The following is a 54,034-nucleotide window of genomic DNA, read 5'->3' as shown; positions in this document are numbered from 1 at the left end:
CAAAGCGCTGGATGTCGTTCTCGGTGATGGTGTGCACGGTTTCGTGCGCCTGTCCGATTTCGAGATCCTCGAACTTGTATCCGGTGAACTGGGTCATGCGGCCGGTCTGCTCCTGAATGGGTCCGGAGTTTCCGTTACACGCGCCCGCGCGGCTCGTCACCCCCGGCGGTGAAGGCTATTCCACGCGGCGGGGGTTGGCTGTGCTGGCGGTGCGGGCCTGGCCGGAGGCGGCGGCGAAGGCCTGCGCCATGCCGCGATAGAAGGTGATGCGCCGCTCGGCCTCGGGGTGCAGCGCCACGGCGCGGCTGGCGCCGATCAAGGCCTCGGGCTGCTGGCCCTCATGGGCGATGCGCATGATGTCGGCCCAGATGTCGGCCGGAAGGCTGCCGCCGGTCACGCGCCGCATGGGGCTGTCATCATCATTGCCGACCCAGACCCCGCCCGTATAGGCGGCCGTGAAGCCGACAAACCACGCGTCCCGCCAGTCCTGGCTGGTGCCGGTCTTGCCTGCCACAGTCCAGCCGGGGACGCGGGCCCGCCCGCCGGTGCCGAACGAGGCGGTGATCACGCGGATCATCATGGCGTTCATCTCGGCGGCGAGATCCTCGGCATAGATGCGCTCGCGGGCGGCTTGCGGACGCTCGTAATAGACCTTGCCGCGAGAATCGGTGACCCGCTGGATCAGGAAGGGCTCGGTCGACAGGCCGCCCGACTGGAACACGCCATAGGCCCGGACGAGGTCCCAGAGATTGACCTCCTGCGTGCCGAGCGAGATCGAGGGGAAGGCCTGCATCTGGCTCCGGAAGCCGAATCGGGCGGCGAACGCGGCGACGCGCTCAGGCTTCGTTTCCATGCCCAGTTCGGCCGCGACGGTGTTGGTGGAGCGGGCGAGCGCCTCGCTCAGCGTCATCAGGCCGAGGAATTCGCCGTTATAATTGGTCGGGCGCCAGGTGCCGAAGCTGATCGGCGCGTCATTGAAGACATCATAGGGCGAGTAGCCATCCTCGAGCGCGAGGGCGTAGACGAACGGCTTGAAGCTGGAGCCCGGCTGGCGGCGGGCCTGGACTGCGCGGTTGAAGGGCGAGGTTGTGTAATCGACCCCGCCGGTCATCGCGACAACGCGGCCTTCCCGGTCGAGGATCAGGGCGGAGGCCTGCGTGGCGGACACCGCTGCGCCGTCCTTGCCCATGCGTGCGGCGATGGCGGCCTGCATCGCAAGCTGCACCCTCGGGTCGATGGTCAGGGTGATGATGGCATCGCCCGGCAGGTCCGGCACCAGCGTGCGGACCTGTTCGGTGGCGACGTCCAGCACATAACCGAATTGCGGGTCAAAGCGCGGCGGCTCGATGATGTGCACGTCAGCCTCGCGCGCGGCGGCGGCCTGCTCGCGCGAGATGAAGCGTTCGGCCTCCATTTCGCGCAGCACATAGAGCTGGCGCGCCTTGGCGCCGCCGAGATTGTCGCGCAGGTTCAGGCGCGAGGGCGCCTTGGGCAGGGCTGCCAGCAGCGCGGCTTCGGGGATGTTCAGCTCCTCCGGCGGCTTGCCGAAATAGAAGCGCGAGGCGGCATCGATCCCATAGAGCCCGGCGCCGAAATAGATGCGGTTGAGATAGAGCGTCAGGATTTCATCCTTGCTCATCTCCTTTTCCAGCTGGCGGGCAAGGGTGATTTCCTGCGCCTTGCGCTCCATCGTCTGGCGGGAGTCGAGGACGAGGTTCTTGACCAGCTGCTGGGTGATGGTCGAGGCGCCCGAGACGGTCTCGCCGGCCTTGGCGTTGGACAGGGCGGCGCGCGCGATGGCGGCCTCATCTGCGCCGTCATGCTCATAGAAGCGCTTGTCTTCTGCGGCGATGAAGGCCTGCGGCACATGTTTCGGCAGGCGGGTGACATCCACGGCGCGGCCATACCGGGGCCCGCGGACGGACAGCGTATGGCTGTTCATGTCGAGGAATTCGAGGCCCGGCTCCCTCTGCGCCTGCCAGAGGTCAGCGACCGGCGGCAGGGTCGGCGCGCCGGAGGTCAGGCTGTGCCATTTCCACAGTGCCCAGCCGCCCGCGCCGAGAAGCAGCAAGGCCACCACGATCAGCCCCGCCCGCAGCGGCGTGATCCGGCGCGGCTCAGCCGCCGGCAGCGTCACACGGACGACGCGCGGGATGGGTGGAGGCTGCGGGGTCTGGGTCATCGAGGGATTGGCCCGGCCTGGCTGGAACGAGGTCTGATTGGCGAGCCTAACTGGGAGAAGATTACGGCAGGGTGAAGGCGCGCGGCCAGCTAGGGGATTTTAGGGCTTAGGCAGGCCGCCGGAAACAGGTATGCTCATCATCGGAGCTGCCAGAGGCACTTGAGTCGCTGGCCGAGGAGGAGACCGCCGATGCGCCTTTTGACCCTGACTGCTGCCGCCCTGATCCTGTCCGCTGCGGCCTGTGCGCGGGAGGAGGCCCCGCCGCCGCTGGCCCCGCCGGAGCCACCGGCTGAAGTGGCCGCAACAGGCCCCATGTTTGATGCTGAAGCGCTGGGCATTCCGTATGACGAGGCCTCGATTTCCGATGGCAAGGCGATTGCCCAGTCGCACTGTGCGATCTGCCATGGCCTCAACGGGGATGACAGCCTGCGCGGGGATGCGCCGCCGCTGCGCTATGTGCTCTCGCTCTACCCGCCCGAAAATCTCGCCGAGGATTTCCGAGCCGGCATCCATGTCGGCCATCAGGACATGCCCGACTTCGTCTTCGGGCCGCTGGGGATGGATGTGCTGCTCGCCTACCTCATCTCGATCCAGGAAACCCCGCCGGGCTGAGCGGCTCAGGCGAGGCCCTCACGCCAGGCCGGGCCGCCAGGCATCGCGGATGTGCCGGGGCATCCGTCCCGGCGCGAGGGCGATCAGGTCGTAGCGCCAGCCATGGTCGGCATAGCGCGGGCGGGCCGACATCCAGGCTTCGGCAGCGCGGGAGATCCGCTGCCATGACTGCTGTGTCACGGCGCCGAGGGCATCTTCCTGCCGGGTGCGGGCCTTGACCTCGATGAAGGCGATGAGCTTGCCCTTGCGGGCTACGAGGTCGATCTCGCCGACCGGCAGCTTCACGCGGGCAGCGAGGATCGAATAGCCCTTCAGGCGCAGCCACAACGCCGCGCGGCGCTCGGCCATGCGGCCCCGGATTTCCGCAGCGCGGCGCTCAGCCTTCCGCATCGCCGGATCTGAGCTTCAGCGCGCGCTGGTAGACTTCCCGGCGCGGCAGGCTAAGGGCTTCGGCCACCGTCTCCGCAGCCTGCTTGGTGGGCATGGAGGCGAGCGCATCTTTCAGGGCAGCGTCGAGATCGGCAGCGCTCGCGGCCTGTTCCAGCGGCGGGCCGGCGAGCAGGACGATCTCTCCCCTCGGCGGGCCTGCGGCGGTGTAGTGATCGGCGAGGTCCTGCAGGGTGCCGCGGCGCGTTTCCTCGAACAGTTTGGTCAGCTCGCGGGTGACCGCCCCCTGCCTGCCCGGCCCGAGCGTTGCGGCCATATCCCCGAGGCTATCGGCAAGACGCGGCCCGCTTTCATAGAAGATGAGCGTGGCCGGCACATGTTTCAGCGCCTGAAGTGCCGCGCGGCGGGCGCCTTGTTTTGGCGGCAGGAAGCCTGCGAACATGAACCGGTCGCTTGGCAGGCCGCTGGCGACGAGGCCGGCGAGCATCGCCGAGGCACCCGGCACCGGATAGACCCTGATGCCCGCGTCCAGCGCCTCATGAACAAGTTTCCAGCCCGGATCGGACACGAGCGGCGTGCCGGCATCCGAGATCAGCGCGATCCGCGCGCCCTCGGCGAGGCGGGCGAGGATCACCGGCCTCCGTTCCGCCCCGTTATGGTCATGGTAGGGGCTCAGCCGGGCCTTAAGCCCATAGGCGGAGAGGAGCTTTGCCGCGACGCGGGTGTCTTCCGCCAGCACCTCATCGGCGGCAGCGAGGATGTCCAGCGCGCGCAGCGTGATGTCGCGCAGGTTGCCGATGGGCGTTGAAACGACATAGAGGCCCGGCGAAGCCGCAACCGCCTGTTGCCCGTGACCGGCCCCGGCCATAGAGTCCGCCGGGTCGGGAATCGCGCCGGAGTCAGAAGGAAGACGAGATGACATTTCTGCCACCCTTACTCAGGAAACTGAAGGCGCCAAGTCTTGTGCTGGCAACCCTGCTGATGGCAGCGGCCTGTGCCACCCAGCCTGCCCGCCCGCCGGTGCAGATCGGCTCCGGCCAGCCGCGCGTCGACCCGGTCACGGGCCAGGTCATCCAGCCGGCACCGGGCGAAGCGTATGATGATGACTGGCTGTCGCCGATCGCGCGCGATGATGGCGGCCTGACGCCGGAGTTCATGCGCGGCCGGGATGTGAAGCGCGCGGCCGTGCTGCTGCCCTTCACCCATTCGAGCGCGAATGTGCGCACCGAAGCGGAGAGCATGCTGGCGGGCATCGAGCTGGCGCTGTTCGAATTCGGCGGCAACGACTTCCTGATCATGCCGATGGATACCGCCGGCGTCGCCTCCACAGCCGAGGCGCGTGCCGACGAAGCGATCCGCAATGGCGCCGATGTGATCCTTGGCCCGCTGCTCGGCGGGAATGTCGGGGGCGTGAAGGAAGCGGCGCGCCGGAAATCCGTGCCCGTGGTCGCCTTCTCGAATGACCGGACCGTGGCCGGCGGCGGGGTGTACCTCGCCTCCGTGCTGCCGGAGGAAGAAGTGATCCGGGTGATGGGCCACGCAGCAACACGCGGCACACGGACATTCGTGTTCCTCGGCCCGGACAGCGCCTATGGCCGGCAGGTCGAGGCCGCCATGCGCGCCGAAGCCGCCCGGAATGGCTGGACCGTGGCCGCAACCGGCTTCTATTCCCCCGGTGAAGGCGCCGCCGCACAGGCGCGGTCGATTTCCGGGGTGATCCGGTCACTCGGCGGCTCTCAGAACAACCGGATCGGCGTGCTGATCCCTGAGCGCGGCGTGACGCTCCTGTCGGTCGCGCCCCTGCTGATTGTCAACGGCGTAGACCTCAACCGGGTTCGCCTGCTCGGCACCAGCGTCTGGGATGACCCCACGATCTGGCGCGAGCCGGCACTGGAAGGGGCAGTTTTCGCGACCCGCGACCCGGACAACCTCTCTGCCTTCCAGGAGACGTTCAACCGGATCTATGGCCGGCGCCCGTCGGACCTTGCGGCGGCCGCCTATGATGCCGCCGCCATGGCGATCAGCCTCGCCGAGGATGGGCGTATCCTGCACTCTGAACTCACCGATCCGCAGGGCTTCATGGGGGTGAACGGCCTGTTCCGGTTCCGGCTGGACGGCACGGCCGAGCGGGGCCTGGCGGTGAAGCAGATCCGGGGCGGCACGGCAGAAGTGGTGGAACGGGGCATCACGACCTTCCCGCCAGGCGGCAGCTGACACATCACGGGTATGTATGCCCGGCCCTTGCACGGCCGGGCCCGCCGCCCCAAATGACCCGCCAGGGCGAGTAAATTTCAGGCGGCAGCCAATCCATGAGCAAGCGCGACTATTATGAAGTGCTCGGCGTTGAACGCGGCGCCGACGAGAAAACGCTGAAATCGGCCTATCGCAAGCTGGCGATGAAGTATCACCCCGACCAGAATCCGGGCGATACGACGGCTGAGGACAAGTTCAAGGAAGTCGGCGAGGCCTATGCGGTTCTCTCCGATGCCCAGAAACGTGCCGCCTATGACCGGTTCGGCCATGCCGCGTTCGAGAATGGCGGCGGCGCGGGCGGCGGCAATCCCTTCGGACAGGGCGTGAATCCCGAAGACATCTTCCAGGACCTTTTCAGCCAGGTGTTCGGCGGCGGTTTTGCCTCTGCCGGCGGGCGCCGGCGCAGCGGGCCGCAACGCGGCGCAGACCTGCGCTATGACCTTGAAATCACGCTGGAAGAGGCTTTCGCCGGCAAGGACGAGACCATCCATGTGCCCCAGGCCGTCAGCTGCAAGCCGTGCGACGGCACCGGCGCGGCCCCCGGCACCAAGCCGGAAACCTGTGAGACCTGCGGCGGCCATGGCCGCGTGCGCGCCCAGCAGGGCTTCTTCACGATGGAGCGCACCTGCCATATCTGCCAGGGCCGCGGCCAGATCATCCGCAAGCCCTGCAAGACCTGCGGCGGGCACGGACAGGTCAAGGAAGAGCGCAAGCTGCAGGTAAAGATCCCGGCAGGGGTCGAAAGCGGGATGCGTATTCGCCTGTCCGGCGAGGGCGAGCCCGGCTCTGCGGGCGGGCCGAAGGGCGACCTCTATATCTTCGTCGAAGTCGTCGAGCATGACATCTTCGAGCGCGACGGGCCGAACCTCTATTGCCGCGCGCCGGTGCCGATGGCGACAGCTGCGCTCGGCGGGGATATCGAGATCCCGACGATTGATGGCGGGCGCGCCCGCGTCGCCATCCCCGAAGGCGCCCAGACAGGCCGCAAGCTGCGCCTGCGCGGCAAGGGAATGCCCAGCGTGCGGGCCAATGGCCAGACCGGCGACCTCTATGTCGAGATGTTCGTCGAGACCCCGCAGAACCTCACCGCCCGGCAGAAAGACCTGCTGCGCCAGTTCTGCGAATGCTCCGGCGCGGACTGCCATCCGGAAAGCGAAGGCTTCCTCGGCCGTATCAAACGCTTCTGGGGCGGACATGACGGCGACGAAAAGCGCGTCAGCTGAGCTGAGGCCTGCCGGCCAGCTGGCCTGCAGCAGAATCCCGATTGACTAAATCCCGGCGGCAATGCTCCGTATCCGGCATTGCTGTCAGGGGAATGTATGCAGCTCAACGTCATCGACCGGCTGGCCCGCACATGCCCGGTTTGCGAAACGGCGGGGGACCATCCGAAAATCGAGGCGTACTCCCATCCCGAATGGGCGACCGTGAAATGCGCAGGCTGCGGCTTTGTTTTCCTGAAGGACGCGCCCGTCTATGAGGCGCTGTCCGAAGACCTCGCCTGGACCAAGCAGTTCGAAAAAGAAAAGACCCGCCGCAAGGAAAAGCAGCCGATCGTCAATTGGCTGGACCAGAAAACGCGCTGGCGGCTTCACATCGCCCGGGATGATGAGTGGGCGTACATCACGGAGCGGGTTTCGGCAGGCCGGGTGCTTGATGTGGGCTGCGGGCCGATCAACAAGATCCCGGACCAGTTCACCCCTTTCGGAGTCGAGATCGAGAAAGAGGCCGCGGAAATTGCCAACCGGATCATGGGCGAACGCGGCGGCCGGGTGGTGCACGCCCCGGCGCTGGAAGGTCTCGCAGAATTCGAGGATGGCTTCTTCGACGGCATGATCATGCGCTCCTATCTGGAGCATGAGGCCCGGCCCCGGGCGGTGCTGGAGCTTGCCTATCGCAAGCTGCGCCCCGGCGGGGTGATTTATGTGAAGGTCCCGAATTACGGCACGATCAACCGGCAGGTGCGGGGTGTGGACTGGTGCGGCTTCCGCTTTCCGGACCATCTCAACTACTTCGACCCGCCGCACCTGCGGGCGTTGGCAGAGGCCGCCGGCTTCCGCATGGAGCTGAAAAACGTGCTGACCCAGCTGACCAATGACAACATGCACGTCTTCCTGACGCGCCCCTGAAACGCATCCCGCCTTTTCCCTTGCGCGAGGCCCGGGCGACTGCCCCGGCGTCACGGCTTTCCGTGACGCTTACGTGCGCGTAAAGCCAGACTCCTGACGCGGCCGGACGCGCCAAAGAGACAGTTCAAGGGAGATCCAACATGGCTGAAGCCTTTATCGTTGACGCCTGCCGCACCCCTCGCGGCATCGGCAAGGTCGGCAAGGGCGCGCTCGCCCACATGCACCCGCAGCACCTCGCCGCGACTGTGCTGAGCAACCTGGCCGAGCGTAACAAGCTCGACACCGAGACTGTTGACGACATCATCTGGGGCACCTCCAGCCAGCGCGGCGCGCAGGGCGCCGACATGGGCCGCATGGCCGCCCTCGATGCCGGCTACAACGTCAAGGCCTCCGGCGTGACGCTCGACCGGTTCTGCGGCTCGGGCATCACCACGGTGTCGCTGGCCGCTGCCCAGATCATGTCGGGCATGGAACAGTGCGTCATCGCTGGCGGCTGCGAGATGATGAGCTACACCGCCGCTTCGGCTGACCCGAAGAACCCGCCGATGATGGATGCTGGCAACCTGCGCCTGCGCGAAAAGCATCCGCAATCCCAGCAGGGCTGCTGCGCCGATGCCATCGCGACGCTGGAAGGCATCGACCGCGCCGCCGTGGACCAGCTGGCCGTGGTCAGCCAGGAACGCGCCGCCCGCGCCATCGCCGAGGGCCGGTTCAACCGTTCTGTGGTGCCGGTCTACAACGTCGATGGCTCGCTCGCCCTCGACAAGGAAGAGTTCCCGCGCCCGGGCACGACGATGGAAAGCCTGTCGACGCTGAAGACCGTGTTCAACATGTTCTGGAACGTGCCGGTCGACGACAAGGGCACGACCTATGGCAACATGATCGAGAAGAAATACCCGCAACTCGCCGGCAAGATGCAGCACGTCCACCATGCCGGCAATTCCTCCGGCGTGGTCGATGGGTCGGCTGGCGTCCTGCTCGCCTCGGAAAGCTACATGAAGAAGCACGGCCTGAAGCCGCGCGCCCGGATTGTCGCCACGGCGAACATGGGCGACTGCCCGACGCTGATGCTGAACGCCCCGGTTCCGGCCGCGAGAAAGGTGCTCGAGAAAGCCGGCCTCAGCGTTGACGACATTGATGTCTGGGAAATCAACGAGGCTTTCTCGGTCGTTGCCGAGAAATTCATCCGCGACCTGAAGCTCAACCGCGACAAGGTGAACATCAATGGCGGCGCCATGGCCCTCGGCCACCCGATCGGCGCCACCGGCTCGATCCTGATCGGCACCGCGCTGGACGAACTCGAGCGGTCTGAAAAGCGCTACGGCCTCGTCACGATGTGCGCCGCCGGCGGCATGGCCCCGGCCATCATCATCGAGCGCCTCAGCGCCTGATCGTCCCGCGATTGACAGGGATCAAGCCCCGCCGGATCACACCGGCGGGGCTTTTCTTGTCGCGTGAGCGCCGCTAACGCTGCCGCGATGATGGATAAAGATGTATTCGAGACCCTGCTGCTCGCGATCGAGACTGACGCAGTACCCCTGGCGGAGGCCGGCCCGATCCTTGTGCTGAATGCCGAGCCGGGGCCCTGGCTGTCGCGGCTGCCGCAGGAGCGCCTGGTCCTGCGCACCAGCCTCAAGCCCGCCCATGATGCGCTGAGCGCGGCGGGCTACACCGTGCTGGCGCCGGACAGCGTCGATATTCCCGAGGCGCGCCTGACGATCATCCTGCCGCCCCGCCAGCGCGACCAGGCGCGCGCGCTCTATGCCCGCGCGCTGCTGGCAGCGCCCGAGGGCAGCTATGTGCTCGCGTGCCTGCCGAACACGCTGGGCGGCAAGACCGCCGAAAAGACCCTCGCCGAGATTGCCGGCGATGCGGCGAGCCTCTCGAAAAACAAGTGCCGGGCCTTCTGGACGATCAGGCATGACGCCCTGATCGACCATGATCTCGCAGAGGACTGGATTGCCGAAGACGCCCCGCGCGAGATCGAGCCGGGCCTCTGGAGCCGCCCGGGCCTCTTCAGCTGGGACCGGGTGGACCCGGGCAGCGAACTGCTGGCAGATTCCGTACCCGAACATATTACCGGCATCGGCGCAGACCTTGGCGCGGGCAATGGATTCCTCTCGCGCGAACTTCTGACCCATTGCGCGGGCATCGAACGGATGGACCTGTTCGAGGCGGAATATCGCGCGCTGGGCTGTATCGAGGGTACGCTGGAGCCGTTTGAAGGCCGCTACACTGCTCAGTGGGCTGATGTCCTCAAGGACCTGCCCGCCTCCACCTACAACTTTGCCGTGATGAACCCGCCCTTCCATACCGGGCGCGCCGACAATGCAGAGCTTGGCCGCGCCTTCATCCGCGCAGCGGCGGCCTGCCTGAAGCCCTCCGGCACGCTCTGGCTGGTCGCCAACCGGCATCTTCCGTATGAGGCAGAACTCAGCGCCTGTTTCCGCGCGCACGAGATGATCGAGGACGAAGCCGGCTACAAGATCATCCGGGCCGAGAAGCCAAAGCGCCGCAAATGAAGGATACACGCCAGCTCGCAAAATATCTGGCGGGCCTCGGCTATGGCTCGCGCCGCGAGATGGAGGCCGCCATCGCGCGCGGCCGCGTGAAAGGCTGGGGCGAGGACATCCGCTTTGACGGGGAGCCGCTGGACCCGCCCCCTGGCATGGTCATCCTGATGCACAAGCCGGCGGGCTTTACCTGTTCGCATTCGGATCAGGGGCGGCTGGTCTATGACCTCCTGCCCCCGCGCTTCCTGAAGCGTGACCCGAAACTCTCCTCCATCGGACGGCTCGATGCGGACACGACCGGCGCCCTTCTGTTCACGGATGATGGCGCATTGCTGCACCGGCTGATCTCGCCAAAGTCGAGTGCCGAGAAAGTATACGAAGCCACGCTCGCCCGGCCTCTGGAGGGCCATGAGGCGGCGCTGTTTGCTTCCGGCGAACTTGTCCTGCGCGGCGAAGACAAGCCATGCCTGCCCGCCCGGCTGGAGGTCACCGGCGCGCGCAGCGCGCGCCTGACGCTGACCGAGGGCCGCTACCACCAGGTGCGCCGCATGTTCGCCGCCGCCGGCAACCATGTCGAGACCCTGCACCGCGCCCGCTTCGGCCCCGTCACGCTGGACGGCCTCGCCGAAGGCCAGTGGCGCCTGCTGACGGAGGAAGAGCGCGGCCTGCTACGCTGATCTGCCGGCCAGTTCAGCATCGGCCCGCTCCTCAGCCGGACATTCGACTGATCGCTCTGTCAGGATCCCGACAATACCCGGAACGTCCCGCTGACACGGGCGACCGGCACGTCATCTGCCCGCACCAGGCCGCTGGCAAAGCAGAGCGTGCCGCCGGTTTTGACGAAATGGGTGTCCGTCACAAGCCACTGGCCAAGGCGCGCCGCGGCAATACAATCCGTGTTCAGCGTGACCGTCACGAGTCCCGCCGGCGCCGCGCGCCCTTCTGACTGAAGGGCGGCGACGCAGGAAAGCCCCATCGCATTGTCCGCAAGCGAGGCGATCAGGCCGCCATGCACCAGCCCCCGCGAATTGCAGTGCGCCTCTGACAGGATCAGGCCAATCGCCACCTCGCGCTCCGTTGCACGCGAATACAGCGGCTCCCACGGATCGGTGAACCGCGATTTGCGGAAGTGGGGCGAAAGCCGTCCGGAATGGCGAGAGGGTTGGTAGGTTCCGACATGGAACTGACACTGCGTTTGCGGCCGGCGCTTGTCCATCCATCCCCTAGCGTCAGGCCCGCACAGCCGCTATGCCCGCCCGCATGGCCCAACCGCCCCTGATCAGCCTTTCCGATGTGCGTCTTTCGTTTGGCGGCACGCCGCTCTTTGAAGGCGTGACGCTCAGCCTGTCCAAGGGCGAGCGCGCGGCCCTTGTCGGCCGCAACGGGGCGGGCAAGTCGACTCTGATGCGGGTCATCACCGGCGTGATCGAGCCCGATTCCGGCGAGGTCTGGCGCCAGCCCGGCGTCACCTCCGCCAGCCTCGCGCAGGAGCCGGACCTGTCGGGCTATGACACGGTGCTGGATTATGCCGCCGAGGGGCTCGAGGCCGCCTATATGGCCGAGGCGGAACTCATGGAATTCGGCATCGACCCGAAGGCCGATCCGAAGACACTCTCCGGCGGCCAACTGCGCCGGGCGGCGCTCGCGAAAACCTTCGCTGCCGAGCCGACGCTGATCCTGATGGACGAGCCGACGAACCATCTCGACGTGCCGATGATCGAATACCTCGAAGGCCGCCTGCGGGCCTTCAACGGCGTTGTGCTGGTCGTCAGCCATGACCGGCGCTTCCTCGAAGCCGTCTCCACCAACACGCTCTGGCTGCGCCAGGGCAAGGTGCTGAAAAGCCCGGAAGGCTATGTGAAGTTCGACCAGTGGGCCGAGCAGATCGAGGAGGAGGAAGCCCGCGAGCTTCGCCAGATGACGACGCATCTGAAGGAGGAGCAGCACTGGCTCGCCCGCGGCGTCACCGCCCGGCGCAAGCGCAACCAGGGCCGCCTCGCCCGGCTGAAGGACCTTAAAGCCGAGCACGCCCAGGCCCGCAGCGCGCTGAACGACCGCAAGGCCACCGCCGCGATCACGGCAGATGCCGGCGACTCCCTCAGCAAGAAGGTCATCGAGGCAAAGGGCCTCTCCAAGACCTTCCAGACGCCCGAGGGTCCGCTCGTCATCGCGACGGACTTGTCGCTCCGCATCCTGCGCGGCGACCGGATCGGCATTATCGGGCCCAATGGCGCAGGCAAGACGACGCTCGTACGCCTGCTGCTGGGCGAGATCGAACCGGACGAAGGCAGTGTGCGCCATGCCAGCACGCTGGAAGTGACGTATCTCGACCAGACGCGGGTGACGCTGAACCCGGACGACACGATCTGGGAAGCGCTGGCGCCGGCTGGCGGCGATTCCATCACAGTGCAGGGCCATCAGCGCCATGTCGCCGCCTATGCCAAGGATTTCCTGTTCCGGCCTGAACAACTGCGCCAGCCGGTCGGCGCCCTCTCCGGCGGCGAGCGCAACCGGCTGACACTCGCCATCGGCCTGGCCCGCGCGGCGAACCTGCTCGTGATGGACGAGCCGACCAACGATCTCGACATGCAGACGCTCGACCTGCTCGAGGACATGCTGCTCGCCTATGAAGGCACGCTGATCCTCGTCAGCCACGACCGGGCCTTCCTGGACGCGACAGTGACCAGCTGCCTCTCTCCCATAGGCGCCGGGGAATGGATCCAGACCGCCGGCGGATGGTCGGACGCGCAGATGCAGCTGAAGGATATCCGCCGCAAGGATGCGCCCAAGCCTGCCGCCACAAAGCCCGCTGCAACCGCGCCCGCGCCGAAACCGAAGGCGCAGACCAAGCTCTCCTACAAGGACGAGCACCGGCAGAAGGAAATCGACGCGCTGATCCCGAAGCTGCAGGCCGAGATCGCGAAACTCGAAGCCGCCCTTGCTGATCCCGCCCTCTATGCCCGCGACCCGGCAGCTTTCAATGCCGCTTCCGCCCGCATCGGCTTGGCGCGCGCGGAGCTCGACGCGGCCGAATTCGAGTGGCTGGAAATCGAGGAAAAGCGCGCAAGCCTCACCGGCTGAAACGCGCGCCACAGGGCAAACGCTTCATTAACGCGCTGGCGCTATCCTGTTCCCGATATTCTGCCGGGAGTAGACCTCATGCGCCTCGTCCTGCTGATTGCAGCTGCCTGTCTTGGCCTGGCCGCCATGGCCCATGCCGATGGCCGGGAGGGGCGCACGCTGAGCGTCCCCTCGCTGAAGCCGCTGGACGTGACCGAAACGCAGTGGCCCGGCGATGCCCCCGGCCACCGGACCCCCGGCTATGAGTATGGCGTCTACCGGTTCGGCTCGACATTTTCGGTAAAGGACGGCTCGACCCCGGCGGCCTGCGAGACCGCCTGCCAGGATGCCAGCAGCTGCCGCGCCTGGTCGTTTGTCGAATCCTATGGCGCCTCCCCGGCACGCTGCGAACTGAAACGCGGCGGCGGCCGGCCGGAAGAAAACCGCCTTGCGGTGTCCGGCTATTCGCCTACCGTGCGCGCAGCTATGTGGGGCAGCGTAGCCCCCGTCGCCTATGAACCCGCGCCCCTGCCGGGCCAGCTGATCGGCGGCGCCTCGGGCGACAAAGCCGATGCCGGATCAGACACCGACTATGCCGCCCTTACGGAGGCATTGCAGTCTCTGGCAGCCGCGAGCGCCCCGTCGCCCTGATCAGGCCCATGATCAGCTAAGCGCGCGTTCCTTGGTGGCCGTGAACCGGATGCCCGGGTTTTTTTCCTGCGCATAGCCAACGTCCCAGGCATTCTTCGCGAGATACACCGGCGCGCCGTCAAGGTCGGTGCCTGAAGCGGATTTGTTCTTCTCCATGAAGTCCTCGATCTTTTTCGGATCATCAGACGACATCCAGCGCGCCACATTATAGGGCGCCGGCTCGAACATCACTTCGAGATTGTATTCCGCCGTCATCCGCTCGATCATCACCTCGAACTGGAGCTGGCCGACCGCGCCGACGATCATGTCGGAGCCGATCTGCGGGGTGAACAGCTGCGTCACGCCCTCTTCGGCAAGGCTTTCGAGCGCCTTGCGCAGGTGTTTCGCCTTCATCGGATCCTTGACCCGCGCGCGCCGCAAGAGCTCCGGCGCGAAGTTCGGGATGCCGCCGAACTGGATATCTCCGTTCTCGGACAAAGAATCGCCCACGCGCAGCTGGCCATGATTGGGCACGCCGATGACATCGCCGGCATAGGCCGTCTCGGCGATCTCGCGGTCCTGTGCCATGAACATCAGCGGATTGTGGATATTGAGCTGCTTGCCTGCAGTCGTCTTCAGCCGCATGCCGCGCCGGAACTCCCCCGAACACAGGCGCACGAACGCCACGCGGTCCCGGTGGTTGGGGTCCATGTTCGCCTGGATCTTGAAGACAAAGCCGCTGACGAAGGAATCCTCGGCATGGACGGACAGCGGCTCACCCTTTCTCTGGGCTTTCTGGTCGCGCGGTTGCGGCGCATAGGAATGCAGCGTACGGAGCAGTTCGGCGACGCCGAAATAGCGCAGCGCCGATCCGAACACGACCGGCGTCATATTGCCTTCCCGGAAGGCCTGCACATCAAACGCCGGCAAGAGGCTGCGCGCCATCTCGACGCCTTCGGTCAGCTCGGCGCAGACATAGGGATCAAGATTGGCCTTCAGGCTCTCCGTGTCACCCGGAATCTCCGTGGCCGGACCAATCCGCGCGGGCTCGCCCGGCCGCCGCTCGAACTGCAGGAACCGGCCCCGCTCTAGGTCCAGCATCCCGGCAAAGCGCTGGCCGCTGGCCGCCGGCCAGTAGAGCGGCGCGGTGTCGAGCTGCAGCTTGTCCTGCACCTCGTCCAGCAGCGCGATGGGCTCGAGCGCCTCGCGGTCCATCTTGTTGATGAAGGTCACGATCGGGATGCCGCGCATCCGGCAGACCTCGAACAGTTTCAGCGTCTGCGGCTCGATGCCCTTGGCCGCGTCGAGCACCATGACCGCGCAGTCCGCCGCCGTCAGTGTACGGTAGGTATCTTCGGAAAAGTCCTCGTGGCCCGGCGTGTCGAGCAGGTTGAACATATAGCCGTCAAACTCGAAGGTCATGACCGAGGCAGAGACCGAGATGCCCCGGTCGCGCTCGATCTTCATCCAGTCAGACCGCGTGCGCCGCGCCTCGCCGCGCGCCGCAACCTCACCGGCTGCGCGGATGGCCCCGCCGGCCAGCAGGATATTCTCGGTCAGCGTCGTCTTGCCGGCGTCCGGGTGCGAGATAATGGCAAAGGTGCGCCGCCGGGCGGCTTCAGTCACATGCGACATGGGTCAGGGTCTCTCTTCGCCGGACGCCCTAGCCGATTTGCTGTTTGGAATGAAGGGGCTGGCTGAGGAGGTCGGCGCAATGGGGGGCAGCGCTTAATCGAACGGTCGCGGTTTCGCCCTAAACAGCCGGTCGCTAAGCAATGCGACTTTGGTTTGAAGGTCCTAGGGCAGGTCAGTGCTGGGCGTGGCGGGCACCGGCCTTAGCGAATAACCTGATTGTTCGGGCCATAGAGCTTTCCATTATACCACGAATAGCCAGGTCCCAGTTCGCTGGGGCCCGTCCGACCACGCGCCGCCACACTGGCTTCATAGTTGGCGAAGGCCTGGTCAGCGGCGATCGCCAGCAATGCGCCAAAGCCGCCCGGGAAATTTCTCGGGTCAGGCGGCGGCGGATTGAGGATCTCCTGCCAACGCGCGCGCACGCCTTCGCAGGCTGCCGCGTCCCTATGGGCACAGAAGAGCGCAACATCTGCCTCGCTTCCAGGACCCTGTCGTTCTATGGAGCGAAGCGCCAGATTCCGCAGCGCCTGCTCATTTTCGGCGACCCTTTGCGCGCGTTGGGTCCTGTATTCAGCGAGCCTCACTTCACTTCTCTGACTGGCCTCCTGAATGACTGCGCTGTTGTAGGCAGTCAGGCCGTTCTGGGCGGCCTGATAGGATACGAAGGGTCCGATGCTCATCTCGAACCACGCAGCCGGCTGCGGGCTCGCCTCGTCAGGCGTGAGGATGAAGACCGGACCGCCCTTCATCTGCGCAAACAACCCCATGGAAAATGCCGCGCGGGCGAGCATCGGTCGCAGCGCGTTATTGGCGAGTGGAATGCCATAGGCGTCGGTGTTGGGCGAGTAGTACTCCACCGTCCGCACGCCCCAGTCGATCACCTGCCAGCCTTCCCAAACAGCCGCCGTTCGTGTCTCTGCAATGCGGTCGTCATTGATCGGACGATTGCCGATGGCCCAGACTTCCTCGCCGTCGTTTTCCCAAAGAATGCCCGTTGCTATCCAGGGATTGGAATAGCCCGATGGCCAGTGGCCCATCCTGTCACGCAGGAAGTCGGCGCCGAAGATCGGCCGGATGCCCCGAATGCCATTGCCACCGGCGGCAAGCCGGCCATCGTCGCGGATGGGCCAATAGAGGTTTCGTTCGACGTCAAGCGGAACCATGAACACGAAATAGGGGATGTGCTGGCGTAGCGCTGACGTCTCGTCTGCCTCTGTCTTGAAGGTGAAGTGCAGGTCATCCAGCATCGGCATCAGCAGGGATCCGTCGCGGCCGTAGATGCCCCAGGAGACTGCTCCATCAGGCTGGCGATGGCGAACGACGAACGCCCCCTGCTTGGTGGCCATGACCGGGTAATCGATCAGGGTCAGCATAGAGGTCCGTCGCTGGTGTACCGGTAGGAAAGTTTCCCCCGTATCCGGGCCAACGAGCCGCATCTGATGCTGCAGAAGAGGGTTCGCCGCCAGAAGCTGCTCATGCTCGGCATAGCTGATGACCCTCTGGCCCTTCGGCTGGTCAACATTTGACAAGATCGCCACAGCCTCGCCCCGTGGGCCGAGCAGGGCCAGTTCGCCGGGCGCTGCATCGGGCAGGACGCCGAGATAGTATCCGAAAGAGGGGCCATATTTGTGTACCTGCTCGAAGCGGCCATTGCGCTCTTCAAAACTGGCGACTGGATAGGACGAAGGCGCGAAATGAAGGCCCGCGAGACCGGAATCGGCACTGTCACCGGTGATGAGATCGATCAGGATCAGCGTCTTGTCGCCTGCGGCGCGACGCGCATAGGCGACATTCTGGCCGGGCACGAGTGTGACTTCACGAGAGGGCGGCACGATCCACCGGTTCTGGCCGTTCACGCTGCGCGCCCATCCTTGCAGGACGTCGCCCTCTTTCAGGCGCTCGCCGTTGAAACGCACATTGCGCTTGGCCGTTAGGCGGTAAGGTTCCATCCGGTAGCGCACAGTCGTGCCGTCCGGTGCTACACCGCTGACCTCGTGGCGAGTGCCCAGACGGCTGACGGAGAAGTTTCGTTCACTGATCTCGACCGCTTCCTGAGCATTGGCCGCTGGTGCGTGAGCGAAGACGAGGCTGACTGCAATCAGCAGCGGTGCCAGCCATTTCATCGCAAACATAGAATTCTCCCTGCCACGTGACTGCCTTCAGGCCCGCTCGGCGACACCGACAATCCATGCAATGCGGTGCAGGTGCAGTGCCAACCCCGATAAATTATGTCGTCACTGCTGTCGGTGCGCAAGCCAGGCTGCCGAACGCGGCGATGGCCAAGATCAGCGATTTCCTCCCGCTCGGCTTGCCCTAAGCCGCCCGCGTCCAGAAGGCGCGGATGTCCGGGCGGTCGCCCTCGGCATAGCGGGTGCGCACGTTTTCGAGGATGGCTTCCGGCAGGATCGTCAGGCGAGCTTCGGCGACGCGCCCCTCATGCACCGGGAACAGCGCCGCATTGGCTCCGGTCTTGGCGATAATCAGCGCGGCAAGGTCGCTCACCAGCGCCGCATCGGGAACCCCGCCCCGGTCGTGGCAGGCCTGCAGCTTGCGGCGGGCAAGGTCCATCGCCTCACGCGGGCGCAGCCCCAGCACATCGACGCCCAGCAATTTGCTGCGGGCGAGCAGGCGCATTTCCGGCGCCTCCACCTCCGTCACGATGTCATTCAACAGGAACAGCATGGCTGCCCGGCCCCCGATTGCCCTCGGGTGCCAATCTGCGGGGCGCCGGTAAACAGGGCGTTTACGGTTTCAGCGCCGGAGGCTGATCCGGTGCCTGATAAGCAGTTCCTGCGTGCGCCGGTCCGGACCGCAGGCAGCCTCATGCGCCTCGATTGCCGTCAGCAGTTCGGCATCCGCCGCATCCCAGAACGGCACGCGCTCGGCAACAGCCGCCTCGGCAGCCGCCACGTCGGCGTCCACGGCTTCGGCATCGGCTTCCCATCCATCGTATTCGCCATAGGCCGACATGTCAGCGTAATACTCATCTGCGACGGCGTGCGCATCTTCCAGCCGGAAGCGCAGGGCTGCCTGTTCCTGATGGTTGGCGCTGACGGCAAGGGCCGCCCGCTCCATATCCGGCCAGAACGCCTCACAGGCGAGCGCAGCGGGGGCGGCGGCGATCAGCAAGGCGGCGACGGGGATTGCCTTCACAGGGGCGTTTCCTTGCAGGCTTCCATCTGGGCGTCCAGGGCTACGCGGTGCGCGGTGGCAGCAGAATGCGCCGTCTCGGCCGCATAGAGTTCCTCTTCCGCCTCGGCGAGCAGCCGCGATTCTTCAACATGGTCGATAGCGCCGGCCTCATAGTCCTCCACGATCCACCGGGGCATTTCCCTCGCAAACTCAACATCGCGGGCAAGCCGGGCTTCCGCCTCGCGGGCATGTAAGTGGGCCTGCACGGGCGCCGGCCCGCAGGCCAGCTCCTCGGCAAAGGCCACAGGCGCTGCGACCGAAAAGAGAAGGCCGGCAAGGGCAAGTCTGCGCATGGGTCACTCCCGCAACTGAATACTACATCACCGTAAGTACCGGCCGCCCCGGCGGGCGTCACCCCCCGGTTCGAGGGGCGTCGTCCTCGACCGGTTCAGTCAGGAAGTGCCGGCCCTCCCGGTCCTCGATCTCGACGATCCAGAGGTCGCGGTCGCGCGCTTTCGCGCGGGCGACATAGGCATCCACAGCCGCTTCCTCCGGCCCGATGCCCTGCACGGCAAGGTTCAGGAAAATCCGCTCGCCCTCAAGGTTCATCGACGGGGCGTACACCGCCGCCGTGCCATTGAGGCGGGCGACCTTGACCAGCACATCGCCGCGCGCCTCATCGCCGTGCTGGATAACGAACGCGCCCGCGCCAGCGAGGTTCGCGCGCCGGATCAGCGCGTCGATCCAAAGCCGCGCGGGAAGGCGCTCCATCAAGGCCCTGCGACTCCTGACCCGGTTACCTCGCGAGTCCTCACCCGCCGAGGGCGCAGGTCATGCCGACATTCATCAGCGCCCCGACAACCTGCATCTGCTTGCCTTCGGGCAGGTTCTCGAGCAACTCGTCAGCGCCGATGCCGCTGGGGCCCGAGGCCTTTGCAAACGCCTTGAATGTTTCCGCATCCAGATCCCGCTCCATGCCGTCCGCCACGCAATTGCAGAATGCTTCGTTTTCACCATCCGCCATGCAGGCTTTTGCGATGGCCGCCTTGTCGCTCTGGCTGCCGCCGCAAGCTGCGACGGCCAGCCCGAGGGCGAGCGCCCCGCCGATGAATATGCGCTTCATAACCTGTCCCTTTTGATTCAGTTATTTAGACAATGACACTGTTCTGGACCGAATGCCAGCGCGAGGGTGGCCAGCACAGGGGTCATGGCAACCAAGCCCTCAGTGACATATGCCGAAAACATCTTCCGCGCTCTCGCCGGCCAGCAGCGCGATAAACAGGCGTGCCAAACCGCCCGGGGCCTATTCGGCGGCCCCGTCCAGCGAGAACAGGTCGGACTCCTGCGCCTTGGGCAGGGTCACCTCCGCCTTCGTGCCGCGCCTGGGCTTGGAGGTTAGCCTGAGGCTCCCGCCATGCAGCTCCGCAAAGCGGCGCACCACCGACAGGCCGAGCCCTGTGCCCGGTTTCGCCCCCGGGGCCTGCGCAAAAGGCTCGGCCAGGCGTTCCAGATCCTCCGGCGCGATCCCGGCGCCGCGATCCGTCACGCTGAGCAGGGCCGCTCCGGCCTCAATCCGGGTCTCCAGCGTGACGGTCCTGCCGCTGCCGGAATACTTGATCGCGTTGGAGACAAGGTTCTGCCAGATCTGGCGTACGGCGCGTGCGTCTGCCTCGGCCCAGACCTCGCCGGATGATTTGAGCTTCAGCGTCACGCCGGCGCGTTTTGCCTGCCCTGACAGCTGCCGGATGACCGACTCCGCCGACGCCGACAGGTCCACCGGCTCGGGATCCAGCCGCACCCGGCCCGCTTCGGCGCGCGCCAGATCCAGAATGTCATCCACGATCAGCAGGAGGTCATTGCCGCTCTCGAGGATGATCGAGGGATAATCGGCATAGGGCTCCGGCATCGGCCCCATCAGTTCGGCCTGCATCACTTCCGAATAGCCGAGGATGGCGTTCAGCGGTGTCTTCAGGTCATGGCCGAGCGAGGCGAAGAAGGCCGTGCGCGCTTTCAGCTCCGCTTCGAACGCGGCCTTGTCCGCCTCGTTGGCCCCTTCCGGAAGGTCCGGCTTTGCGAACAGCAGCATCGACATGCCCTCGGCCCATGTCTCGGCGGCGACGAGCACCGCCTGCCCGTTCCTGAGGCGCGCTTCGCCTGTCAGCCTCGCTCCGGGCTGTCCGGGCTCTGCTTCCAGTGCGCCCGGCTCGAACACCGCGCTGAGGGCCGTGCCGGGCCGCAGGGTCGACATCCCGAAACGGTCTCCAGTGACAGCACGCAAGCGGCCTTCCGGCGTGACATCCAGAAGAACCACCCCGCTCGCGGGCAGGATCGGCAGGGGCGCACCCGCGCTCCGCCGCGCAGCGGGCGGGCCATTTGCAGCCTGCGCGGCAGCCAGCGCCGGGCTCCTTGGCACCAGCAACCAGATCATGAGCGCGATCTGGACAAAGCCCGCAAAGGCAAAGGGAACCGCGAGTGACAATGCCCCGTCCGGCACAGGCGGCAGCGCGCCCATGGCCCCGGCCGTTATGACCGAAAACAGCGCGAAGGCTGCAAACACGCCCGCTTCGGCCGCCATTCGCCGGGCCCCGGCCAGGAGTGCGGCGACGGGCGCAGCTGCCAGCAGAACGGTCAGAGGCGACAGTCCGCCCCCGCTGAGGATCAGGCCGGCCAACGCCACACCGGTCCAGGAAATCACGATCAGGCCGCGCCCGGCGAGGCTTGCGGCCGGCGCCATCAGTCCCGCCAAACCGGGCACCGCCGCCGAAGCAGCAGCAATCGCTGCAGTGCCGGCAGACGCGCCTGCCAGCAGCCCGGACACACCGGCCGCAGCGCTGAGCGCCAGCCAGACGAGATGAACAAAGTGTAACTGTTTCTGCTGTCTGCGGCGGTCCAAGCGTTAATACCCCGGACACGAGTTTTAGGTATTCTTCCGATCTGTCGCTCTGCTGTATTTGTAATAAAACAATGAGGCAAGGTGAGGTTCCCCCAGGGGGAAAACTGGGGCAGTAATATCGCGCAGTGGGAGAGGAAGTTTCACATGCTAGGATTGCGGGCTTGCGCGGCGGTTTTCGCCGTATTGGGGCTGGCGGGCGTTGCGGCCGGCCAATCGATCGATCCGGTGTCGCAGAAAGCGGCCGTCTACATGACTTACCAGTCCGATGTGGACGAGATCGGCGAGAAACCGTTCCAGTCAGTTGATGACATCAACATGGCGCTGACCAAGCTCGGCGGTCATAATCCTGATCAGTTTACCCGGGGTTGGATCTCCTATTCCGCACTGATCGCTTCCCAGGACCCGGAATTCCGCGGCGCTGTGCGCAACGCGGAATCCTATTACGGTCGCGATGCGGTTCTCAGCACATTCTCCAACAGCACCGGCTTTGCCCGCACCCTGGATGGCGGCAACAGCGCCGTCGGCGCGGCCCTGAAGGCCACAGAGCAGGACCTGCCGCGCGTCTACGCTGCCGCAGACCGTATCTGGGAACAGGGCTACACCCTGCAGAGCTTTGGCTGGGGCAAGGCCCTCATCCGCGACCATGCCGCCCGGACAAGTCTCCTCTCGACCAGCCAAAGGCACGGCCACACAGCAAGTGATGCGATCCTCGCTGCCCTTGTCACGCCTTCGGCGGACGTTTCAGAACTGGAGGCCAGCGTTGAAGTGGCTGCAGCCGTGACCGGCAATATTGCCCGCGCGGTGCGCCTGCCGACCTTCCTGGCCGGCAACCGGGTCGCCGCCAAGCCATCGGGCCCGAGCCAGGAGCGCGCCGCGAACCTGATCGCCTCCGTCGCCGCCATGCGGATCATCGAAGCGGGCGAAGACCACCGCAGCTCGATCGAGAACATTTCCCTCGATCCGATCATGCGCATGTGCATTGCGCGCGAGCAGGGCACGCTGACGAACTGCGTTGGTTCGATGCGCACCGAGTCCGACATTCCGCAATGCATCAGCAATCACGCCCTGCGCGGGATCGCGAGCTGCATCGCCACCGCTTCGCGCTGAGGCATACGCGCCGTCAGCCTTGCGCCCGGCAAAGAATACCCCCGTCACCCCCTCGTGACGGGGGTTTTCTTTTGCGCCGCGAAGCGCCAGATGAGGCGCATGAGTATCGAGGCCGCCGCAAAAGACATCCGCGAAGAATTCTCATGGCTTGAGGATTGGGAGGCGCGTTACGCCCACCTGATAGACCTCGGCAAATCGAACCCGCCGCTGGCGCCGCATGAACGCACCGAAGCAAGCCGGGTGCGCGGCTGCGCATCCCAGGTCTGGCTGGTGACCGACACCGCCGGCGGCCAGCTGAACCTGCGCGCCGAATCCGATGCGATGATCGTCTCCGGCCTCATTGCGCTGCTCATCCGGCTCTATTCCGGCGCCGCCCCGGAGGAAGCTGCGCGCTTCGATGCCGAAGGCCTCCTCGACGAGATCGGCGTGAAGGGCGCGCTGACGGCGCAGCGCTCCAATGGGCTTGCGTCCATGCTGGCCCGTATCCGCAGCGATGCGAAGGCCGCCCTCGCAGGCTGACCAGCGCCCACCTCAGCGCGGCACCCGCACATCCAGCGCATAGGCCCGGGCGAGCTGCCGCAGGCAATCGAGCCCGGCGCCCGACACCTCCTTCACCGCGCAGCCGCACAGCTCGGCAAAGCTGCGGCGCGTCGCCCGCTCTGCCAGCAGCGCTTCCGCCCGCCGGAACATGGCCCGGCCAATCGAGCGTTGGACCGCTTCGAGCCGGCCCAGCGCGGCTGAAGCGGCAGGCTGCACGGGCCCGCCTCCGCCCGCCGGGGCCCCGACACCCAGCGGCAGCCCGTCCCACCGCATGGTGACCCGCTGCGGTGTAGCCGCCTGTTCAAGGTCCGCCAGGAAACGCTGCCCGGCAGCCTTCAGGCGCGCGGCCTCTGCAGGGGCGAGCTTCGGGTCGGTCAAGAGCGTCAGGATCAACGCCACCCGTCTTGGGCGCGGCGCGGTCAGGAAGGTCAGGTGCGCAGGCGGTGCAGGCAGCGCCTGTTCCGCCGCCAGCGCCGCCCGGCTGGCCCAGCGTCCGCCGGGATGCTTCAATTCGGTCAGCACGCCCTCGTCCTGCAGGCGCTCGACAATCCGCAGCGGCACAGATCCCGCGGCCCGTGTCCGCCCGTCGCGGCGCCGGTAAGCCAGCCAGCCAGCCTCTGTCTCGGCAAGCATTCCGCCGGCGGCGAGCAGGCGGTCAATCTCCGGCCCGGCCAGGATACGTCCCGCTCCACTCATGCTGGAAGCTCCCGCGCCGCAAGCACAGCGACAGAGCGCAGGCCCACCGCCAGCTGCTCCACCCATATGTCGAAGTCCGGATCCTCCCGGTACTCCTCAACCAGCTGGCAGGCATGTGCCACGGTCGAGCGGTCCCGCTGGAAAGCCCTCGCAACTCGCGCAAGGCTCATATCGCAGCCAGTATAGGCGAGATACATGGCCACGTGCCGGGCCCTCGCCTCGACCGGCCTGCCCCGGCCCGGCCCGGCCACCGCCTCGGCGGACAAGCCGAGCGCAAACGCCACCAGCGCGGCCGCCAGCCCGGCCACATCCTCATCTTTCCTGGGGTCAAACTTCTGCGCGGTCATGCGCCACTCCTCTCGCCAACCAGCAGGAGTATAACCCGCCCGGGAGAGGTGTAGGATTGATTTCCTACAGTTGCAAGCAAGATGCCTTAAGGATCAACAGGTTCAGGCCGCGAAACGGGTCCCGGACTGTTGGATAAGCCCCTCCCGCAAAGCCGGAATGGCGCGTAGTTCGGCTGCAGTCAGCAGTTCGTCATGGCAGAGCACCTGGCTCAGCCGGCCATCTTCCCCGGCCAGCGGCAAGCGCAGCCAGGCATGGATCCGTCCACCGGTCTCGATCAGGCCTCCAACAGGCTCGCCGCGTTCGATGGCTGCCGAAAGGCCGAGCGCGTAGCACTCGCCATGTGCGCCGGCGATCTCGGCTACCGGCCGCCCGCGCACCTCCGTGCCGAACAGGTCCCGCAACCGCGAGCCGGCAATCCGGAAGCGGCCTTCACCGCCCGCATCAATCTCGACCAGAGATATGTTCGCCAGCATACTGCGGAAAACGCCGGGATTGATCGTGTCCCGGGCCACGCAGCCCAGACTGTCACGGCAGGCCTGCCAGTAACCGACCAGCGCCTGCTGCGCCGGGGTCACCCCGGCAAAACCGTTCTTGTGTCGCATGTCTCGCCACCCCCGTGGTGATTCGCAAGACTCACCTATTGCGCGAGTTGAGTCGGGGATCAAGAGTCACAGAAGCATTTTGTTAATACAGGCTACTGAATTATTTCGTTACGCCCGCGCAATGATGCAACTAGACTGATTCTATGCTTGGGAGCGTGCCTTGCCGAGGCGCATTTTCTTGGCGAGTTTTGAGCGCTTCTCGGAATAGCCGGGCGCGACCATCGGATAGTCCGCCGGCAGGCCCCACTTCTCCCGGTATTGTTCCGGCGTCATGTCATACTTCGACCGGAGGTGGCGCTTGAGGGATTTGAACTTCATCCCGTCTTCGAGGCAGATCAGATAGTCGGTCTGAACCGATTTGCGCACCGGCACGGCCGGCTTCTGCGGCGGGGCCGGAGGCTCAGGCGCCTCAGCCGAGAGCCCCGTAAGTGAAGCGTGGACCTGCCGGATCAGCGCCGGCAAGGCATCAGCGCCCACCTGGTTCCGGCTGACATAAGCCGCCACGATTTCTGCTGCATGTTCAACGCAGATATCGCTTTGCGGACCCGCTGCGGACCGATCTTGCATGGCGCTTCCCCTCTTTACTCCGGGTAAGCGTAGGTCCTGCGGCGTTGTCGTCAAATGCAGACTACAGCGAAGGGCCGGCCTGCCGCGTCAGGCGTTCAAGAAGGACAGAAGCAGCACGGCGGCAAGGATCACCGCTGTCCAGATCGTTGCGCCGCCAGACAGGCCGCCGCGGGCAAGGTTGCCCTGCGGGCTGAAGGTGGCCTCCAGCCGGTCATATCCCCGCTGCAGGAGGCCCGCGAACACGCCGTCGAGCGCCGGCCCGGTCTTGCCGAGAACCGTTCCGGCCCAGCTGACAAGACCCTTGCCGGCCCGGCGGTAGAGCCAGTCGGTATCCAGCAGCAGGCCGGGCTTTTCCTGCGGGTAGACGCCGGTGCGGCGCATCAGGATGAAGGCGAACAGGGCGAAGATATAGATCTGCAGATGGGGCAGAACATGCCCGGCGGTGTAGGGCCGGAAGGCGGCAGCCTCGATCGTGTGCGGCAGGAGGCCATAGAGCCAGCTGTACCCGAAGCCCGGCAGCAGCGCCGGCAGGCCGAGCGTGACCGACAGGAGCGCGGCCATGCCCATCGCCAGCAGCATGTTGAACGGCGCTTCCTTGACCCGGTGGCCGCGGTCCTTGCCGAAGAAGGCCGCGAACGGAACCTTCACCCCGGCATGGGCCGCAACGCCCGCCATCGCGAACAGGATCATCAGCCAGGTCGCAATCAGCCCCGGCTGGGCAGCGGCTTCAGAGACCAGCGCGCTCAGCATCATCGATTGCGAGATAAAGCCGGAGAACAGTGGCAGCGCCGCCACCGAGGCCCCGCCGATCAGGCAGAACAGCGCCGTCCACGGCATCGAGCGATAAAGCCCGCCAAGCTCGGTCACCTTGGCTGTGCCTGTCCGGTAAAGCACCGCGCCGATGCCCATGAACAGGAGCAGCATGAAGATCGTATGCACGAAGGCATGAGCGGCCACACCGTTCAGCGCCAGCGCATTGCCCGTGCCCGCCACGCCGAGCCCGATGGCGCACAGCATGATCCCCGCCTGGTTGTTCAGCGAGAAAGCGAGCACGCGGCGCAGGTCATTCTCGATCAGCGCCAGGAAGACCGGGACGACCGCCATGAGCGCGCCAATCCAGATCAGGATGTCGAAGCCCGGATAGAGCCGCGCAAAGGCATAGACCGCGATCTTGGTCGTGAACGCCGCCATCAGCACCGTGCCGGTCACCGAGGCTTTCGGCAGCGCGTCCTGCAGCCAGTTGTTGAGGAAGGGGAACGCCGCCTGGATCGCAAACGCCAGGAACACATAGGGCGCGCCCTTGTCGCTGAAGCTCGTGAACGCCTTCAGCGTCAGGTCGCCGGAATAGCGCCCCACATAGGAGAGGCCGTAGAGCAGGATGATCATCGCCACCAGCTGGATGACGAGATAGCGCATCCCCGCCATGTAGGCGCCGCGCGTGCCCGCCTGCATCACCAGGAAGACCGAACCGAACGCCGCCAGCTGGCTGAAGAAGAACAGCGCCGCAAGATCCCCCGCCAGCACGGCCGAGACCGCTGCGCCGGAGTAAGCGAGCACCAGCCCCTCGCGGCGCGCATTGTCGGTATGCAGCGAGTATACCGCCACCAGGAGCGCGGCGATCAGGAAGCCGAGCCCGAACACGAAGTTCAGCGGATCGACCCGGTAGGCACTGACGCTGTAATTGAAGATCTGCACCATCATCAGATCGCTCTGATGCGGGGCCATGCTGAGGAGCGCGATACCCGCCAGCGGCGCCGCCATCAGGATCAGCTGACGGATCTGCCGCGATGGCAGCACCATCACCAGAAGGCCGGTCACCAGAAGCAGCCAGCCGGGATTGAGCGCAACAAGCCAGCCGGGCATCAGGCGCCTCCCTCATCCGGGCCGGGCTTGCCGGCGCCTTTGTCTTCCGCGATGGCGGGATCAATGTCGGCCGGCGGGCCGCTCGCCTCGCCATAGTAATTGTCATCCCGGCGCAGCAGCCGCCCCAGCGGCCAGGCGGCGAGGCAGATCGCGGTGAATGCACCGAAGCCCCAGAGCGCATAGAAGCCAGCCGCGCCGGCAAGCGCGATCCGCTCCGGCCGGACGATCACGAGATCGAGCAGCACCAGCAGGACGGCAATCGCCGCAACCGCCCAGAAGACCAGCGCGCCGGCGGCCTTGGACTCCGTCCAGCCAAAGAAGATGCGACCCATCGGATGCTCGCCGCCCGGGCCAGTCCGGCTGAGGGCATTCACCCGCTCCGCCGCGCGCCGGATGAAGCGGCCGGAGGAGTCGCGCTCTGGCGTTTTCGTCTCCTCGCTCATGGCAGGCCCCCTTGTGCAAGATGGCTGGCGCCTGCGGCTTCAACGGCCGGTGTCAGGAAATCGATCACCGGCTGGGCCAGCAGGAACAGGAGGATGCAGAGGAGCGCCGTCAGCATCGGCGCAGCCACGGTAAAGGCCGGTGCCCCGCCGGGCCGCTTGAACGGCTTCAGCTTGCCACCCTTGGGCGGCATCATGGCCAGGATCGGGATGGGCAGCAGGTAAATCACGTTCAGCACCGCCGAGGTCAGCAGCACATACTGGATCCAGTAATAGCCCTGATAGTTCGCGCCCTTGACGATCTCATACTTCGCCCAGTCGCCCGCAAACGGCGGAATGCCGATGATCGACAGCGACGCCAGGAAGAAGGCGATAAAGATGAACGGCATCTTCCGCCCCAGCCCGCGCAGGTCGGAAACGTTGGTGATGCCGGTCGCCACATAGATGGCGCCCGCGCACATGAAGAGCGTGATCTTGCCCACAGCGTGCGCGGCAATCTGCATCGAGCCGCCGAGGAAGCCTGCCTCATGCGCCAGCATCGCGGCCAGCGTCACATAGGCGAGCTGCGCCACTGTCGAATAGGCAAGGCGTGCCTTCAGATTGTCCTTGGTCAGCGCAATCAGCGAGGCGACGACGATGGTGAAACAGGCAAGGTCCATCAGGAACTCGCGCGTCGGCACTTCGTTCAGGAGGTCCGTGCCGAAGATATACATCGACACCTTGAGCAGGGTGAACACACCCGCCTTCACGACTGCCACGGCGTGCAGCAGCGCCGAAACCGGCGTCGGCGCGACCATCGCATTGGGCAGCCAGAAATGGAACGGCATGATCGCCGCCTTGCCGATGCCGAACACGAACAAGAGGAGCAGCGCGCCGAGCACCGCCGGCGAGGCATCCGTGCCTGCCAGCAGCCCGCCCTCGATAAAGTCCAGCCGCTGGCCCGCGACCACCCAGGTCCAGATGATCGCCGTCAAGAAGAAGCCAATCGAGGTGCCGAGCAGCGTCAGCAGGTAGATCCGCGCGCCGCGCTGGGCATTGGCATCGCCCTTGTGCGCGACCAGCGGATAGGTCGACAGCGTCAGCACTTCATAGAAGATGAACAGCGTGAACAGGTTGCCCGCCATCGCCACGCCCATCGCGCCGCACAGCGCAATCGCGAAGCAGACATAGAACCGCGTCTGGTTGCGCTCGCGGTTCCCGCGCATGTAGCCGATGGAATAGAACGAGTTGACGATCCACAGCCCGCTCGCCACGCAGGCAAACAGCGCGCCCAGCGGCTCCAGCCGGAAGGTGAAGTCGAGCCCCGGCGCCGCCTCTCCGAGGCTCAGCTCCGGGCGCTCCCCGGCGGCGACCATTAGCGTCAGCTGGATCACGGTCCAGAACAGCGCGCCCGCGCCGACGATCGTCACGCCTTCGCGCACATTCGGGAACTTGCCGGCCAGCGCAATGCCTGCCGCAATGACGAGCGGCAGTCCCAGCGCCATCAGGATCAGCGTTTCAGCGCTCATCGGAACGCCTCCACGCCAAGGGCCGCGACAGCGCCCTCCCGCGCCAGGCTGACCGGGAAGTCAGCTGCCACGCCGAAATAGATGTTCGCCAGCGCCAGGATCCAGAGCGGCACGAGCAGCAGCACCGGCGCCTCCTTCGGCAGCTTGCGCGGGTCGGCCGGCGGCATGAAGAACACCGCCTGCAGGATGCGGCCGATATAGAAGACGGCGAGGAAGCTCGAGAACACCATCAGCAGCACCGCCCACCACCAGCCAGACTCAAACAGGGCCGAGCCGAGCTGGACCTTGGAGATGAACCCCGCCGTCAGCGGCACGCCGATCAGCGACAGGCCCGCAATCGCAAAGGCCGTCATCGTCCAGGGCGCGCTGCGGCCCGCCCCGGCAAAGTCGCGGATGTGCGAGCGGCTGTAGGTGAGGCAGATGCCGGCCACCGCCATGAACAGCGCGCCTTTCATCAGGGCGTGATTGAACATGTGCAAGAGGCCCGCCGCGACGCCGGAGGCGGTCGCCAGCGACACGCCGAGGATCATGTAGCCGACCTGCGCCACCGAAGAGTAGGCGAGGATCCGGCGCACATCCGTCTGGAAACAGGCCTGGAAGGAACAGATGAGCATCGCGGCAATGCCGAGCGGCGCGAAGATCCAGACGAAGCTCGCCTGCTCGAAGGCATAGTCGGGCTGGAACACGGTGAACAGGAACCGGATGAGCGCATAGAGCGCCACCTTCGTCGCCGTCGCCGACAGGAACATCGTCACGAAGCTGGGGCTGTAGGAATAGGCGCCCGGAAGCCACTGGTGCAGCGGCCACATCGCTGCCTTCAGGCCAAGCCCGACCACGATGAAGCCAAAGCCCACCTGCACAGCCCGGTTGCCCGTCAGTGCCGGCAGCTGCGTGGCCATATCGGCCATGTTCAGCGTGCCGGTCGCAGCATAGAGGAAGCCGACCCCGATCACGAAGAAGCTCGCCCCGAGCGTGCCCATGATCAGGTAATTGAACGCCGCCGGCAGGGCCCGCCGGTCCCGCTTCGCGCCCATTGCGACCAGCGCATAGGTCGCCAGAGAGCTGATCTCGAGGAAGACGAACAGGTTGAACGCATCCGCCGTCGCCGTCACGCCGAGCAGGCCGGAGAAGCAGAGCAGGAAGGTTCCGAAGAACATGCCGAGCTTTTCCGAACGCAGCTCCGCCGAAATCGTCGACCAGCCGAAGATCGACGCGAGCAGCCCGGTGCCGGTCACGATGAGGAGGACGATCGAATTCAGCGCATCGAGCCGGAACTCGATGCCGATGGGCGGCGGCCAGTTGCCCAGCGGATAGCTGATGACACCGACCGGAGAGCTCTGGATCGTCGCGAGCACGACGAGGGCACAGAGGAAGGACAGGGCTGTCGTCAGGATCGTCAGGACCCAGGGCAGCCGCCCGCCCGGCAACATGCACAGCAAAGGCGCCGCCACCAGCGGGAACACCACCACCAGAACAGCCGCATGGGCTCTCAGCCAGTCCGGGGCTGATGTCAGAACAGTTTCGAGGATCATGCCGGGGCTCCCTTGAGCTCCCGGGCGATTTCCGCCTCTTCCGCATCGGCGGCTTCAATGTCCATGTCGCGCAGCTCATCGGCCTCGATCGAGCCATAGGCCTCGCGGATGCGCACGATCAGGGCGAGCCCGACCGACAGGGTCGCCACGCCCACGACGATGGCCGTCAGCATCAGCACGTGCGGCAGCGGGTTGGAATAGACATGCACCAGCTCGGCAAAGCGCTCACCGCTGGCGGCCGTCAGCTCCTCTGTGCCCTCCATCACCGGGGCGTAGCCATAGGGCGAGTCCTCCGGCAGCAGGATCGGCGCGGTCCCGCCATCCACCTTGGCCAGCGCCACATAGAACAGGCACACCGTCGTCTGGAAGATCGACAGGCCGACGAGGCGCTTGATCAGGTTCTCGGCAGAGAACGAGATGTAAAGGCCGATCATCATTAGCCCGATGATCGCCCAATAGCTGGCGCGGTCGAGGATGAACTCCAGCATGCTCTTACCAGTCCTCGTCCCGGATTTCGGCCACACGGCCCGCCAGCGCATAGAAAATGGTCACCATCGCGCCCGCGACGCCGAACAGCACGCCGAGCTCGATCAGAATGATGCCGGCATGTTGCCCGTCATGGCCGCCCGGCGGCTCCCCGAACAGCGCCTGGTATTCGAGGAACTTGCCGCCGCTGAGCAGCGCCCAGACCCCGACCCCGGCATAGAGCAGCACGCCGACCGCTGCGAGCGAACGCGCAAACACCGGCGGCACCGCCTTCATCGTGTTCGCCAGCCCGAAGATCAGCGCATGAAGGATCAGCGCGACCGCAAAGATCACACCTGCCTGGAAGGCGCCGCCTGGGCCTACCTCGCCATGGAACTGGACGTAGAAGCCATAGATCAGGATCAGCGGAATGAAGCATTTCGCAATCACCCGCAGGATGACGTGATGATCGGTCTTCATGCCCCGCCTCCATCTGTCTTGTCCGTCGCCGGATTGCCGGACGCGGGCGGATCAGCCCGGCGGGCCGGCGTCTTGCCCGCGCCTCCATTCCGGCCAGAATTCCGGGCAGGCCCGTTGCCGTTCCGCAGCGTCTCTGCCAGCGAGCGCTCGCCGAAGCCGAGCAGCATCGCGACCGCGACGCCCGCCACGAACACCACGACCACTTCGCCGAACGTATCGAAGGCACGGTAGGTGGCGAGCACCGTGGTGACGACATTGTGCACCCCGGTATCGAACCAGTTGATCTGCAGATAGGTGTAGCCCGGGCCGGTATTGGCCGGCGACTGGCCGTCACCGATGGCCGGCAGGTCGACCGTTGCATAGATCAGCAGGGCCGCCGTCACGCCGCAGACAAGGAACGGGCCGATATTCTTGAACGGCTTTTCCGGTTTCGCGGTCCGCGCCGTCAGCAGCATCGCGCCCAGCAGCACGGCGGTGGACATGCCCGCGCCGACAGCCGCTTCGGTATAGCCCACATCGACGGCATCCACCGCAATGTACCAGGCGGCGGATACCAGCGAGTAGACCCCGCTCAGCATCACGATGGCGAACAGGCTGCGCAGCCTTGCGATCGAGAACGCCACCACGAACAGGATCGACAGAAGCGAAATATTGATGAGGGCCGGGCCCGCATCGATGGCCATCAACTCTCTCATGACCGGGCCTCCCCGGACGCTTCATCCTGGCCCGCCGGGCCAATCCGCGGCTGGAGGCCCGCGACATGCGCGGCATTGGCCACCGCATGGGTACTGGTCGGCCCCGTCAGGAAGAGGAAGATGAAGATGCAGAACAGTTTCACCAGCACGATCCAGTTCGGCGCCATCAGCGCCATGCCGATCAGCACCATCGCGGCGCCGGATGTGTCCGTGATGCTGGCAGCGTGCAGCCGGGTGTAGAAATCCGGGAAGCGCAGGACGCCGATGGTGCCGATGAGGCAGAGGATGCCGCCGATCAGGCAGGCCGCCGCGCCGAGCGGGAAACGGGCCGTGTCCCAGCCCGCGCCGAGGAGTGCGAAGAACTCAGCCATTGGAGTCGCCTCCCTGCGGCGTGTCCACACGGCGCGACAGCGGCACCTGGAAGGAGCGGTAGCGGAAGAATTTGAGGATCGCGATCGTCGTGACGAAGTTGATCAGCGAGTAGATCATGGCGATGTCGAGAAAATCCGGGCGCCCCATGACATAGCCGAGCAGGCCGATGACCAGCACCGTCTTCGTGCCGAATGAGTTCACCGCCATCACGCGGTCATAGATCGTCGGCCCGGCAAGCACCCGCACGAGCAGGAGCGCCATCCCGAACAGGAGGGCAATCAGCGCAGCTCCGGTCATGCGCGCACCTCCTTGGGGTCGCAGGCCTCGGCGCAGCGCCGGTCCATCTCAAGGAAGGCTTCCGGCTGGGTGTTGGCTTCATAAAGGCCGTGCACCAGCAGCTTGTCGCCGTCGATATCCACCACCACCGTTCCCGGCGTCATCGTGATCGAATTGGCGAACGTGACGCGGCCAAGGTCGGTCCGGCACTTGGTGCGGATCTTTGTCAGCGTCGGGACAACATCGAGGTCAGCACGCAGGCACGCCTTCACGACCACCCAGTTGGATTTGACCACTTCGACCGCAAGCCAGGGATAATAGCGCATCAGCGCGGGCAGCCGCACATAGGGCGCGCCTTCCCGGTCGACGGTGCCGAGCCGGCGGGCGAGCACCATCGTCAGGACCACGGACACCGCGCCGAAGAACAGCATCAACGGCTTGTAATGGCCGGAATTACCCAGCCAGAACGCCACGATGGCAGCCAAAAGTGCAAAGAAATACGCCACCGCGCTCCTCAGCTCAGACCAGTCCCGATTTCGTGAACGACCCACCTATAGTCCCAAGGCCGGATTGGGAAGACCACCCCGGCCGAAAAAGGCATCAGCGTCCGAAGACGAGGCGGGCCGTGCGCTGGGCGGCGGAGAATTCGGACTCTTCATTGGCCACTTCGCCCATTTGCTGGGCATGGCGAAGGGCCGCCGGCGAATAGGCCGAGGAGAGCGACCAGTTCCAGTAGCGCAGGGTCGTCTGCGCCCGCGCGACCGAGAGCACTTCATAGATTTCCGCCACTGCCGCGAAATGCGGGTGCGGCTGGCCGTTTTCGCCCTCTAATGGCCTGCGGAGCGACGCCCACAATATAGAGAGATACTGCCGCTTCAGGCCTGTGCCCTTGCAGAGGACCGCAAGCCCTTCGCCGCCGGCATCGGACAGGATCTTTGCGGCGGTGACCGGCTTGATGCCGGACAGGTAACCGATCTCCTGCGCGATCTGGGCATTCATGCCCTCGGCGGCCGCAGCCTCCACCGCATCCTCAAGACTGGCATAGGGACTGCGCGCAATCGCCGCACGGTTGCGCTGGCGCCGCTCGATCAGCTGCAGCCCCTTCCGCGTCACTGGGTCGCTCCAGTTTTCGGCAGCCGCCATCTCGAACACATCCGAGCACATGGAGATCAGCTCGGCCCGGTCGGCGGCATGGCGTGTCAGTATCTTGCGCCGCGTCGGGGCGTCCGACCACCAGAACATCGCCATGGCGTGCGTGGGTTTCAGCTCGCGCCGCTCGACCAGCAGCGGGCACAATGACAGCTCCTCGCGCGAGCGGGCGACCAGCCGGTCCATCGCCGTCTCGGCAAAGACTGCTGTGCGATTGTTCAACGCCTCGCGCACCACATTCGGCTCGCCATGGATCGACAGCGCCGCCGTCGTCCCGACGCTGAGGTTCCTGCGGCGGGCAATCGCCAGCCGGTGTTCCGGTGTCGTCAGCTGGACGATCTCGGCGAGGTCGCAATCGTCGAACGCCTCGCTCTCTTCAAGAAGGGGCTTCGCAATGGAGAAATCGGACTGGGCGAGGTAGCGCAGCAGGCGCCGCGGCGCGTCCCGGCTCGCGGCGAGGCGCTGAGCACACATGATCCGCTCGCGCGGGCCGGCATGGAACAGGAGGTCAAGCAGGATATCGCCGGCCATCTGCCGGTCCTGCGGCGGCAGGCGCGAGGCCGGCAGCGACACGACATCAAGGATCCGCCGCAGCAACGCATCGCGCGCTACGCCTCCGGATGCCTGTCCGCCTGCGTCTGGCCCTTCAATCATGCCTTCGCCTCGATCTGGCGCCGCTTTCGGCCAGCGAAGGATACCTGCGGAAACGTTAACGAGATATGGACCCGGTGGCCTGACTGCAGCAATTACAGGGCGTTCAACGCGCCCGGCGACCGCCCGGGTGCAGCACGAGCAACAGAACGCTCAAGGCAAACAGCACAATCGTCATCAGGAATTGCATACCGCTGTCGGTCACGCCGCCCGGCAGCATCAGCTCGGTTCCCAGCCAGGGCGACAGGTGCAGGCCAATTCCGGCGCCGGACATGACCGCCAGGATCCCCGCCCCAAGCCTGCGGGAGGCCGGAACAATCAGCAGGAGCGCCGCCAGAAGCTCCATCACGGCTGCAATAAACCGGCCCGCCGGCTCGAACAGGCTCAGCCCGGTGCGTGCGGCCAGCGTGGAGAACACGGCATTCTCCCCGGGTATGTCATAGAGCTTGACCACGCCCAGCGGCGGGTCCGGCAGCGGATGCAGTGTCATCTGCAGGCACAGGAAAATCAGGATGAGGGCCAGTACCCAGCTGATGAGGTGCCGGATCGTGCGCATGGAGGGTCTCACTCACAGGCTGGCTTCCGGTTTGACCCTACCGGTGCGCCCCACGCTTTGCAACCGCGCCGCACCGTGGCTGCGTCAGTCCGCACGTCCGGCGAGGGGCTTCCATTGCCGCGCCCCGGCCCATACTGTGCGCCAGCCTTGCGACAGGGACAGATGACCGACGAAACACCCCCATCCGGAGAGGAGCTGACCCCGCCGGCGCTGCCGGAAGGCGACATGTCCGCCGATGTGACCTCGCCGGTCAGCGGCCTCAGCGAGGCCATGACCGCCGGGGCCTCGCTGCTGGCGACAGCGTCCAGCTGGCGGGCCCGCCGACTGCGCAGGGGCGTGAAGATCGAGCTGCCGGCCTATCTCGGTGTCCAGTGCAGCTGGTTCATGGCATTCGGGCTCCAGCTTGTTCTCTTTCCCTACCTGATTACCAGCCGGGGCCACCTCAACATGGACGGGCTCGCGCTCGGCCTTGCCAACATGGCCCTGTCGCTGCCTTCGGTGGTGTTCCTGCTGATCGGCGGGGTCGTGGCCGAGCGCGCCGATGGCCGCCGGCTCCTGATCCTCCTGCACCTCCTGGCGGCTGTGCCTGCGCTGTTCCTCGCCCTCGCCGTCTCGCGCGGCGAGCTCAGCTATGCCGGCATGATCATCTATGGCCTCACTATCGGCACGGTCGGCGCCTTCATGATGCCGGCCCGCGACTCCATCGTGAACGAAGTGGTCGAGCGGCGGATGCGCGTCGGCTCCGGCGTCACCCTCCAGCTCGGCGTGACGCTGGCCACCATGGCGCAGTTCCTGGCCCAGATCGCCGGGCTGACCCTCGCGGGCTATGCCGATCAGGCGACCCGGATGCCCGGCTGGATGGGCGGCTTCCTCGTCGGCCCGATCTCGGCCCACACGCTGCTCATCATCCAGGGCGTCACGCTCGCCTTCGGGGCCGGATTCGCCCTGCTGCTCGCCCGCGGCAAGCAGGTCCGCACCGGCCGGAAAGGCTTCGGCGCCGCCTTTGGCGACATCCTCGACGGCATGAAAGCGGTACGCGCCGATGGCAAGCTCTGGGCGATGACGCTTCTGATGTTCGGCGTCGGGGTCTTCGTCATCGGCGCCTTCCTCGTGGTGCTGCCGATCATCAACCGCGATGTCTACCATCTCGGTTCCTCCGGCATCCGCGACATGTTCGTGACCTTCTGGATGGGCGCCTTCTGCTCCTCGGTCGTCCTCGCCATCTTCCGCCGGATCAAGCGGCAGGGCCGGCTGCTTCTGACGGCCCAGTTCCTCGGCTCGTCCAGCATCTTCGTCCTGTTCTGGACCGTGCCGCACTGGTCGTTCCTTCTGATCGTCTTCATCTGGGGCATCGCCGCGGGCATCTCGATCGCGATGAGCCGCGCCATCGTCCAGGACGCGGCCCCCAAGGGACAGCTCGCCCGGGTCCTGTCGATCTACCAGCTCGGCTTCATGGCCGGCGCCCCGATCGGTGCGGCCCTGATGGGCGCGCTCGTGGACCTGTTCGGCCCACAGAAAATCGCCATTGTCCCGGCGGGCGGAATGCTCGCCCTGCTCGTCTGGATGGCACTGCGCACCCCGGTCTGGAACATGAAGGGCTCTGCCTGGGTCGCCCACAACGAACCGGGCAGCCGCACAGGATGACAAGGCCCTGAAACTCGCCTAGCGGTGAGGCCATGACCTTCATGCCCCGCGCCCATGTGCAGACCCGGAACATCGTCGCGAACTGGCAGGCGCTGGACGCGCTGCATCCTGGCGCCTCGACAGCAGCGGTCGTGAAAGCCGATGCCTATGGCCTCGGCGCAGTGCGCGTCGCCCGGGCGCTGCGCGCTGCAGGCTGCGACACCTTCTTCGTTGCCTATCCGGAAGAAGGCGCCGCCCTGCGCAAGGCAGTCGGCCGCGCCGCCCGGATCTTCGTCCTCAACGGCCCGCAGCGCGGGCAGCTTCCGCTCTACCGCGATGCTGGCCTCACCGCCGTCCTGTCGTCCGAAGCGCAGGTGAAACTCTGGTCCGGCGCGCCCAAAGGCACCTGCGCCCTGCATTTCGACACCGGCATGAACCGCCTCGGACTGCCCGCAGCCCTGGCCGAGACCGAATCCGTGGCCCTCAACCGGATGCAGCCCGTGCTGATCATGAGCCACCTCGCCTGCGCCGATGAGCCTGCGCACAAGATGAACGCCGCCCAGCGCGCGGCCTTCAACGCCATTACTGACGCATTCCCGGATACCCCCGGCAGCCTGGCCAATTCGGCCGGCTGCTATCTCGGCAAGGGCTATGCCTATGACCTCACCCGCCCGGGCATCGCGCTCTATGGCGGCTCCCACCCGCCCGCGAGCCTGCCTCTGAAACCGGCCGTGATCCTCGATGCGCCCATCATCAGCATCTTTACCGGGCGCAAGGGCCGCACGGTCGGCTATGGCGCCACCCACACGCTGGAAGAAGACCGCCTGCTCGCCACCTGCGCTATCGGCTATGCCGACGGCCTGCCCCGATCCGGCGCCGGCCAGCTCAGGGCCTGGATCGACGGCCAGCCCTGCCCGGTTGTCGGGCGTATTTCCATGGACCTGGTCACGATCGACCTGACCGGGGCCGGGCGCAATGCCAAGCCGGGCACACGGGTTGAATTCCTGGGCGAGAATGCCAAGTTGGAAGAACAGGCGGCGCTCTGTGGCACGCTCGGCTATGAACTGCTGACAGGTCTTGGCCCCAGAGTGGAACGTGTCTACCTGACCTGATCGCCATGACGAACCCCTTGCAGCTCATCGGCCGCGCGACGCTCGGCGTGTTTACGGAAGTCGGCAGGCTCGCGGTCTTCGCCGGGCATGTGGGGGCAGCGGCCTTCACGCCGCGCTGGTACAGCGCCGAAATCCTGCGCCAGATGGTGCGCATCGGCTTCTACTCCCTGCCCGTGGTCGGCCTTTCCGCGGTCTTCATCGGCGCGGCCCTCGCCCTCAACATCTATGAAGGCGGCAGCCGCTACGGCGCCGAACAGTTCGTCCCCTCCATCGTCGTGCTCGGCATCTCGCGCGAGCTTGGCGCCGTCATCACCGGGCTGATGCTCGCAGGCCGCGTCTCGGCCGGGATTGCCGCCGAGATCGGCGCCATGCGGGTCACCGAACAGATCGACGCGCTGGAGACGCTCTCCGCCTCCCGCTACCGCTACCTCTATGCGCCGCGCTTCCTCGCCGCGCTCGTCACCCTGCCCGCGCTCGTCGCCATCGCCAACATCATCGGCGTGATGGGCGGCTGGCTGGTCAGCGTCTACGGCCTCGGCTTCGACTCCACCGTCTACCTGCGCAACACGCTCGACTTCGTGACCTCCAACGACATCGCCGTCGGCCTGATCAAGGCGGTGATCTTCGGCGGCCTCATTGCCGTCATGGGCTGCTATCAGGGCGACCGCAGCCAGGCCGGCGCCACGGGCGTCGGCCGCGCGGCGACCCTCTCCATGGTCGGCGCCGCCGTGCTGATCCTCGCCTTCAACTATGTCCTGTCCACCCTGTTCGTGGAGATCGGCCTGTGACAGACACCGCCGCCCGTCCGCTCCTCAAACTCGAAGGCGTCGAGAAGGCGTTCGGGCAGAAACAAGTGCTGCGCGGCGTCGATATCGATGTGGCGCGCGGGCAGAGCCTCGTCGTGATCGGCGGCTCGGGCTCGGGCAAATCCGTCATGCTGAAAAACGCCCTCGGCCTGATGACACCGGACAAGGGCCGCATCCTGTTCGATAGCGAAGACGTCACCAACGCCACCGGCAAGGCGCGCGAGGCCATGCGCGCGCGCATCGGGATGCTGTTCCAGGCCGGCGCCCTGTTCGACAGCCTCACCGTGTGGGAAAACGTCGCCTTCCGCCTGATCCATTCCGAACGCATGAGCCGCAGGGACGCAAAGGACCGCGCCATCGACACGCTGCGGAAAGTCCGTCTGGGGTCGGACGTTGCCGGGCTTTACCCCGCCGAGATTTCCGGCGGGATGCAGAAGCGCGTATCGCTGGCCCGCTCGATCATCTCCGAGCCGGATCTCATCTTCTTCGACGAGCCGACCACCGGCCTTGATCCGATCACGGCCGATGCAATCAACGACCTTATCCTCGAACAGGTCCGAGGCCTCGGCGCCGCCGCCGTCACCATCACCCACGACATGGCCTCAGCCCGCAAGATCGCAGACGAAATCGCCATGCTCTTCGAAGGCCGCATCATCTGGCGCGGCCCGGCAGCAGACGTCATGACCAGCGGCAACGAATACGTAGACCAGTTCGTAAGCGGACGAGCCGACGGGCCAATCCAGCCGGCGATATGAGGAACTCAAGGTTATATTATCAGCGGCTCGGACCGGCGCAGCCGATACCGAACCTGAGTATTGCAGAACCGTTCCGAGCAGTTGTTGTTGCCGATGCGTCGGTCCCGGCCGATTGGCGGTATGAGGTAAGCTGCTGGCTGGTTGATGGCGGGTGCCTTTATGCAATGGCTTGGGGCAAGGATTGCAGCAAGTGGGAAGACGATATCGATTGGGCATCGGTGCTCTATGAAGAACGCAACCAGGGGGCCGGCGACAACTTTCTGATGACAACGGCACATGCGGACCAGCCGCTCAGCGAAGTGTTCTGGTACAGTGAGTTTAGCGCATTTGATCCGGAGCATGATCTCGCAACCGTTCCTATACTGCACATATCGGATCATGACCGCAAAGATTACCTGATCCGTATGTATCACTCCCAGCTTGAAGAGGGCCCACCATCCAAGACAGAATGATGGTGGCGAGCAGATATCCGTTTTGACTCCACCCCTTATCCTCCCCTGCGAAGCGGGGGAGGAGAAGAGCGGCGCACGCCGCCTCCGCTATCTGCTCGCTGCCGCCCGCCCCGCTGCTCTCCCCATCGCGAGGCACGCCGTCAGCAAATAGCCGCCCGTCGGCGCGTCCCACGCCACCATCTCGCCCGCGCAATACACGCCCGGCAGCGCGGTCAGCATCAGTTGCTCATCCAGCGCGCGCCATGCAACGCCGCCCGCCGTGGAGATCGCCGCGTCCAGCGGCGCCATGCCCGTCAGCCTCAGCGGCAGCGCCTTGATGAGCCCGGCCAGCGCTCCGGCCTCCTTTGGCGGCGCCCCGCGCGTCACCTCATTCACCAGCGCAATCTTCGCCGCGTCCAGCCGCCCGGCCTTGCGCAGGCGATTCGACGCCGACTCCTTCACCCCCGCAGCCGCGAGCCGCGCGGCAAGCACAGCTTCCTCCGTATCAGGAGCAAGATCGAGGCTCATCACAGCCTCGCCTTTCGCCGCAATCTCCGCCCGCAGCGCCGCCGACAGCGGATACACCGCCCCGCTCTCGATCCCGGCCTTCGTGATCACGAAATCGCCTCGCGCAGATGCTCCGCCAGCGGATAATACCACGCCCTTGACCGGCGCGCCTTCCTGCCCCGCCAGCATACGGTCTGACCAGTCCACCAGAAACCCGCAATTCGAGGGCTGGAACGCCTCGACCTCCACGCCCCGCGCCGCCAGAATGTCCGCCCACGCCCCATCCGAGCCAAGCCGTTTCCAGCTTGCCCCGCCCAGCGCGAGGATCACGGCATCCGCCGCCACCACCACCTCGCCCTCCGGCGTATCAAACACAAGGCGCCTGCCTGCGTCCCATCCTGTCCAGCGATGGCGCGTGTGCAGTTCCGCCCCGCCCGCCCCCAGCCGCGCGAGCCAGGCCCGCAGCAGCGGCGAAGCCTTCATCCCCACCGGAAACACCCGGCCGGAGGAGCCCACATGCGCCTCAATGCCCAGCCCCGCCATCCAGCGCACGATGTCGCCCGGCCCGAACGCCGCCACCATCTCCGCCAGCCGCGCGTCCGGTGACATATACCGCTCACGGAACAATGCCTCATCTTCGGAATGGGTGATATTGAGCCCGCTCTTGCCCGCCATCAGGAATTTCCGGGCCGGGCTCGGCATCGCGTCATAGATCGCCACGCGCGCGCCGGCCTCCAGCGCCGCTTCCGCCGCCATCAGGCCCGCCGGCCCCGCCCCGATGATCGCAATGTGTTTCACCCCGCCCCTTTAGCGAGCCGGCCGCGCGCCCGCCAGCCCGCCAGCCCGTCAGCCCGGCGCAGGCAGGGCGCACACCCCCAGGACATGCGGCAGGGTATAGTCCTCGCCAAAAGCAACGCCCTCGGCGAAGTCCCAGGCCTTGTTGATCTGCCCGCGGATATAGGCGTCGGTCTCCTCGGGGATCGGGGCCATGCCGGTGCCCATCTTCAGGAGGGCCTGCCGCTCCCAATGCGCCATCGCCGCTTCCGCCGAAGCCTCGCTGAGGGCGGGGTCGAACTTTGCGAGCATCGCCTCACTGAATTCGTCCTCCACGAAATCGGCCCACACCATCCAGAAGGTCGCGCAAGTCCAGTGCTCATTGACGGTCTCTGCCGTCTGGCCCGAGGCTTTGCCCTGCGCGTAGGCCGCATTGATACTCGCCGCGTCGTCATATCGCGCCGCCGCAGGTGCAGCCGCTGTGATGGCAAGGGCCGCAGCAGCGGCGATGAGTTTCAGACGCATGGATGTCCCCTTTTCCATCAGGTTACAGATCAGCCGCCTTCCTTCAACGCCCCCGAACAGGTGGAGCGATGCCAGCGCCCCGCTCCGCTCGAGCGTGACAACAGCGAGGACTCGCCCTGACACCGCCATTTGCGCCCCGCTCCCCGCGCGCCTAGACTCCGCTCCGAAACACAAGCTGCCGCAGCGATTCCCCCATGGCCAAAGCCTCCACCTCCGCCTTCGTCTGCCAGTCCTGCGGGGCGGTCTTCGCCAAATGGGCGGGGCGCTGCGAATCCTGCGGGGAATGGAACACGCTGGTCGAGGAGGCTGTCTCTGCCCCGCCCGGCGCACTGAAGGCCGAAAAATCCGGCACCAAGCGCGGGCCGAAGGCCGAGTTCACCGCCCTCAATGCCGAAACCGAGCCGGTCTCCCGTATCGTCATCGGCGTGGAGGAGCTCGACCGCGTGTTCGGCGGCGGCATCGTCCCTGCCTCGGCCACCCTCATCGGCGGCGATCCCGGCATCGGCAAATCGACGCTCCTGCTGCAGGCCGCCGCGCGCCTTGCCCGCAACGGCGTGAAAACCGTCTACGTCTCCGGCGAGGAAGCCGCCGCCCAGATCCAGGAGCGCGCCAAGCGTCTGAAAGTCGCGGGTTCCCCCGTCCAGCTCGCCACCGAAACAGACCTGCGCCGCATCCTCGCCGCGCTGAAGGAAGCCAGCCCCGATTTCGTGGTGATCGACTCGATCCAGACGCTATGGTCGGACAGTCTCGAAGCGGCCCCGGGCTCGGTCGCGCAGGTCCGCGCCTGCGCGCAGGAGCTGGTGCGCTGGGCGAAGAAGTCCGGCGCTGCCCTTGTGCTGGTCGGCCATGTCACCAAGGAAGGCACCATCGCCGGGCCCCGCGTGGTGGAGCATATGGTCGATGCCGTTTTCTATTTCGAAGGTGAGCGCGGCCATCAGTTCCGTATCCTGCGCGCAGTAAAGAACCGCTTCGGCCCGACCGACGAGATCGGCATTTTCGAGATGCACGCCCTCGGCCTCACCCCGGCGAAAGAGCCCTCCGCCCTGTTCCTTTCGTCAGAGGCTGAAGCGGGCGGCGGCACAGCCGTGTTCGCCGCCATCGAAGGCTCGCGCCCGGTGCTTGCCGAAGTGCAGGCCCTCGTCGCCAAGAGCCCCTATGGCACGCCCCGACGCAGCGTCGTCGGCTTCGATGCCGGGCGCCTCGCCATGCTGCTCGCGGTGCTGGAAGCGCGCTGCGGGGTCAGCCTGGCAGGCATGGATGTCTACCTCTCCGTCGCCGGCGGCTACCGGATTACCGAACCGGCCGGCGACCTTGCCGCCGCCGCCGCGCTCCTCTCGTCCCTCACCGGCAATCCGGTGCCCGAGCGCAGCGTCTTCTTCGGCGAGATTGCCCTTTCCGGCGCCGTACGGGCCACCCCGCGCATGGATTTGCGCCTGAAGGAGGCTGCCCGCCTCGGTTTCCGCAGTGCGATCACCCCGGAAGGCACAACAGCCGCAGACAGCGGCTTGACCGTCCGCCCGATTGCGCGGCTTATCGCCCTCGTCGACCTCCTGGCTCCGGACGGCCTTGATGCTTGAATCCCTCTCTGCCTTTGACGCCATTGCGGCGGGCATCATCATCATCTCCGCGATCATGGCGTTCGCGCGCGGCTTCCTGCGCGAACTGGCGACACTGGGTGCGTTCATCGGCGCGCTCGCCGCCGCCTATTATGCGCGGAAATTCTTCACGACCCACCTCGCCGCCCTGCTGCCGGAGGGCACCCATCCGCTGGCGCCGGACATCATCCTCGTCGTCACGGCTTTCCTGATCGTCTATGTCCTTGTCGCCTGGTTCGGGCAGAGCCTGTCGAAATCCATCATGAGCGACGGCGAAATCGGCATGTTCGACCATGTCGCGGGGCTCATCTTCGGCATTTTCCGCGGCGCGGTGGCGCTGATTTTCTTCGCCGTCCTGACCAGCGCGGCGGTCGAGCGAGACCGGGTGCCGCCTTTCATTGCCGAAAGCCTCACCTATCCGCTGCTCGAACAGCTCGCAGGCCAGATAACCGGAGAGGCAGAGGAAATCGGCCGGACACGCGAAGCCAGCCGCGCGGCTAGCCTGTAAGGTGTCCGCCCTTGCGCCCGGCGCAGCACGCCCGCTAGACTCGTGAAATCGCCGCTCGTCCAGCAGAATGAGGGACTTATCATGGCACCCCGCCGCTGCTTCCTGATCCCGGCCGCTGCCGCCCTGCTCGCCGCCTGCGCCAGCCAGCCAGTTCCTGCGCCGGATCCGTCCGGCATCAGCCCGCCTGCTGCTGCCGCAACTGCAGAACCCGCCGAACCCCGCTTCACCCCCGCTGCGCTGGACCCCGCCGATCCCGGCCTGATCGCCCTTGCGGACGCCGTCTCCGGCGCCAGCCTGGTCAGTTTTGGCTTCCCGGGCAGTTTCAGCACAGAGGAAAACCAGCTCAAGGCCGCGCTGACCCAGGCCCTCGTGGAGCGCCATGGCCTCGGCGTGATCATCCTCGATGCGCCCTGCGCCGCCGCTTCGGTGCTCGACACCTATATCGCCGGGGCACAGACCGCCGATCTCGCCGCCGACACGGTACGCGCGGCAGGAATCGAACCGATGCTGCAAACCGCCGAGCTTGCCGAGCTGATGACCTGGCTGCGCGGCTGGAACGCCGTCTTCACGGATATGCCCGTGCGCATCGCCGGCAAGGACTGCCCGCTCGCCCAGACGGCGGAACCTGGCCGGATGGCCATCTTCTGGGGCTACACGTACAGTTTTGCCGATACCGGGGAAAAGCGACGCGCGCTCGGCGTGCGCGGCGATCTCGCCGGCGGCGAGGCTGTCTGGATCACCCAGGACTTTTCCGGCGCTGCTGCGGGCGCGGCAGAAACCAGCCGCTGGGCCATCTTGCCGGCACGCTCCGCCCGCCCCCTGCCGGGCGACCCTCAATCGGTGGACATCGTCGTCCAGCACCCCGGCCTGACGCCTGCGCCCGGCCTCTGACCGCGCGACTGCCTTTTTGTAAAACTTCTGTCATGCGCGCCCTTCCGCCAGCGCGCAAACCGGCCTATATCGCGCGCAGGCAGTGGCGCCTTCACTCGAAAAGCCGGAACCCGTCCCGATGGTCCTTTTCGATCACGATGACGACAAGCCTCGCGAGGAATGCGGGGTCTTCGGCATCTTTGGTAGCCCTGAAGCCAGCCTCCTCACCGCCCTCGGCCTCCACGCCCTGCAGCATCGCGGACAGGAAGCCTGCGGCATCGTCAGCTTTGACGGCAAGCGCTTTTCCTCAGAGCGCCATCTCGGCCTCGTCGGCGAGGGCTTTGGCGGCGACCTGCGCCAGCGCCTGCCCGGCCATGCCGCCATCGGCCACAACCGCTATTCCACGCAAGGCCGCCCGGTCGCGCGCAACATCCAGCCGATCTTCGCCGATCTCGACACCGGCGGCTTCGCTGTCGCCCATAACGGCAACCTGACGAATGCCCGCATCCTGCGCCAGCAACTCGTCCAGGGCGGCGCCATCTTCCAGTCCACCATGGACACCGAAGTCATCCTCCACCTTGTCGCGCGCAGCCCGAAGAAGCGCTTCGTCGACCGGCTGGTGGAGGCGATGCATCAGATCGAGGGCGGCTACGCGCTTGTCGGCATCACCGGCAAAAAGCTGATCGGCGCGCGTGACCCCATCGGCCTGCGCCCGCTCGTCCTTGGCCGCGTCGGCACCGCCTATATCCTCGCCTCGGAAACCTGCGCGCTGGACATCATCGGGGCTGAGTTCGTTCGCGAGATCGAGAATGGCGAAGTCGTCGTCATCTCCAGCAGCGGCATCGAATCGATCCGCGCCTTCCCGCCGCGCCCGCCGAGCCCCTGCGTCTTCGAATATGTCTACTTCGCCCGCCCCGACAGCTTCATCCAGGGCCGCTCGGTCTATGAAGTGCGCCGCCGGATGGGCCAGCAGCTCGCGCTCGAGACCCCGGCCGATGCCGATGTGATCGTGCCGGTGCCGGATTCCGGCGTGCCCGCCGCGCTCGGCTTTTCCGAGGCTTCCGGCATCCCCTTCCAGATGGGCATTATCCGCAACCACTATGTGGGGCGCACCTTCATCCAGCCGACCCAGACCGGCCGGCAGACTGCCATCTCCAAGAAGCACAGCCCCAACCGCGCCATCCTCGAAGGCAAGCGCGTCGTGCTGGTGGATGACTCCATCGTGCGCGGCAACACCTCGAAGAAGATCGTGCAGATGGTGCGCGAAGCCGGTGCCCGCGAAATCCACTTCCGCTCCGCCAGCCCGCCGATCCTCAACCCGGACTTCTACGGCATCGACATGGCCGCCAAGTCCGAGCTGTTCGCCGCCATCCACAGCCATGACGAGATGGTGCGCGAGCTGAAGGTCGAAAGCCTCGGCTTCCTGTCGGTACCCGGCCTCTACAAGGCGATTGGCGAGCCGCTGCGCAATGGCATGGCGCCCCAGTTCGCCGATCACTGCTTCACCGGGGATTATCCGACCCCGCTGCAGGATTACCATCGCGACCAGGCCGACAAGGAACGCCAGCTCTCGCTGCTGGACGATGTCTGATGTTGGCGCTATCAAAGGCCGGATGACCGCCATGAAAAGACTTGTTCTCGTCACCGGCGCCTCGCGCGGGATCGGCCGCGCGGCTGCACTGGAACTGGCCCGGCAGGGCGATCTCGTCATCGCTGTCGCGCGCTCCAAGGCCGCGCTCGAGAAACTCGATGACGAAATCCGCCGCGCCGGCTCCGAAGCCGTTCTCGTGCCGATGGACCTGAAGGACACCAAGGGCATCGACACGCTCGGCAAGGTCATCGCCGAAAAGTTCGGCCGTCTCGACGGCTTCATTGCCAACGCTGCGCTGCTCGGCACGCTCGGCCCGCTGGAAACCTGCGGCCCGCGCAGCTTCGAGGAAACCATCCAGGTGAACCTCACCGCAAACGCCCATCTCATTCGCGCCCTCGGCCCGTCGCTGCACCAGTCCGCCGCCCCGCGCGCCGTCTTCGTCACCTCCGGTGTCGCCCGGCGCCCGCGCGCCTTCTGGGGCCCCTATCAGGCCTCCAAGGCAGGCCTCGAAGCCCTCGTCATGGCCTGGGCGGATGAAAACGAGAACCTGCCGCTGCGCGTCAACATCTTCGACCCCGGCGCCACCCGCACCGGGATGCGCGCCGAAGCCATGCCCGGCGAAGACCCGATGACGCTGCCCGCGCCCGACGACGTCGCCCGCGAACTCGTCCGCCTCGTCTCGCCGGAGGAAAAACGCACCGGCGAGCGCATCGTCTTCCGTGAACTGACCAACAGCTGATGATCCGCGCGGGGACACCGGCATGACCATCACGATCACCGAAGTCTACCTGATCGCGATGCTGATCATCTTCACGGTGCCGTATCTCATCTGGCGCCTGTTCAGGACTGAATATTTCGCGCCGCTCGTTGTCGTGCAGATCCTGTGCGGCATCCTGCTCGGCCCCGGCGTGCTCGGCGCGGCCTTCCCCGCCTATTACGACTTCGTCTTCCGCCCGGAAGTCATCAGTATGCTGAGCGGCATCGCCACCTGGGCGGTGATGATCTTCGTCTGGATCGCCGGCATCGAGCTTGACCTGAAATCCGCCTGGAAAAATCGCGGCGAAACCGGCACCACCGCCGGCCTTGCCCTCGCCACACCCCTCCTGTTCGGCTGCGGCGCAGCCATCCTGCTGCTCCAGATGGGCGATGGCTGGATGGGACCGAACGCCCAGACCTGGCAGTTCATTCTCGGTATCGGCATGGCCTGCGCCGTCACCGCCCTGCCGATCCTCGTCCTGTTTCTCGAGAAGCTCGAAATCCTGCGCCAGCCAATCGGCCAGCGCATCCTGCGCTATGCCAGCCTCGACGACATCGCCATCTGGGGCGTCCTCGCGCTCATCCTGCTCGACTGGGACCGGATCGGCCGGCAGGCGATCTTCCTCGTCGTCTTCGCCGCCATCGCCTATTGCGTGCGCTGGCTGATGATCCGTGTCCCAACCAAGGACCGCTGGTATCTCGGCCTCGTCTGGATGGCGCTCGCCGCCCTGGTGTCTGACTGGGCGGGCCTGCACTACATGGTCGGGGCTTTCCTCGCCGGCGCGGTGCTCGACCGCGACACCTTCGACGAAGCGCAGATGGACCTCTTCCGCAACCACATCCTGCTCGCCATCATGCCGGTCTTCTTCCTCTCGACCGGCCTGCGCACCGAATGGGATATGGGCGGCACAGCCGTCTTTGCCGCCGCCGCGATCCTTCTGGTCGCCTCGGTCGCGGGCAAGCTCGCGGGCGTCAAACTTGCCGGCATGGCGCTCGGCTGGAAGAAGGGCGAAGCCTCGCTCATCGGCTGGCTCCTGCAGACCAAGGCGCTGATCATGATCATCTTTGCCAACATCCTGCTCGACCGCGGCGTCATCACCAATGACGCCTTCACCGCCTGCCTCCTGATGGCCGCCGCCAGCACAATGCTGACCATCCCCATGGTCGCCCCGATGCTGAGGAAAGAGACCGCACCCGTCGCGGCTGAAGAGGGCACGCCCCCTTAATTGTTCCCTTCCCGCCCGCAAGGGCCTATAAGGAGAGGTCTCCGCAGCCCGGACAGCTTTCGGGATCCGGGCTGATAATTCGAGGTGGCCGATGGCGCCGATGACCGACCCTATTGCCAACAGAGAACGAGCAGGCGCAACCGGACGGCTGTCTGCCCGGGTCGAAACAATTGCCAGCGCGCCGCTGGAAACAGTCTGGAAGGTCTTCGTCCCGGTCGAACTTCCGCGCGTCTTTCCGCGCCGCAAGGGACCGATCCCTGCCGTCACCTCTACCAGCGGCCAGACGGGCCGGTGGGACGTTCCCGGACAGACCCGGTTTGTTCACCTCTCCGACGGGACGACTGTGCGCGAAGAGATCACTTTCAGCGAACCAAGTGAAGGCCGTCCGCCCACGGATGGCCGCGCAGAGTTTGGCTACAGGGTCAGCGGCTTTACAGGTCCGATGGCGGGGCTGGCCGCAGAAGCCCGGGGTGCCTGGCTGTTCGAGGAAATCGATGCAGACCGCACCCGGATCATCTGGACTTATGTGTTCGTACCTGCCAGCGCCCTCGCGAGCCTGCCGCTGGGGCTCATCGTGCGCACATTCTGGACGGCCTATATGCGGAGCGGTCTCGCCAATATCCAGGCCATGTCGGAAGCAGCCTGAACGAGCCTCGGGCCCGATCAGTCGGTGTTCGCCCCCGCCAGCGCCGACGCCTCCGCCGCTTCCGCCATCGCCACCGCCGCGACCGCGCCATGCGCCGGCACGGGGCTGCGCGCAAGACCGAGACAGGCGGCATAGAAGCCTTCATCCGCCGAGCCCAGAGGGTCCGGCATGTCAGCGGAAATATCCACCTTCACTTCATAAGGCGTTGTATTGATCAGCCGGCGCGTCAGGAAGTCGATATCGATCTCGCCGGAGGGATACACCACGCGCATCGTCCGTTCCCGGAACTCTGCCGCCCGGCTCGCCCGCAGGATCGCCCGCCCGCCGCTCGCATACTCGAAGCGCGCCTCTGCCTCATCAAGGTAGGGCGAGTGCACGCGCCGCCCCGTGGCTTCCACGCGGGTAAACTCCCGCCCCAGCATCATCGCCGCAAGGTCGAGATCATGGATCATCAGGTCCCAGATCACCGAGACATCGCCCGCGCGCCCGCCCGGCGCCGGCGGGCCGGAGCGCACAGATTCGATCAGCTTCGGCGTCTCTTTGATCGCCAGCACGCCCATCGCCATCGCCACGAACCGCTCCTGATGGCCGACCTGCAGGATGCGCCCGCGCGCCGCCGCCTCATCGGCGAGGTCGCGCGCCGCGAGGCCGGACAGCGCCAGCGGCTTCTCGACCAGCACATGGCAGTGCGCCTCGATCGCCTCGCGCGCCAGCGGCTCATGCCACGTCGCCGGCACGGCGATCACCACCGCATCACACTGGCGAAGAAACGCCGCATAATCGGAAAAGCCGGGCGCCCCGAAGGTCTCCGCAAGCTTCTCCGCCCGCGCGAGGTCAACGTCGAAGATGCCCGCCAGCTCTGCCCGCGCCGAGGCGGCGGCCTTCTGCGCATGGTAATTCCCGAACACGCCGGCGCCTGCGACGCCTACTCTCAGCCTGGTCATTCCGCCCGTCCTTTATGGTCCGCATGCCATCCAGAGGCCCGGGGGGCAAGCCCCGGTGTCCGCGCGGGCAGGATTGCAGCCCGCCGCTCATTCCTGCAAAAAGGCTTGCAGCCGCGCAGCAGAGCGATCATGACGCGCGGGCATGGCCGTTCCGGTGTGGACGGCCTGTTTCATTTCAAATTGCCCCTGCCGCCCTATCCAGACCGGGAACCTGCCGACCCATGCCTGCCCTGTTTGATGCCTATATCATGGCCGACTGGAGCGCCGCCACGAAGCCGGCGCTCGGGCCGAACTCGATCTGGATCGGCATCCTCGCCAAGGATGCGCGCCTCAAGCTGCAATTCCGCAGCGTGAACATCGACACGCGCCTGAAGGCCCGCGCCTTCATCGAGGATATGGTCGCCAAGCTGACCAAGCGCGGCGACAAGGTGCTGCTCGGCTTCGATTTCTCCCTCGGCTATCCCGCCGGCACCGCGGCTGCGCTCGGCCTCGACACCGCCTCCCAGGCGCCGTGGCAGGCGATGCACGCCCACCTCGCCGGCAAGCTGAAGGACAAGGCCGACAATTCCAACGCCCGCTACGCCATTGCCGCCGGCCTCAACTATGCGATCTCCAAGGGCCCGTTCCCCTTCTGGGGCGCGCCCGCGCGCGATGTCGTCTCCACGCTTGCGGCCACGCGCCCCGATTATTCCGGCGCGCCGCTGGCCGAGTTCAGGCTCTGCGAAACCTACCTTAAAGAGAAAAAAGCCGGCCAGCCGAAATCGGTCTGGCAGCTCGCCTATGCCGGCAGTGTCGGCAGCCAGACCCTCACCGGCCTGCCGCATGTCCATGCCCTGCGTCAGCTCTGGCCCACCTCCCGGGTCTGGCCGTTCGAGTTCGGCGACGCGCCCATCACAGCCGGTTCCCTGGAGGATGTCAGTGTCGTGATGGCCGAGATTTACCCCTCGATCCTCAAGGTCAAACCCGAAAAAGGTGAGGTCGCCGACGAGGCCCAGGTACGCGGAATCGCCCGCCACTACGCGGATTTGGACGAAAAAGGCCTCCTCGGCGCGAGTTTTTCCACAGGCAAGTCGCTTTCCCCGGAACAAATCGGGGCCGTGCTGGCCGAAGAGGGCTGGATTCTCGGCGTTTAGCCTGTGTCTATGGGCAATCCGGCGTATTCACGCTTTCCGAATCGTGGGTATGTCGGGCCAATGACGCGTAAACGTCATGTAATTCAGAGGAGAACCCCTATGAATAAGGGTGAACTGACCAAAGCGGTGGCCCAGTCGACCGGCCTGTCGCAAAGCGACGCCGGCAAGGCGATCGATGCCCTCTTCGACACCATCGCAGCGGCAGTGAAGAAACGCGAGCAGGTTGCAATTGCCGGCTTCGGCACCTTTGCCGCCAAGACCCGGAATGCCCGTGAAGGCCGCAACCCGGCCACCAAGGAAACGATCAAGATTCCGGAAAAGACATCAATGGCCTTCAAGCCGGCTTCGGCCCTGAAGGACATCTGATCCCTCTGTCGCCTCCGCACAGCCGGGGGCACGGTGTAAAGTTCAGGCGGCGCGTTCGGAAACCGGGCGCGCCGCTTTCCATTCCAGCACCGCCACCTGCAGCGCCCCGGCCACCAGGCAGCCGATGAACGCGCCTTCCAGCACGCCCGCCGCCCCGCGCCCAAGTGTGATCGCCAGCCAGTAACAGGCCGGGATCATGACAATAAAGAACGAGCCGAGATGGATGCCGCTCGGCAACCACACCATCCCCTGCGCCCGCAGCGCAAACGAGGCCGTCGCCTGCAGGCCGTCGAACACCGTGATCAGCGCCGCCATCCACATCAGCGCGGCGATCGCCGGCGCCAGCATGATGCCCGCGATCTCGGCATCGGGCCGCACCAGCAGCCCCGACAGCGGCGTCCCGAACAGCACCAGCAGCACGCCCAGCACCACGCCCAGCACAATCGTCGCCACCACGCCGAGTCGGCCCGCATTGCGCACCTCCTCCTGGTTGCGACGGCCCACAGCCTCGGCCACCCGCACGCTCGTCGCCGTGGCGATGCCCAGATAGAACATGAAGCACAGGCCGATGATCTGCACGGTGTAGCCATAGACCGCGTTCGCCGCGATCGAGACCCAGGTCGCGATCACATAGGTGATGTTGAACCCACCCCATTCGGCCACATTCGAGATCGCCGTCCCGATGCCCACCTTCACCTGATGCGCCGCCTCGCCCTTCTCGGCCGGCGGGGAGCGGCGGAAGGCCGGCGTCAGCACCGCCACGAGGATCAGGAACACGATGACGAGGAACCAGCGCGTGCCCGTCGTCGCCCAGGCGACGCCCTCGGCCCCCATCTGCGGGAAGCCCCAGAAGCCGGCCACCAGCGCGAGGTCCAGCACCAGGTTCACCGCAACACCGGCATACATCAGGCACGTCACCAGCAGCGGCCGGCGCAGCGCTTCAAGATAGTATGAGCACGCGACTGTGATCATGTGGCCCATCAGGCCAAAGGCGAGGATGCGCGTCACTGATGCCGTCGCCGCCGCCACTTCCTCGCCGGAGGCAGCCGCTGCGGCCGCTTCGCTCGCCGGGGCAATCGCCACGAAGATCCAGTGGAACAGCGGATCTGCCAGCGGCAGGATCAGCAATGTCAGCGCCGCCCCGAGCCCGATGCCCCACATGAGGCCCCGCCGGAAGATGCGGCCTGATCCCGCCTCCCGCCCCGTACCGAGCAGTTCGGACGTGAGCACCTGCACACCCAGCAACAGCCCGATGCCGAGCCCCAGCGACACGCCAATCGGCAGCCAGGCATTCAGCACATAGGCCAGCTCGCCCGGCGCAAACTGGCCGAGCACGATCGCATCTGTCAGCCCCATCAGCATCATCGCCATCCGGCTGATGGCGATGGGCACCGACAGGCGGATCAGGTCCGCAACATCCGAGGGGCGCGCCCAGGCGGGCAGGCGCGACGACGCCGTCATGACTGCCCTCCCTTGTGATTATCCCGGCATTCTCCGGTTTCCGAGCAGCCGGGCCGTATGCCTGAACTGCTTTGCGGCGGCAAGCTGCAGCCCTCGCACGCGATGAAAATTTGCCGCAGTCGCAAGCGGGGAGAATTAGGTGGACGGGCCGCCAGGAAGATGAGTACCAGAAAACAATGCTCAGCCCACGGTTCACTCTGATGGCACGCAGCCTGGCGTTCCTTGCGCTCGGCCTCATCATGCTAATGCCGGGCCTCCATGCCCGGGCTCATGGGCCGGAGGCGGGCAGCGCCTTCATGCTGGTCTGTGCCGAGGCGGGCGACACCGCCAACCCGGCCATCGGCCGGGAGCTTGCCGAACTGCTTTCCGGCGAGGTTCCGTCCCAGCCCGCCCTGCCAGACGATTGCAAAGTCTGTCACCAGCTCTGCGGTCTGAGTGTGCTCCCCCCGGCCGATCTGACAATGCAATGGCCCGCGCCCGAGGCTTCCAGCCGGGCCAGCCGCGCGGCAGTCGGTCCGGCCAATGCCCGTGGCCCGCCGGTCGGCGCCCGCGGCCCGCCCTCCCTGATCTGATCCCTGCCACATCCGGCACGTGAGCGGGCGTCTTCGGCGCCCATCTCCGCGCAGCTTCAGCTTTTCATCAGATCAGGAAAACCCCCATGTCAAACTTGCTTCACGCCGCCTCGGCGACGGCGCTCATCGCGCTCACCGCAGCCTTCCCCGCCCTTGCCCAGGAAGACGCCGAGCGCATCCTCGATACCGTCTCAATCGATGAGGCCCGCCCGCCCTCCCTGACCGCCCGAACGGCGGAGGAGGCCGCCCGCGCCCTCGAGACCCTTGCCGGGGCGGCAAGCATCATCGATGCCGAAACCCTGCGCAACAGCCGCACAGCCACGCTCGCTGATGCGATGCGCCTTGCGCCCGGCGTCTTCGCAGCGCCGCGGTTCGGGGACGAAGACCTGCGCCTGTCGATTCGCGGCTCCGGCATTGTCCGCACCGGCCATGGCAAGGGCGTGCTCGTCATCCGCGACGGCGTCGTCATCAACCAGGCCGATGGCAATTTCGACCCGCCGGTCCTGGACTTCGCCTCGGCGTCTCACATCACCGTCCTGCGCGGTGGCGCCGCCCTTGGCAGC

At 66.1% G+C, this 54,034-nt stretch carries 60 protein-coding genes (1 of these 60 running past the window's edge); 27 read left to right on the top strand and 33 right to left on the bottom strand.

The window, feature by feature from the left end; genetic code table 11:
• A protein-coding gene (locus ACK4SV_RS01885) for a MaoC family dehydratase (RefSeq protein ID WP_409916090.1) crosses the window boundary here: on the bottom strand, window positions 1-97 show its 5' portion. It extends 335 nt beyond the left edge of the window; the window shows 97 of its 432 coding nt (coding positions 1-97); the start codon lies at window positions 95-97; the stop codon falls past the left edge of the window.
• A gap of 78 nt (window positions 98-175) precedes the next feature.
• Window positions 176-2,182, bottom strand: a complete 2,007-nt coding sequence (locus ACK4SV_RS01880) for a transglycosylase domain-containing protein (RefSeq protein WP_409916089.1) — start codon at window positions 2,180-2,182, stop codon at window positions 176-178.
• A 189-nt stretch (window positions 2,183-2,371) separates the two neighbouring features.
• Between ACK4SV_RS01880 and ACK4SV_RS01875 the strand changes: the two genes are divergently transcribed.
• Window positions 2,372-2,794 (top strand): c-type cytochrome, encoded by a 423-nt coding sequence (locus tag ACK4SV_RS01875; protein ID WP_409916088.1) that lies wholly within the window; start codon window positions 2,372-2,374, stop codon window positions 2,792-2,794.
• An 18-nt stretch (window positions 2,795-2,812) separates the two neighbouring features.
• On the opposite strand, the gene ACK4SV_RS01870 is transcribed toward ACK4SV_RS01875, so the two are convergent.
• Together ACK4SV_RS01870 and rsmI are read right to left on the bottom strand one after the other, a co-directional pair.
• The gene (locus ACK4SV_RS01870) at window positions 2,813-3,184 is read right to left on the bottom strand and encodes a YraN family protein (RefSeq protein WP_409916087.1); all 372 of its coding nucleotides are present in this window, start codon (window positions 3,182-3,184) and stop codon (window positions 2,813-2,815) included.
• Window positions 3,171-4,049 carry a 16S rRNA (cytidine(1402)-2'-O)-methyltransferase gene (gene rsmI, locus ACK4SV_RS01865; RefSeq protein WP_409916086.1) on the bottom strand — a complete coding sequence of 293 codons (879 nt, stop codon included), beginning with the start codon at window positions 4,047-4,049 and terminating at the stop codon, window positions 3,171-3,173. Before rsmI ends, ACK4SV_RS01870 begins: the two co-directional genes overlap by 14 nt.
• Before the next feature lie 47 nt (window positions 4,050-4,096).
• Here rsmI and ACK4SV_RS01860 point away from each other — a divergent pair, with 47 nt between their 5' ends.
• From ACK4SV_RS01860 to ACK4SV_RS01835, 6 genes are all read left to right on the top strand, one after another.
• Window positions 4,097-5,395 carry a penicillin-binding protein activator gene (locus tag ACK4SV_RS01860; RefSeq protein WP_409916085.1) on the top strand — a complete coding sequence of 433 codons (1,299 nt, stop codon included), beginning with the start codon at window positions 4,097-4,099 and terminating at the stop codon, window positions 5,393-5,395.
• Window positions 5,396-5,490: 95 nt separating this feature from the next.
• Window positions 5,491-6,657 (top strand): molecular chaperone DnaJ, encoded by a 1,167-nt coding sequence (dnaJ, locus tag ACK4SV_RS01855; protein ID WP_409916084.1) that lies wholly within the window; start codon window positions 5,491-5,493, stop codon window positions 6,655-6,657.
• 96 nt (window positions 6,658-6,753) lie between these two features.
• Window positions 6,754-7,560, top strand: a complete 807-nt coding sequence (locus tag ACK4SV_RS01850; protein ID WP_409916083.1) for a class I SAM-dependent methyltransferase — start codon at window positions 6,754-6,756, stop codon at window positions 7,558-7,560.
• Between the two features lie 140 nt (window positions 7,561-7,700).
• Window positions 7,701-8,951: an acetyl-CoA C-acetyltransferase gene (locus ACK4SV_RS01845; RefSeq protein ID WP_409916082.1), complete on the top strand. Its 1,251-nt coding sequence runs from the start codon at window positions 7,701-7,703 to the stop codon at window positions 8,949-8,951.
• 87 nt (window positions 8,952-9,038) lie between these two features.
• A complete protein-coding gene (locus ACK4SV_RS01840; protein WP_409916081.1) occupies window positions 9,039-10,082 on the top strand; it encodes a class I SAM-dependent methyltransferase in 1,044 nt (347 codons plus the stop codon).
• 59 nt (window positions 10,083-10,141) lie between these two features.
• Window positions 10,142-10,750 carry a 16S rRNA pseudouridine(516) synthase gene (locus tag ACK4SV_RS01835; RefSeq protein ID WP_409916156.1) on the top strand — a complete coding sequence of 203 codons (609 nt, stop codon included), beginning with the start codon at window positions 10,142-10,144 and terminating at the stop codon, window positions 10,748-10,750.
• A gap of 59 nt (window positions 10,751-10,809) precedes the next feature.
• On the opposite strand, the gene ACK4SV_RS01830 is transcribed toward ACK4SV_RS01835, so the two are convergent.
• Window positions 10,810-11,289 carry a PaaI family thioesterase gene (locus ACK4SV_RS01830; protein WP_409916080.1) on the bottom strand — a complete coding sequence of 160 codons (480 nt, stop codon included), beginning with the start codon at window positions 11,287-11,289 and terminating at the stop codon, window positions 10,810-10,812.
• A 44-nt stretch (window positions 11,290-11,333) separates the two neighbouring features.
• On the opposite strand from ACK4SV_RS01830, the gene ACK4SV_RS01825 reads away from it, so the two are divergent.
• The gene (locus ACK4SV_RS01825; protein WP_409916079.1) at window positions 11,334-13,154 is read left to right on the top strand and encodes an ABC-F family ATP-binding cassette domain-containing protein; all 1,821 of its coding nucleotides are present in this window, start codon (window positions 11,334-11,336) and stop codon (window positions 13,152-13,154) included.
• 78 nt (window positions 13,155-13,232) lie between these two features.
• The gene (locus ACK4SV_RS01820) at window positions 13,233-13,784 is read left to right on the top strand and encodes a PAN/Apple domain-containing protein (RefSeq protein ID WP_409916078.1); all 552 of its coding nucleotides are present in this window, start codon (window positions 13,233-13,235) and stop codon (window positions 13,782-13,784) included.
• 12 nt (window positions 13,785-13,796) lie between these two features.
• Here the strand turns inward: ACK4SV_RS01820 and ACK4SV_RS01815 are convergent, their stop codons facing one another.
• From ACK4SV_RS01815 to ACK4SV_RS01780, 8 genes are all read right to left on the bottom strand, one after another.
• Entirely contained in the window at window positions 13,797-15,398 is a 1,602-nt protein-coding gene (locus ACK4SV_RS01815) for a peptide chain release factor 3 (protein ID WP_409916077.1), read from the bottom strand.
• A gap of 200 nt (window positions 15,399-15,598) precedes the next feature.
• Window positions 15,599-17,530: a hypothetical protein gene (locus tag ACK4SV_RS01810; protein ID WP_409916076.1), complete on the bottom strand. Its 1,932-nt coding sequence runs from the start codon at window positions 17,528-17,530 to the stop codon at window positions 15,599-15,601.
• A 181-nt stretch (window positions 17,531-17,711) separates the two neighbouring features.
• Window positions 17,712-18,080, bottom strand: a complete 369-nt coding sequence (locus tag ACK4SV_RS01805; protein WP_409916075.1) for a hypothetical protein — start codon at window positions 18,078-18,080, stop codon at window positions 17,712-17,714.
• A 69-nt stretch (window positions 18,081-18,149) separates the two neighbouring features.
• A complete protein-coding gene (locus ACK4SV_RS01800; protein WP_409916074.1) occupies window positions 18,150-18,551 on the bottom strand; it encodes a hypothetical protein in 402 nt (133 codons plus the stop codon).
• Window positions 18,548-18,883, bottom strand: a complete 336-nt coding sequence (locus tag ACK4SV_RS01795) for a hypothetical protein (RefSeq protein ID WP_409916073.1) — start codon at window positions 18,881-18,883, stop codon at window positions 18,548-18,550. The genes ACK4SV_RS01800 and ACK4SV_RS01795 overlap by 4 nt, the downstream gene beginning before the upstream one ends.
• A 58-nt stretch (window positions 18,884-18,941) precedes the next feature.
• A complete protein-coding gene (locus ACK4SV_RS01790; RefSeq protein WP_409916072.1) occupies window positions 18,942-19,301 on the bottom strand; it encodes a DUF1491 family protein in 360 nt (119 codons plus the stop codon).
• 40 nt (window positions 19,302-19,341) lie between these two features.
• Entirely contained in the window at window positions 19,342-19,653 is a 312-nt protein-coding gene (locus tag ACK4SV_RS01785) for a hypothetical protein (protein ID WP_409916071.1), read from the bottom strand.
• Between the two features lie 180 nt (window positions 19,654-19,833).
• The gene (locus ACK4SV_RS01780; protein WP_409916070.1) at window positions 19,834-21,423 is read right to left on the bottom strand and encodes a sensor histidine kinase; all 1,590 of its coding nucleotides are present in this window, start codon (window positions 21,421-21,423) and stop codon (window positions 19,834-19,836) included.
• 144 nt (window positions 21,424-21,567) lie between these two features.
• Here ACK4SV_RS01780 and ACK4SV_RS01775 point away from each other — a divergent pair, with 144 nt between their 5' ends.
• Complete coding sequence (locus tag ACK4SV_RS01775) at window positions 21,568-22,530, top strand: hypothetical protein (protein WP_409916069.1); 963 nt, start codon at window positions 21,568-21,570, stop codon at window positions 22,528-22,530.
• A gap of 99 nt (window positions 22,531-22,629) precedes the next feature.
• Window positions 22,630-23,049, top strand: coding sequence for a SufE family protein (locus ACK4SV_RS01770; protein ID WP_409916068.1), 420 nt, complete (start codon window positions 22,630-22,632; stop codon window positions 23,047-23,049).
• Window positions 23,050-23,061: 12 nt separating this feature from the next.
• On the opposite strand, the gene ACK4SV_RS01765 is transcribed toward ACK4SV_RS01770, so the two are convergent.
• The 16 genes from ACK4SV_RS01765 to ACK4SV_RS01690 all read right to left on the bottom strand — a co-directional run bounded on the left by ACK4SV_RS01765 (window position 23,062) and on the right by ACK4SV_RS01690 (window position 35,270).
• On the bottom strand, window positions 23,062-23,766 hold the full coding sequence (locus tag ACK4SV_RS01765) for a hypothetical protein (protein ID WP_409916067.1): 705 nt from the start codon (window positions 23,764-23,766) through the stop codon (window positions 23,062-23,064).
• A complete protein-coding gene (locus tag ACK4SV_RS01760; RefSeq protein ID WP_409916066.1) occupies window positions 23,763-24,113 on the bottom strand; it encodes a helix-turn-helix domain-containing protein in 351 nt (116 codons plus the stop codon). The genes ACK4SV_RS01765 and ACK4SV_RS01760 overlap by 4 nt, the downstream gene beginning before the upstream one ends.
• Window positions 24,114-24,215: 102 nt before the next feature.
• Window positions 24,216-24,716, bottom strand: coding sequence for a PAS domain-containing protein (locus ACK4SV_RS01755; protein WP_409916065.1), 501 nt, complete (start codon window positions 24,714-24,716; stop codon window positions 24,216-24,218).
• Window positions 24,717-24,857: 141 nt separating this feature from the next.
• Window positions 24,858-25,283: a MucR family transcriptional regulator gene (locus ACK4SV_RS01750; protein WP_409916064.1), complete on the bottom strand. Its 426-nt coding sequence runs from the start codon at window positions 25,281-25,283 to the stop codon at window positions 24,858-24,860.
• A gap of 87 nt (window positions 25,284-25,370) precedes the next feature.
• Entirely contained in the window at window positions 25,371-27,146 is a 1,776-nt protein-coding gene (locus ACK4SV_RS01745; protein ID WP_409916063.1) for a proton-conducting transporter membrane subunit, read from the bottom strand.
• Window positions 27,146-27,589, bottom strand: coding sequence for a hypothetical protein (locus ACK4SV_RS01740; protein WP_409916062.1), 444 nt, complete (start codon window positions 27,587-27,589; stop codon window positions 27,146-27,148). Before ACK4SV_RS01740 ends, ACK4SV_RS01745 begins: the two co-directional genes overlap by 1 nt.
• A complete protein-coding gene (locus ACK4SV_RS01735) occupies window positions 27,586-29,094 on the bottom strand; it encodes a proton-conducting transporter membrane subunit (RefSeq protein WP_409916061.1) in 1,509 nt (502 codons plus the stop codon). The genes ACK4SV_RS01740 and ACK4SV_RS01735 overlap by 4 nt, the downstream gene beginning before the upstream one ends.
• Window positions 29,091-30,626: a monovalent cation/H+ antiporter subunit D family protein gene (locus tag ACK4SV_RS01730; protein WP_409916060.1), complete on the bottom strand. Its 1,536-nt coding sequence runs from the start codon at window positions 30,624-30,626 to the stop codon at window positions 29,091-29,093. Before ACK4SV_RS01730 ends, ACK4SV_RS01735 begins: the two co-directional genes overlap by 4 nt.
• Window positions 30,623-31,114 carry a cation:proton antiporter subunit C gene (locus tag ACK4SV_RS01725; RefSeq protein WP_409916059.1) on the bottom strand — a complete coding sequence of 164 codons (492 nt, stop codon included), beginning with the start codon at window positions 31,112-31,114 and terminating at the stop codon, window positions 30,623-30,625. The genes ACK4SV_RS01730 and ACK4SV_RS01725 overlap by 4 nt, the downstream gene beginning before the upstream one ends.
• Window positions 31,115-31,118: 4 nt before the next feature.
• Window positions 31,119-31,571 carry a Na(+)/H(+) antiporter subunit B gene (locus tag ACK4SV_RS01720; protein WP_409916058.1) on the bottom strand — a complete coding sequence of 151 codons (453 nt, stop codon included), beginning with the start codon at window positions 31,569-31,571 and terminating at the stop codon, window positions 31,119-31,121.
• Complete coding sequence (locus ACK4SV_RS01715) at window positions 31,568-32,266, bottom strand: DUF4040 domain-containing protein (RefSeq protein ID WP_409916057.1); 699 nt, start codon at window positions 32,264-32,266, stop codon at window positions 31,568-31,570. Before ACK4SV_RS01715 ends, ACK4SV_RS01720 begins: the two co-directional genes overlap by 4 nt.
• On the bottom strand, window positions 32,263-32,637 hold the full coding sequence (gene mnhG, locus ACK4SV_RS01710; protein WP_409916056.1) for a monovalent cation/H(+) antiporter subunit G: 375 nt from the start codon (window positions 32,635-32,637) through the stop codon (window positions 32,263-32,265). The genes ACK4SV_RS01715 and mnhG overlap by 4 nt, the downstream gene beginning before the upstream one ends.
• The gene (locus ACK4SV_RS01705) at window positions 32,630-32,935 is read right to left on the bottom strand and encodes a monovalent cation/H+ antiporter complex subunit F (protein WP_409916055.1); all 306 of its coding nucleotides are present in this window, start codon (window positions 32,933-32,935) and stop codon (window positions 32,630-32,632) included. Before ACK4SV_RS01705 ends, mnhG begins: the two co-directional genes overlap by 8 nt.
• Window positions 32,932-33,420, bottom strand: coding sequence for a Na+/H+ antiporter subunit E (locus ACK4SV_RS01700; protein ID WP_409916054.1), 489 nt, complete (start codon window positions 33,418-33,420; stop codon window positions 32,932-32,934). Before ACK4SV_RS01700 ends, ACK4SV_RS01705 begins: the two co-directional genes overlap by 4 nt.
• A gap of 94 nt (window positions 33,421-33,514) precedes the next feature.
• The gene (locus ACK4SV_RS01695) at window positions 33,515-34,717 is read right to left on the bottom strand and encodes a DUF2336 domain-containing protein (protein WP_409916053.1); all 1,203 of its coding nucleotides are present in this window, start codon (window positions 34,715-34,717) and stop codon (window positions 33,515-33,517) included.
• Between the two features lie 103 nt (window positions 34,718-34,820).
• Complete coding sequence (locus ACK4SV_RS01690; RefSeq protein WP_409916052.1) at window positions 34,821-35,270, bottom strand: hypothetical protein; 450 nt, start codon at window positions 35,268-35,270, stop codon at window positions 34,821-34,823.
• Between the two features lie 162 nt (window positions 35,271-35,432).
• Here ACK4SV_RS01690 and ACK4SV_RS01685 point away from each other — a divergent pair, with 162 nt between their 5' ends.
• From ACK4SV_RS01685 to ACK4SV_RS01665, 5 genes are all read left to right on the top strand, one after another.
• A complete protein-coding gene (locus ACK4SV_RS01685) occupies window positions 35,433-36,914 on the top strand; it encodes an MFS transporter (RefSeq protein WP_409916051.1) in 1,482 nt (493 codons plus the stop codon).
• Between the two features lie 32 nt (window positions 36,915-36,946).
• Entirely contained in the window at window positions 36,947-38,005 is a 1,059-nt protein-coding gene (gene alr, locus ACK4SV_RS01680) for an alanine racemase (RefSeq protein ID WP_409916050.1), read from the top strand.
• Between the two features lie 5 nt (window positions 38,006-38,010).
• Window positions 38,011-38,793 carry an MlaE family ABC transporter permease gene (locus ACK4SV_RS01675; RefSeq protein ID WP_409916049.1) on the top strand — a complete coding sequence of 261 codons (783 nt, stop codon included), beginning with the start codon at window positions 38,011-38,013 and terminating at the stop codon, window positions 38,791-38,793.
• Complete coding sequence (locus ACK4SV_RS01670; protein ID WP_409916048.1) at window positions 38,790-39,566, top strand: ABC transporter ATP-binding protein; 777 nt, start codon at window positions 38,790-38,792, stop codon at window positions 39,564-39,566. Before ACK4SV_RS01675 ends, ACK4SV_RS01670 begins: the two co-directional genes overlap by 4 nt.
• Window positions 39,567-39,730: 164 nt before the next feature.
• Window positions 39,731-40,018 (top strand): hypothetical protein, encoded by a 288-nt coding sequence (locus ACK4SV_RS01665; protein ID WP_409916047.1) that lies wholly within the window; start codon window positions 39,731-39,733, stop codon window positions 40,016-40,018.
• Window positions 40,019-40,105: 87 nt separating this feature from the next.
• On the opposite strand, the gene ACK4SV_RS01660 is transcribed toward ACK4SV_RS01665, so the two are convergent.
• Window positions 40,106-41,302 carry a TIGR03862 family flavoprotein gene (locus ACK4SV_RS01660; protein ID WP_409916046.1) on the bottom strand — a complete coding sequence of 399 codons (1,197 nt, stop codon included), beginning with the start codon at window positions 41,300-41,302 and terminating at the stop codon, window positions 40,106-40,108.
• A 48-nt stretch (window positions 41,303-41,350) separates the two neighbouring features.
• Window positions 41,351-41,803 (bottom strand): hypothetical protein, encoded by a 453-nt coding sequence (locus ACK4SV_RS01655; RefSeq protein WP_409916045.1) that lies wholly within the window; start codon window positions 41,801-41,803, stop codon window positions 41,351-41,353.
• 194 nt (window positions 41,804-41,997) lie between these two features.
• On the opposite strand from ACK4SV_RS01655, the gene radA reads away from it, so the two are divergent.
• The 7 genes from radA to ACK4SV_RS01620 all read left to right on the top strand — a co-directional run bounded on the left by radA (window position 41,998) and on the right by ACK4SV_RS01620 (window position 48,995).
• A complete protein-coding gene (gene radA, locus ACK4SV_RS01650) occupies window positions 41,998-43,380 on the top strand; it encodes a DNA repair protein RadA (protein WP_409916044.1) in 1,383 nt (460 codons plus the stop codon).
• On the top strand, window positions 43,373-43,906 hold the full coding sequence (locus tag ACK4SV_RS01645) for a CvpA family protein (protein ID WP_409916043.1): 534 nt from the start codon (window positions 43,373-43,375) through the stop codon (window positions 43,904-43,906). The genes radA and ACK4SV_RS01645 overlap by 8 nt, the downstream gene beginning before the upstream one ends.
• 81 nt (window positions 43,907-43,987) lie before the next feature.
• Entirely contained in the window at window positions 43,988-44,797 is an 810-nt protein-coding gene (locus ACK4SV_RS01640) for an erythromycin esterase family protein (protein WP_409916042.1), read from the top strand.
• 118 nt (window positions 44,798-44,915) lie between these two features.
• Window positions 44,916-46,367, top strand: a complete 1,452-nt coding sequence (purF, locus tag ACK4SV_RS01635; RefSeq protein ID WP_409916041.1) for an amidophosphoribosyltransferase — start codon at window positions 44,916-44,918, stop codon at window positions 46,365-46,367.
• A 22-nt stretch (window positions 46,368-46,389) separates the two neighbouring features.
• Complete coding sequence (locus ACK4SV_RS01630; RefSeq protein ID WP_409916040.1) at window positions 46,390-47,106, top strand: SDR family NAD(P)-dependent oxidoreductase; 717 nt, start codon at window positions 46,390-46,392, stop codon at window positions 47,104-47,106.
• A 22-nt stretch (window positions 47,107-47,128) separates the two neighbouring features.
• Window positions 47,129-48,349, top strand: a complete 1,221-nt coding sequence (locus tag ACK4SV_RS01625) for a cation:proton antiporter (protein WP_409916039.1) — start codon at window positions 47,129-47,131, stop codon at window positions 48,347-48,349.
• 100 nt (window positions 48,350-48,449) lie between these two features.
• Window positions 48,450-48,995 carry an SRPBCC family protein gene (locus tag ACK4SV_RS01620; protein WP_409916038.1) on the top strand — a complete coding sequence of 182 codons (546 nt, stop codon included), beginning with the start codon at window positions 48,450-48,452 and terminating at the stop codon, window positions 48,993-48,995.
• Between the two features lie 17 nt (window positions 48,996-49,012).
• On the opposite strand, the gene ACK4SV_RS01615 is transcribed toward ACK4SV_RS01620, so the two are convergent.
• Entirely contained in the window at window positions 49,013-49,939 is a 927-nt protein-coding gene (locus tag ACK4SV_RS01615) for a Gfo/Idh/MocA family protein (RefSeq protein ID WP_409916037.1), read from the bottom strand.
• A 221-nt stretch (window positions 49,940-50,160) separates the two neighbouring features.
• Between ACK4SV_RS01615 and ACK4SV_RS01610 the strand changes: the two genes are divergently transcribed.
• Window positions 50,161-51,072 carry a hypothetical protein gene (locus ACK4SV_RS01610; RefSeq protein ID WP_409916036.1) on the top strand — a complete coding sequence of 304 codons (912 nt, stop codon included), beginning with the start codon at window positions 50,161-50,163 and terminating at the stop codon, window positions 51,070-51,072.
• Between the two features lie 60 nt (window positions 51,073-51,132).
• Complete coding sequence (locus tag ACK4SV_RS01605) at window positions 51,133-51,438, top strand: HU family DNA-binding protein (RefSeq protein ID WP_409916035.1); 306 nt, start codon at window positions 51,133-51,135, stop codon at window positions 51,436-51,438.
• Between the two features lie 42 nt (window positions 51,439-51,480).
• Here the strand turns inward: ACK4SV_RS01605 and ACK4SV_RS01600 are convergent, their stop codons facing one another.
• Window positions 51,481-52,899: an MATE family efflux transporter gene (locus tag ACK4SV_RS01600; protein ID WP_409916034.1), complete on the bottom strand. Its 1,419-nt coding sequence runs from the start codon at window positions 52,897-52,899 to the stop codon at window positions 51,481-51,483.
• A gap of 200 nt (window positions 52,900-53,099) precedes the next feature.
• Here ACK4SV_RS01600 and ACK4SV_RS01595 point away from each other — a divergent pair, with 200 nt between their 5' ends.
• On the top strand, window positions 53,100-53,471 hold the full coding sequence (locus ACK4SV_RS01595) for a hypothetical protein (RefSeq protein ID WP_409916033.1): 372 nt from the start codon (window positions 53,100-53,102) through the stop codon (window positions 53,469-53,471).
• Window positions 53,472-53,557: 86 nt separating this feature from the next.
• A partial coding sequence (locus ACK4SV_RS01590) for a TonB-dependent receptor plug domain-containing protein (RefSeq protein ID WP_409916032.1) occupies window positions 53,558-54,034 on the top strand: 477 nt, incomplete at its 3' end.

The sequence above is a fragment of the Hyphomonas sp. genome, assembly GCF_046313735.1.
Classification (GTDB): Bacteria; Pseudomonadota; Alphaproteobacteria; order Caulobacterales; family Hyphomonadaceae; genus Hyphomonas.
Note: the sequence above shows the minus strand (reverse complement) of the source record. Positions and strands in the feature narration are given on the sequence as shown.

What these genes read in the sequence shown, in the direction of transcription:
- ACK4SV_RS01655 (WP_409916045.1), bottom strand. Translation starts at nt 41,803, where the DNA reads ATGCGTCTGAAACTCATCGCCGCTGCTGCGGCCCTTGCCATCACAGCG.
- ACK4SV_RS01840 (WP_409916081.1), top strand. Translation starts at nt 9,039, where the DNA reads ATGATGGATAAAGATGTATTCGAGACCCTGCTGCTCGCGATCGAGACT.
- ACK4SV_RS01815 (WP_409916077.1), bottom strand. Translation starts at nt 15,398, where the DNA reads ATGTCGCATGTGACTGAAGCCGCCCGGCGGCGCACCTTTGCCATTATC.
- mnhG (WP_409916056.1), bottom strand. Translation starts at nt 32,637, where the DNA reads ATGGCTGAGTTCTTCGCACTCCTCGGCGCGGGCTGGGACACGGCCCGT.
- ACK4SV_RS01730 (WP_409916060.1), bottom strand. Translation starts at nt 30,626, where the DNA reads ATGATCCTCGAAACTGTTCTGACATCAGCCCCGGACTGGCTGAGAGCC.
- ACK4SV_RS01845 (WP_409916082.1), top strand. Translation starts at nt 7,701, where the DNA reads ATGGCTGAAGCCTTTATCGTTGACGCCTGCCGCACCCCTCGCGGCATC.
- ACK4SV_RS01830 (WP_409916080.1), bottom strand. Translation starts at nt 11,289, where the DNA reads ATGGACAAGCGCCGGCCGCAAACGCAGTGTCAGTTCCATGTCGGAACC.
- alr (WP_409916050.1), top strand. Translation starts at nt 36,947, where the DNA reads ATGACCTTCATGCCCCGCGCCCATGTGCAGACCCGGAACATCGTCGCG.
- ACK4SV_RS01685 (WP_409916051.1), top strand. Translation starts at nt 35,433, where the DNA reads ATGACCGACGAAACACCCCCATCCGGAGAGGAGCTGACCCCGCCGGCG.
- ACK4SV_RS01750 (WP_409916064.1), bottom strand. Translation starts at nt 25,283, where the DNA reads ATGCAAGATCGGTCCGCAGCGGGTCCGCAAAGCGATATCTGCGTTGAA.
- ACK4SV_RS01880 (WP_409916089.1), bottom strand. Translation starts at nt 2,182, where the DNA reads ATGACCCAGACCCCGCAGCCTCCACCCATCCCGCGCGTCGTCCGTGTG.
- ACK4SV_RS01715 (WP_409916057.1), bottom strand. Translation starts at nt 32,266, where the DNA reads ATGAGAGAGTTGATGGCCATCGATGCGGGCCCGGCCCTCATCAATATT.
- ACK4SV_RS01860 (WP_409916085.1), top strand. Translation starts at nt 4,097, where the DNA reads ATGACATTTCTGCCACCCTTACTCAGGAAACTGAAGGCGCCAAGTCTT.
- ACK4SV_RS01605 (WP_409916035.1), top strand. Translation starts at nt 51,133, where the DNA reads ATGACGCGTAAACGTCATGTAATTCAGAGGAGAACCCCTATGAATAAG.
- ACK4SV_RS01665 (WP_409916047.1), top strand. Translation starts at nt 39,731, where the DNA reads ATGGCTTGGGGCAAGGATTGCAGCAAGTGGGAAGACGATATCGATTGG.
- ACK4SV_RS01785 (WP_409916071.1), bottom strand. Translation starts at nt 19,653, where the DNA reads ATGAAGCGCATATTCATCGGCGGGGCGCTCGCCCTCGGGCTGGCCGTC.
- ACK4SV_RS01620 (WP_409916038.1), top strand. Translation starts at nt 48,450, where the DNA reads ATGACCGACCCTATTGCCAACAGAGAACGAGCAGGCGCAACCGGACGG.
- ACK4SV_RS01600 (WP_409916034.1), bottom strand. Translation starts at nt 52,899, where the DNA reads ATGACGGCGTCGTCGCGCCTGCCCGCCTGGGCGCGCCCCTCGGATGTT.
- ACK4SV_RS01805 (WP_409916075.1), bottom strand. Translation starts at nt 18,080, where the DNA reads ATGCTGTTCCTGTTGAATGACATCGTGACGGAGGTGGAGGCGCCGGAA.
- ACK4SV_RS01790 (WP_409916072.1), bottom strand. Translation starts at nt 19,301, where the DNA reads ATGGAGCGCCTTCCCGCGCGGCTTTGGATCGACGCGCTGATCCGGCGC.
- ACK4SV_RS01775 (WP_409916069.1), top strand. Translation starts at nt 21,568, where the DNA reads ATGCTAGGATTGCGGGCTTGCGCGGCGGTTTTCGCCGTATTGGGGCTG.
- ACK4SV_RS01760 (WP_409916066.1), bottom strand. Translation starts at nt 24,113, where the DNA reads ATGACCGCGCAGAAGTTTGACCCCAGGAAAGATGAGGATGTGGCCGGG.
- purF (WP_409916041.1), top strand. Translation starts at nt 44,916, where the DNA reads ATGGTCCTTTTCGATCACGATGACGACAAGCCTCGCGAGGAATGCGGG.
- ACK4SV_RS01720 (WP_409916058.1), bottom strand. Translation starts at nt 31,571, where the DNA reads ATGAAGACCGATCATCACGTCATCCTGCGGGTGATTGCGAAATGCTTC.
- ACK4SV_RS01820 (WP_409916078.1), top strand. Translation starts at nt 13,233, where the DNA reads ATGCGCCTCGTCCTGCTGATTGCAGCTGCCTGTCTTGGCCTGGCCGCC.
- ACK4SV_RS01645 (WP_409916043.1), top strand. Translation starts at nt 43,373, where the DNA reads ATGCTTGAATCCCTCTCTGCCTTTGACGCCATTGCGGCGGGCATCATC.
- ACK4SV_RS01595 (WP_409916033.1), top strand. Translation starts at nt 53,100, where the DNA reads ATGGCACGCAGCCTGGCGTTCCTTGCGCTCGGCCTCATCATGCTAATG.
- ACK4SV_RS01875 (WP_409916088.1), top strand. Translation starts at nt 2,372, where the DNA reads ATGCGCCTTTTGACCCTGACTGCTGCCGCCCTGATCCTGTCCGCTGCG.
- ACK4SV_RS01835 (WP_409916156.1), top strand. Translation starts at nt 10,142, where the DNA reads ATGGAGGCCGCCATCGCGCGCGGCCGCGTGAAAGGCTGGGGCGAGGAC.
- ACK4SV_RS01755 (WP_409916065.1), bottom strand. Translation starts at nt 24,716, where the DNA reads ATGCGACACAAGAACGGTTTTGCCGGGGTGACCCCGGCGCAGCAGGCG.
- ACK4SV_RS01740 (WP_409916062.1), bottom strand. Translation starts at nt 27,589, where the DNA reads ATGAGCGAGGAGACGAAAACGCCAGAGCGCGACTCCTCCGGCCGCTTC.
- ACK4SV_RS01640 (WP_409916042.1), top strand. Translation starts at nt 43,988, where the DNA reads ATGGCACCCCGCCGCTGCTTCCTGATCCCGGCCGCTGCCGCCCTGCTC.
- ACK4SV_RS01795 (WP_409916073.1), bottom strand. Translation starts at nt 18,883, where the DNA reads ATGCGCAGACTTGCCCTTGCCGGCCTTCTCTTTTCGGTCGCAGCGCCT.
- ACK4SV_RS01770 (WP_409916068.1), top strand. Translation starts at nt 22,630, where the DNA reads ATGAGTATCGAGGCCGCCGCAAAAGACATCCGCGAAGAATTCTCATGG.
- ACK4SV_RS01675 (WP_409916049.1), top strand. Translation starts at nt 38,011, where the DNA reads ATGACGAACCCCTTGCAGCTCATCGGCCGCGCGACGCTCGGCGTGTTT.
- ACK4SV_RS01625 (WP_409916039.1), top strand. Translation starts at nt 47,129, where the DNA reads ATGACCATCACGATCACCGAAGTCTACCTGATCGCGATGCTGATCATC.
- ACK4SV_RS01610 (WP_409916036.1), top strand. Translation starts at nt 50,161, where the DNA reads ATGCCTGCCCTGTTTGATGCCTATATCATGGCCGACTGGAGCGCCGCC.
- ACK4SV_RS01690 (WP_409916052.1), bottom strand. Translation starts at nt 35,270, where the DNA reads ATGCGCACGATCCGGCACCTCATCAGCTGGGTACTGGCCCTCATCCTG.
- ACK4SV_RS01870 (WP_409916087.1), bottom strand. Translation starts at nt 3,184, where the DNA reads ATGCGGAAGGCTGAGCGCCGCGCTGCGGAAATCCGGGGCCGCATGGCC.
- rsmI (WP_409916086.1), bottom strand. Translation starts at nt 4,049, where the DNA reads ATGGCCGGGGCCGGTCACGGGCAACAGGCGGTTGCGGCTTCGCCGGGC.
- ACK4SV_RS01810 (WP_409916076.1), bottom strand. Translation starts at nt 17,530, where the DNA reads ATGTTTGCGATGAAATGGCTGGCACCGCTGCTGATTGCAGTCAGCCTC.
- ACK4SV_RS01725 (WP_409916059.1), bottom strand. Translation starts at nt 31,114, where the DNA reads ATGCTGGAGTTCATCCTCGACCGCGCCAGCTATTGGGCGATCATCGGG.
- ACK4SV_RS01705 (WP_409916055.1), bottom strand. Translation starts at nt 32,935, where the DNA reads ATGACCGGAGCTGCGCTGATTGCCCTCCTGTTCGGGATGGCGCTCCTG.
- ACK4SV_RS01825 (WP_409916079.1), top strand. Translation starts at nt 11,334, where the DNA reads ATGGCCCAACCGCCCCTGATCAGCCTTTCCGATGTGCGTCTTTCGTTT.
- radA (WP_409916044.1), top strand. Translation starts at nt 41,998, where the DNA reads ATGGCCAAAGCCTCCACCTCCGCCTTCGTCTGCCAGTCCTGCGGGGCG.
- ACK4SV_RS01765 (WP_409916067.1), bottom strand. Translation starts at nt 23,766, where the DNA reads ATGAGTGGAGCGGGACGTATCCTGGCCGGGCCGGAGATTGACCGCCTG.
- ACK4SV_RS01850 (WP_409916083.1), top strand. Translation starts at nt 6,754, where the DNA reads ATGCAGCTCAACGTCATCGACCGGCTGGCCCGCACATGCCCGGTTTGC.
- ACK4SV_RS01695 (WP_409916053.1), bottom strand. Translation starts at nt 34,717, where the DNA reads ATGATTGAAGGGCCAGACGCAGGCGGACAGGCATCCGGAGGCGTAGCG.
- ACK4SV_RS01745 (WP_409916063.1), bottom strand. Translation starts at nt 27,146, where the DNA reads ATGCCCGGCTGGCTTGTTGCGCTCAATCCCGGCTGGCTGCTTCTGGTG.
- ACK4SV_RS01630 (WP_409916040.1), top strand. Translation starts at nt 46,390, where the DNA reads ATGACCGCCATGAAAAGACTTGTTCTCGTCACCGGCGCCTCGCGCGGG.
- ACK4SV_RS01735 (WP_409916061.1), bottom strand. Translation starts at nt 29,094, where the DNA reads ATGAGCGCTGAAACGCTGATCCTGATGGCGCTGGGACTGCCGCTCGTC.
- ACK4SV_RS01615 (WP_409916037.1), bottom strand. Translation starts at nt 49,939, where the DNA reads ATGACCAGGCTGAGAGTAGGCGTCGCAGGCGCCGGCGTGTTCGGGAAT.
- dnaJ (WP_409916084.1), top strand. Translation starts at nt 5,491, where the DNA reads ATGAGCAAGCGCGACTATTATGAAGTGCTCGGCGTTGAACGCGGCGCC.